Genomic DNA, 57144 nt, shown 5'->3' on the forward strand with positions numbered 1-57144 from the left:
GGGCACCGCGCCCAAGCGGGTGCCCTCGGTCCCCGAAGGCCGTTCGTACGCCATAGGAGCGCCCGCCGAGGGCTCCGCCGAGGGGCCCGAGCCGCTGGACGGTCCGGGCGGCGCGGTCGAGGTCGCCAACAGGCCGCTGCCCCAGCCGGTCGACGACGAGCTGCCGCCGGAGCCGCTGGACAACCCGCGCCGGCTGCTGGTCTGGCCCGCCCCGGACGTCCAGACGCAGCAGGCGCTGAGCGACCGCGGCTACCGCCCGGTGATCGTGAACTCCCGCGAGGAGGTCGACGCGCAGATCGCCGCGTTCCCCGCCGCGCTCTTCGTCGACCCGCTGACCGGCCCCATCACCCGGACCGCGCTCCAGTCGCTGCGCCAGGCGGCCGTCGCCGCCGAGGTGCCGGTGCTGCTCGCGGCCGGGCTCGGGCAGGCGTCCCGGGAGGCGGCGTACGGCGCCGATCCCGCCGTCCTGCTCAAGGCGCTCGCCCCGCGGGACAGCGAGCAGCACCCGTCCCGCGTGCTGCTGATCGAGGAGCACGACGAGATCGCGGAGGCGCTCGCGGCGACCCTGGAGCGGCGCGGCATGCAGGTGGCGCGCGCCGCGGCGGACTCGGAGGCGGTCACGCTGGCCACGCAGATGCGGCCGAACCTGGTGGTGATGGACCTGATGCAGGTGCGTCGCCGGCGGGCCGGGATCATCGACTGGCTGCGGGCGAACGGGCAGTTGAACCACACGCCGCTCGTCGTCTACACCTCGACCGGTCTCGACGAGGCGGACCTCCCGAAGCTCGCGGCGGGCGAGACGGTCCTCTTCCTCGCGGAGCGTTCCACCACCACCGAGGTCCAGGCCCGGATCGTGGACCTGCTCGCGAAGATCGGCACCAACTAGGTCCCCGGGACAGGACCCAGGTCCTGTCCCGGGAAGCCCGGAAGGGCGACTCCACGTCGAAGGGGAGGGGCGTCGCGCCCCTCCCCTTCGTGCTCGCGCCGCTGTCACGGCCCTCGGTGGGCTACAGCTGCGTCACGTCCAGCTCGCCGTCCGCGTACTGCCGGCGGATCACCTTCTTGTCGAACTTGCCCACGCTCGTCTTCGGCACCGCCTGCACGATCGACCAGCGCTCCGGCAGCTGCCACTTGGCGACCGACTGCCCGAGGAACTCCTTCAGCGCCGCGTAGTCCACCGTGGCGCCCTCCTTGAGGACGACGGTCGCCAGCGGGCGCTCGCCCCACTTCTCGTCCGGTACGGCGACGACCGCGGCCTCGGCGACCTCGGGGTGCGCCATGATCGCGTTCTCGAGGTCGACGCTCGAGATCCACTCGCCGCCGGACTTGATGACGTCCTTGGCGCGGTCGGTGAGCGTGAGGTAGCCGTCCGGGCTGATGACGCCGACGTCACCGGTCTTCAGCCAGCCGTCCTCGCTGAACTTGTCGGCCGGGCGGATCGCCTCGCCGTCCACGCCGCCGAAGTACGAGCCGGCGATCCAGGTGCCGCGGACCTCCAGCTCGCCCGCCGACTCGCCGTCCCACGGGAGGTGTTCGCCGCCGGGGCCGACCAGCCGCGCCTCGACGCCGGCCGGGAAGCGGCCCTGGGTGACGCGGTAGGGCCACGCCTCCTCGTCGGTCAGTCCGGCGGGCGGGTGGGCCATGGTGCCGAGGGGGGACGTCTCCGTCATGCCCCAGGCGTGGCAGAGCCGGACGCCGAGCTTGTCGTACGCCTCCATGAGCGAGGGGGGACAGGCCGCGCCGCCGATGGTGACCTGGCGCATGGAGGACAGGTCGCGGGGGTGGGCGGTGACCTCGGCGAGGAGGCCCTGCCAGATGGTGGGGACGGCGGCGGCGTGGCTCGGCTTCTCGCGCTCGATCATCTCGGCGAGCGGGGCGGGCTGGAGGAACCGGTCCGGCATGAGCATGTTGATGCCGGTCATGAAGGTGGCGTGCGGCAGACCCCAGGCGTTGACGTGGAACTGCGGGACGACGACGAGGGTCGTGTCCTTCTCGGTCAGGCCCATCGACTCGGCCATGTTCACCTGCATGGAGTGCAGGTAGATCGAGCGGTGCGAGTAGACGACGCCCTTGGGGTCGCCGGTGGTGCCGGAGGTGTAGCACATGGCCGCGGCCGTGCGCTCGTCCAGCTCCGGCCAGTCGAAGGTGGTGGGCCGGCCCGCGATCAGCTCCTCGTAGTCGTGCACGCGCGGCGCGACGCCCTCGAGGACGGACCGGTCGCCGGGGCCCGCGACCACGATGTGCTCGAGGGTCGGCAGGTGCGGCAGCAGCGGCGCGAGGAGCGGGAGGAGGGAGCCGTTGACGAGGACGACCCGGTCGGCGGCGTGGTTGACGATCCACACCAGCTGCTCGGGGGGAAGCCGCAGGTTGAGGGTGTGCAGGACCGCGCCCATGGACGGGATCGCGAAGTACGCCTCGACGTGCTCGGCGTTGTTCCACATGAGCGTGGCGACCCGCTGGTCGCCGGTGACCCCGAGTTCGTCGCGCAGGGCGTTGGCCAGCTGGGTGGCACGTGCGCCCGTCTCCGCGAAGGTGCGGCGCTGCGGCTCGGGCTCGCCCGTCCAGGTGGTGATCAGTGACTTCCCGTGGATCGTCATCCCGTGCTTCAGGATGCGGGTCACGGTCAGCTGTACGTCCTGCATGGTGCTCAGCACGGCGTCCTCCCGGTGGGCGCTACGTGGCAGTAAGGGTGTGCAGATTCTGCGCACATACCACGCGGTATGTCACTACCCGGGAGTACGGAAATTGCCAGTGATCGCTGGCGGGGGCGGGGCGCCGGGCCCGTCCGGGCGTTCCGTCCGGCACGGAATCCGCCCTGCGGCGACGGAATCACGGGCCGGGACGGCCCTCACCGCACCGGAGTCAGCTCGGGATCCTCGCGGAGCTTGCCGAGCGCCCGCGACACCGCGCTCTTGACCGTGCCGATCGACACACCGAGCACCTCCGCCGTCTGCGCCTCGCTCAGGTCCTCGTAATACCTGAGGACGACCATCGCCCGCTGGCGGTCGGGGAGCTTCATCACGGCCCGCCACATGGCGTCGTGCAGCACCTGCTGCTCGGCCGGGTCCGCCTGGGGCAGTCCGGCCGGCTCGGGCAGCTCGTCGCAGGCGAACTCGTCGACCTTGCGCTTGCGCCACTGGGACGTCCGGGTGTTCAGCAGCGCGCGGCGGACGTACCCGTCCAGGGCACGGTGGTCCTCGATCCGTTCCCAGGCCACGAAGGTCTTGGTCAGCGCGGTCTGGAGCAGGTCCTCGGCATCGAACGGGTTCGCGGTCAGCGAGCGCGCGGTGCGCAGCAGCACGGGCCCGCGGGCCCGGACGTAGGTGGCGAACGACGGGTAGCCGGCGGCCAGGGCGGCGCGGCCGGCGGGCGCGGCGGCGACACCGGTGGCGGCCTTGGACGCGCCCGTGCAGACGGGGCCAGAGGGTGGCGGAGTCATGGTTCCACGCTAGGAGCGGGCGCGTGCCGGGGGATCGGCCCCAGGTCCCGACCCGCACTCCGCCTCAGGTTGTAGGGGTGGGGACAGCTGGACCTCCTCAAGGTGGAGAGCCACTCAGGGTCGGGACGGGGTGCGAGCGGGTGCGTGGCCCCGTGCCGCGGGCAGGACCGGACCTCGCGGGCATCCCCGAGGGGTCGGCGGGGAGGAGGCCCCCACCGGGTCGGGCCGGTGGGGTGAGGGCGGGCGCCGGTCAGTGGGAGACGGGGACGGACGGGTCGCCGGAGGCGATGGAGGCGACCGGCCCGTCGACGGCGTTCCGGTCGATGGTCAGGGTGCGGCCCCCGTACGACTCGCGGACGTTGCCCGCGTACTGGTGGATCCGGCCGTGCTCCAGCCAGGCGGGCATGGGCAGGGCGCTCTCCGAGTAGAGCGCGGGCTCGCCCAGCCAGCGCGCGAACCAGATCACCGCGGGAAGGTCCTCGTAGCCGGCCTTCCGCGCCTCCTCCATGTGCTGCACACCGCTGTCGGCACTGCTGTAGAAGCCCGGCAGATAGCCCTGCCCGCGGACCTCCCGGTTCCAGGCCCGGACGAAGAGCAGCGTGGTCTCGGTGCAGACGGAGTCGGTGAGCGGATAGGCCTCCATGTCGAGGTAGAGCGCGCTGCCCGGCGTGATCCCGAGCGCGGCGGCCGCCCGGACGGCGTCGGCCCCCTCCTCGGTGCCCTGGGTCCAGGGGTCGGCGCCGATCGGGACGTGCTTCTTGTTCTGGGCGAAGACGCAGGGCGCCTGCGAGCCGACGAAGACCGGGAGCAGTCGCCAGCCCTGGGCGTGCACCGAGGCGACCCAGTGCGAGGTCAGGTTGGGCTGCGCCGGGCAGCCCCGGCCGCGACCGCCGAAGTAGACGCCGACGGCCCGATACGGCGACGCGAGCCAGGCCTCCATCACCGCGAGCGACGGGGCCTCACAGGTGTCGAAGCCCTTCCCGGTGAAGTACCGGTACGTGACGGAGCCGCCGCCCGGGGCCGCCGGGGCGCCCCGGGCCTCGGATCCGGCCGTCCGAGGGGGACCGGCTCCGCGCGCGGAGCCGGTCGGAGGGGTGGGGGCGGCCGTCGCGGGGGCGACGAGCAGCGCGACGGCGAGAGCGGCCTGCAGGAGCCGCGCCCGTACGGACCGGTCGCGGTACGGCGCGGCGGCCGGGGAGCTGTTCATGGGGCGAGTGAAGAACGGTCCGCCCCGCCCGGCCACCGCTCGGGCCGGCTCCTCAGCCGTCCGTGCCCAGGATCAACCCGGACGTAGGAACCCCGGTACCCGCCGTGACCAGCGCCCGCGACGCGCCCGGCACCTGGTTCACGGACGTGCCCCGCATCTGGCGCACCGCCTCCGCGATGCCGTTCATCCCGTGGAGGTACGCCTCCCCGAGCTGGCCGCCGTGGGTGTTCAGCGGCAGCCGGTCCGCCGCCACGAAACCGGCCGCCTCGCCGGGCGCGCAGAACCCGAGCTCCTCCAGCTGCATGAGGACGAACGGCGTGAAGTGGTCGTAGAGGATGCCGACGTCGATGTCGCCGGGGGCCAGTCCGGACGTCCGCCACAGCTGCCGGGCCACCACGCCCATCTCGGGCAGACCGGTCAGGTCGTCCCGGTAGAAGCTGGTCATCGCCTCCTGGTTGCGTCCGGCGCCCTGCGCGGCGGCCACGACCAGGGCGGGCGGATGGCGCAGGTCACGGGCCCGCTCGGGCGTGGTGACGACGAGGGCCTGTCCGCCGTCGGTCTCCTGGCAGCAGTCGAGGAGGCGCAGCGGCTCGGCGATCCAGCGCGAGGCGGCGTGGTCGGCGAGGGTGATCGGCTTCCCGTGGAAGTAGGCGGCGGGGTTGCGGGCGGCGTGGCGCCGGTCGGTGACGGCCACGTGGCCGAACGCCTCGGGGGTCAGGCCGTACGTGTGCAGATAGCGCTGGGCGATCATGGCCACCCAGGAGGCGGGGGTGAGGAGCCCGAAGGGGAGCTGCCAGCCGAGCGCGGCACCCTCGGCGGAGGGTTCGCGCTGCTGGACGCCGGAGCCGAAGCGGCGGCCCGAACGCTCGTTGAACGCCCGGTAGCAGACGACGACCTCGGCGACGCCGGTGGCGACGGCGAGGGCGGCCTGCTGGACGGTGGCGCAGGCGGCCCCGCCGCCGAAGTGGATGCGGGAGAAGAACGAGAGCTCCCCGATGCCGGCGGCCTGGGCGACCGTGATCTCGGGGCTCGTGTCCATCGTGAAGGTGACCATGCCGTCGACGTCGGCGACGTCGAGCCCGGCGTCGTCGAGCGCCGCGTGGACCGCCTCGACGGCGAGCTTCAGCTCGCTGCGGCCGGAGTCCTTGGAGAACTCGGTCGCGCCGATGCCGGCGATGGCGGCCCGGCCGCCGAGGCTGTCGGCCCTGCGGACGCTCATGCCCGCTCCTCCCGTGCGTTCCGGGGTGCCGCGGCGGGCGCGGTGGCCGTGGTTGCGGGTGGGGCGGGCTCCCTGGCCGAGCCGGAGGTGGCGGCGGGCGCGGTGGCCGTGGTGGCGGGTGCGGCGGGCTCCCTGGCCGAGCCGGAGGTGGCGGCGGGCGCGGTGGCCGTGGTGGCGGGTGGGGCGGGCGCGGTGCCGGTAGTGGCGGCCGGGGGCAGGGTGACCGTCACCGTGCCCGTGACGTGGTGGCCGATCCCGTTGGCCCCGACCACCCGGACCCGGACCGTGTCCCCGTCGACCTCGGCCACCGTCCCGGTCAGCGTCATCGTGTCCCCGGGGTAGTTGGGCGCGCCGAGCCGGATCGCCACCTTCCGGAGCACGGCCCCGGGACCGAGGTGGTCGGTGATGTAGCGGCCGACCAGCCCGTTGGTGGTGAGGATGTTCATGAAGATGTCCGGGGAGCCCTTCTCCCGGGCGAGTTCGGCGTCGTGGTGCACGTCCTGGTAATCCCGCGAGGCGACCGCCCCGGCGACGATCAGGGTGCGGGTGATCGGGATCTCCAGGGACGGCAGGACGTCTCCGGCGTTCATGACGGCTCTCCCTTCGCGAGCAGGTCGCCGAGTTCGGCGAGGAGTTCGGTACCGCGGCCGAGGTACGCGTCGAGCTGTCTGCCCCACAGGAAGTGCCGGTGGACGGGGTGGTCGAGGTCCGCTCCCATGCCGCCGTGCAGATGCTGTCCGGCGTGGACGACCCGCTTGCCCGCCTCCGACGCCCACCAGGCGGCGGTCAGCGCGTGCTCCTGGGCCGGCAGCGACCGGTCGTGCCGCCAGGCCGCCTCGTAGGCGGTGACGCGGATGGCCTCGGTGTCCATGTACGCGTCGGCGGCTCGGAGTTGCACCGCCTGGCGGGTGGCGAGGGGGCGTCCGAACTGCTCGCGCACGGTGGTGTGGGCGACGGCGCGGGCCAGCGAGCCGGCGCAGACCCCGGCCTGGAGCCCGGCGAAGGCGATCCTGGCCGCGGCCAGCACGCAGGCGCGGACCGCCGCGCCGGCGGCACCGGCTGCCCCGCCTGCGCCGCCTGCACCGTCGCCGAGCCGCTCGCCCGGGGCGCCGTCGAGCACGAGCCGCCCCGCGGCCCAGGGCGCGGTGAGCTCGACGGGCGTGACGGTCACGGCGGGCGGGGCGGGTTCGGAGGCTGCGCCGGTCTCCGGCGACGGGCTCGCGCCGGGCACGGCTCCGGACGGAGCGCGCCCGGCCGCCGGGGACAGCGGGACGAGCCAGAGCGCGGCGTCCTGGTCCGGGAGGAGGACGTGCGTGGCGTCCCTGAGCCACGGCACCCAGTCGACCGTTCCGGTGAGCAGGCCCCCGCCGCCCGGCCCGCCCGCCTCGGCCCTGATCCGTCCGGTGTCCGGGAACGCCCCGGTCACGACGGTCGTACCGTCCCGGAGCCCGGGCAGCAGCCGGGCACGCTGCTCGTCCGTGCCGTGCCGGGCGACGGCGAGGAGCCCGTACACAGCGCTCGCAGTGAAGGGCACCTGGGCCGTCGTCCGGCCCTGCTCCTCGGCGAGCAGGACGAGACCGAGGAGCCCGGTCTCCTCGACCGCCTCCAGCAGTCCGGCCGCGCACAGGGCCTTCCACAGCTCGGGGTCGCTGTCCCCGCCCGCGGCCGCGAGCCGTTCGTGCGTGGCGAGATCGCCGAAGATCCGCGCCGCCAGCCCCTGGGCCGCGGCCTGCTCCTGTGTGGGCGTGAAGTCCATGTCAGTCCTCCCCTCCGGGCAGCCCCCGGAAGACCGGAAGCTCCAGCTCCGCGTCCACGCGCAGGAACTCCAGCCGTACCGGCATCCCGATGCGGACCTTGTCGTACGGGACGCCGACCACGTTGCTGACCATCCGTACGCCTTCGGCCAGTTCGATCAGCCCGACCGCGTAGGGAGGATCGAAGGCCGGGAAGGACGGGTGGTGCATCACCACGTACGAGTAGACCGTTCCGGCCCCGCTCGCCTCGACGGTGTCCCAGCGCTGCGAGCCGCAGGCGTTGCAGCCGGGGAGCCAGGGGAAGCGCAGGGTCGCGCAGTCGCCGCAGCGCTGGACGAGCAGCCGGTGCGCCGCCACGCCCTCCCAGAATCCGGCGTTGTCCCGGTTGACGACGGGCCGGGGCCGCAGGGGCCGGGTGCCGGACGCTCCCGCCGGGGTCACGGCCCGCGCCTCCTCTCCGGAACCCGTGGCCGGCCGGGGCCTCGCCGCGGCCGGCGCGTACTTGAGGATGCGGAAGCGGTGGGTGCCCGCGAGCACGCCGTCGGCGTGGACGTCCATCCGCGTGGTGACGAAGTGGCCCGTGCCCAGCCTGGTGGTCTTGCGGTCCGAGACGGACTCGATGACCGCGTCGAAGGTGATGGTGTCCCCGGGCCGCAGGGGCCGCAGGTACTCCTGCTCGCAGTCGGTGGCGACCACGGAGGTGAATCCGGCGTCGTCGAGCAGCGCGGACAGTTCGTCGTAGGGCCCGGAGCGGTCCGTGTGCCCGGACAGGCCGCCCATCGTCCACGCCTGGAGCATCGTGGGCGGTGCGACGGCGTCCGGGCCCGTGTACGCCGGATCGGTGTCGCCCATGGCCTCGCACCAGTGCCTGATCATGGCCGCGTCGACCGGGTCCTTGCCCACCCCGCCCGCGACCGCGACCCGTCCCTCGTACGACTTCAGCCGCTCCGCGAACGCGCCGTCGGCCGTACCGGCCACGTCGGCGCCCTCGCGGCCACCGTCGCCACCCGACCCGACCGACCCGGCGCCCGACCCGGCGGGCGTGCCGGTCGCGTCTCCTCCTCCGGTCATCGCCGCCCCCCGTCCCGCTTCGTACCGGTCATGCCGAGCCGCATCGTCGCGACGATCTCCCGCTGCACCTCGCTCACCCCGCCCCCGAAGGTGTTGATCTGCGCGGCACGGTTCATCCGCTCCAGCTCGCCGCCGCCGAGCTCCCCCGGCGACCCCGCCCGTACCGTCCCCGCCTCGCCCGCGATCTCCTGGCAGATGCGGTACACCTCCACCGCCGACTCGGTGCCCGCGAACTTCACGCCGCTCGCGTCCCCGGGGGCCAGCCGGCCCGCCCCCACGTCCGCCACCAGACGCCAGTTGAGCAGGCGTGTCGCGGCCAGCCGGGCATGCGCCTCGGCCGCCCGGATCCGGATCCACGGCTCGTCGACCCGCCGCCGGCCCGTCACCGGATCGGGGGTACGGGCCGCGGCGAGCGCCGCCGCGTAGTGGTCCTCGGCCTGCATCCCGATGGCGGCGAGCGCGACCCGTTCGTGGTTGAGCTGGTTGGTGATCAGCCCCCAGCCGCCGTTCTCCGGTCCGACCAGGTTCCCGGCGGGCACGCGGATGCCGTCGTAGTACGTCGCGGTCGTCGTCAGGCCGCCGACCGTCTCGATCGGCGTCCACGAGAACCCGGGCGCGTCCGTCGGGACGAGGATGATCGAGATGCCCCGGTGCTTGGGCGCCTCGGGGGCGGTGCGGCAGGCGAGCCAGATCCAGTCCGCGTTCTGGGCGTTCGAGGTGAAGACCTTCTGCCCGTCGATCAGCCAGGAGTCCCCGTCCCGTACCGCCTTCGTGCGCAGCGAGGCGAGGTCGGTCCCGGCCTCCGGCTCGCTGTAGCCGATCGCGAAGACCGTCTCGCCGCGCAGGATCCGGGGGAGGAAGAAGGTCTTCTGCTCCTCGGTGCCGTACTTCATCAGCGTCGGGCCGACGGTGTTCAGGGTGACCATCGAGACCGGCGCGCCCGCGCGGTACGCCTCGTCGAAGAAGACGAACTGCTCGTCGGGTCCGCGACCCTGTCCGCCGTACTCCTCGGGCCAGCCGAGCCCGAGCATGCCGTCGTCGCCGATCCGCCGCAGCAGCCGCCGCTGGGCGGCGGTGTCGCCGGGTGCTGGCGGGCCGCCGGGCATCACGTCGCGGAAGTACGAGCGCAGTTCGGCGCGCAGCCGCAGCTGCCGCTCGGTCGGGGCGAGATGCACGACGAGGGCCTCCCGGACGGGGACACTAAGGTTTCTGACTGTCCGTCAGAAACTGGAGCGGTGTCAAGGTCACGGACGACTCCTCCCGCGCGCCGGCCCCCGGCGATCTCGGCGACGCGCACCGGCCCCGCCGGCCCGGCGAACCTCAGCGACGCGCACCGGCCCGCACGACGGACGGCCTGCGCGGCGGCACCGAAGTACCGCCGCGCAGGCCGCCGTTCACCCCTCCGTCATGCCCCTCGGGCCGCCCCCCGGCCCGTCATTCCCCCTCGGGCCGGACCCCCGCGACCAACCATTCCCCCTCGGGCCGGATCCCCCGCGACCAACCATTCCCCCTCGGGCCGGATCCCCCGCGACCCGTCAGAGCCACCATGGGGCGAAGTTCACCACCGCGTTCGACTGGCCGATGTTCGTGAAGCCGGAACCGTTCACGCTCGCGGTGTTGTTCTGATTGGAGGCGCCGGCGCCTGTCGCCACCTGTTGTGTGGTGGTCGAGTTCCCGTGGTTGTCACCCCCCACGCCGCTGCCGGCGATCGAGGCGACGCCGGTGTTCGATCCGTTGTCCGCGAACCCGCCGTTGTCGGCCTGCGCCACTCCGGTGAAGAGTGCGGCGGCCAGAGGCAGCGCGGCGGCAGCGGCGAGGACGTGGGCGGTGCGGATGCTTGCCATGTGTTCTTCCTCCAGGAAGGGAAACCGCGCCGGAAGCGCGTAAGTACGGCTCTCACCAAGGCAGTTGGCCGGCCGCCTCGGTCGTTCGTGCTCGACGTCGCGACTCCAGAGTTGCCCACCGAATCCCCGGCGAACCACCCCGCAGCGGACGATTCCCCCTCAAGCGTGAGGACAAGTCGATAAACCCCCACGAGCCCGCGAACGTCGCAGCTCAGGCCCGGTGACAGGCGCGCGGCCGACCCACGACCCGGGCGCCGCACGAGGGGAAGCGTTCCGGCGGACTCCAGGCCGAATCCCTCCCCCTTCCCTTCTTCGAACGCCTGTACGAAACTAGATCCATGGCCATCACCGACCGGCGCACCGCCACCCTGGCCCTCGCCCACGCCCTCTCCGCAGCGGAGCGTGGGCTCCCCGTCATCCCCCTGTCCGCCACGAAGCTCCCCGCGCTGCGCTCACCCCACCGGGACGAGAGCCCACCGGTCCCCTGCCACGGGGAATGCGGCCGGCCCGGCCACGGCGTCCACGACGCGACCACCGACCCGGCGGGCGTACGGGCGCTCTTCGCCGCCGCACCCTGGGCCACCGGGTACGGCATCGCGTGCGGCCGCCCGCCCCATCACCTGATCGGCGTCGACCTGGACGTACGGTCGCCGTCCGACGACGCCGTGGAACTCCGCCACATGGCCCTGGGGCACCTCTTCGGCCTCCCGCCGACCGTCACCGTCCTCACCCCCAGCGGCGGCCGGCACCTGTGGCTCACCGGCCCGCCCGACGTCGTCGTCCCCAACTCCGCGAGCCGCCTCGCCCCCGGGATCGACATCCGCGGCGCGGGCGGCTACCTGGTCGGCCCGGGCTCCGTCAGCGCCCGGGGCGCCTACCGGCTCGCGCCCGACACCGCGGACCTCACTCCCGCGCCCTGCCCGAGCGCCCTCCTCAGCCTGATCGCGCCCCCGCCCCGCCCGCACCACGCCACGACCCGCCCGCACCACCAGGGCCAGGGCCTGATCCACTTCGTCCTGTCGGCCCGGGAGGGCCAGCGCAACACCCGCCTGTTCTGGGCGGCCTGCCGCGCGTACGAGAACGGCCTCGGCGACACCCTGACCGAGGCCCTCGCCTCGGCCGCGATCCGCACGGGCCTCCCGGAACACGAGGCCCGCGCCACGATCCAGTCGGCGGCCCGCCTGACGGCGGGGGCGGGCTGACGGCCGGGCGGGGGCCGCAGCGGAGGTTCATGACGCCGATGCCTTTCGGTGCCCGCGCCTGCTCGCCGCCCGTGCCCGGATTTCCGGATTCACGCCCTGAGCCCATCCATGGCCAGGATCATGGGTGGGGTATCCGTGGCGGGCGCGGGGCATGAGCGCGCTGGAGGGGGACGGGCGATGTCGGGGGCAGTGGAGTCGGTGTTCGTCAGCTACGCCGGGGCTGACCGGGCCTGGGCGGAGTGGGTGGCGTGGCATCTGCGGGAGGCCGGTCACCGTGTGGAGCTGGACGTGTGGGACTGGCGCACCGGCGACAACTTCGTGCAGCGGATGGACCAGGCGCTGCGGCGCGCGACCGCCGTGGTGGCGCTGTTCTCCGACAGCTATTTCGATCCTGAGCGCTGGACCCATGAGGAGTGGACCTCCGTCGTCGCGGGCCGGCGCCGGTTCATCCCGCTGACGATCGAGCCCCTCAGCGGCGGCGACATCCCCGACATCCTGACCGCGGCGATCCGCAAGGACCTGCACGGTCTGGACGAGCCGGCCGCGATCGCCGCGCTGCGGGACGCCGTCGACGGTCCCACCGGCCCGCTCGACCCTCCGCAGTTCCCAGGCGCTGCGGCAGCGCCTTCCTCCGGCGATATTGCTCCCGACGGGCGTCCGCGGCTGCCGAGCAGCGCGGGCGTGCCGGGGGTGTGGAACGTGCCGGGCCGCAATCCGCATTTCACCGGCCGCGAGACGACGATGACGCAGGTGCGGGAGGGCTTGGTGGGGGGCCGGCAGGCGGTGGTGCACGCCCTGCACGGTCTGGGCGGGATCGGCAAGACCCAGTTCGCCCTGGAGTACGCCCACCGTTTCGCCAGCCAGTACGACATCGTGTGGTGGATCGACGCGGAGCAGGCCGACCAGATTCCCGTCCACTACACCGAGCTGGCCACGCGGCTGGGAATCGCCAAGCCCGAAGCCGGCACCGACCACGTCACCCGCTCCCTGCTCCAGCACTTACGGACCAGGGACCGCTGGCTCATCGTCCTCGACAACGCCGACGACCCGGGTGCCTTCGAGGCCGTGCTGCCCACCGGCCCCGGCCACGTTCTGATCACCTCACGCAACCCCGGCTGGAAGGACGTCGTCCCGAGCCACGGCCTGGACGTGTTCCCCCGAGAAGATTCCGTGGTCTATCTGGGCAACCGCATCCCCGGCATCGCCGCACAGCAGGCCGACGCACTCGCGGACGATCTCGGCGACCTGCCCCTTGCCCTGGCCCAGGCCGTCGGCGTCATCACCTCCGGCATGACCCCGGACCGCTACCGCCAGCTACTCATCAGCAAGACCGCCGCGCTGATGGCCAACGGTGGCCCGCCCGGCTACCCCGCCTCCCTGGCGGCCGCGGTGGTCATCGCGACCGCCGGCCTGGCCGAGGCGCACCCGCAGGCCGCCGAACTGCTGCGGCTGGCCGCGTTCCTGGGCCCCGATCCCATCCCCACCGCCTGGCTGGAGACCGGCCGCGACCGGCTCGCCACGCTCACCCTCGACCCCGACGACTTCATGTGGCCCCAGACCGCGCTCCAGCACCTGGCCCGCTCCGGTCTTGCCCGCGTCGACCATGAAACCTTCCAGATCCACCGCCTCACCCAGGCCATCGTCCGCGACCACACCGCCGAAGCCGACGCCACCGCGGCAGAGGACGACGTCACCACCCTTCTGGCCGCCGTTGCGCCGAGCGACGCGCTGGACCCGGTCTTCTGGCCGACGTGGGCCGCTCTGACCTCCCACCTCAACGCCCGCCTGCACGCCAGCACCCGACACTCCTCACTGCACCAGACACTCATTCGGGCCGTCCGCTACCTCTGCGTGAGCGGGCAGGCACGCGCCGGCCGGGACATGGCCGCCACTCTCCACCCCATCTGGGTCACCACCCTGGGCGAGGACCACCCCGACTCGCTCGGCGTCGCGCAGTACCTCGGCCATGCCACTGCTGATCTCGGGAGACATGCCGAGGCGCGCCTCATCATCGAGGACACGCTCGAACGCCGTCGCCGCACCCTGGGCCAGGACCACCCCGACACCCTCCAGTCCGCCAACGACCTCTCCGCCACCTTGGACCGTCTCGCGGAGTACGAGGATGCGCGCCGTATGGACGAGGACACGCTCGAACGCCGCCGCCGCGTCCTGGGCGAGGACCACCCCGACACCCTCACCTCCGCCAACAACCTCGCCAGCACCTTGAGCCGTCTCGGGGAGTACGAGGAGGCGCGCCGGATGGACGAGGAAACGCTCGAACGCCGCCGCCGCATCCTGGGCGAGGACCACCCCGAAACCCTCATCTCCGCCGGCAACTTCGCCAGCCACTTGAGCCGTCTCGGGGAGTACGAGGAGGCGCGCCGGATGCAAGAGGACACCCTCGAACGCCGCCGCCGCGTCCTGGGCGAGGACCACCCCGACACCCTCACCTCCGCCAACAACCTCTCCAACATCCTGGACCGTCTCGGGGAGTACGAAGAGGCACACCGCATGGACGAGGACACCCTCGAACGCCGCCGCCGCATCCTGGGCGAGGACCACCCCGACACCCTTTCGTCCGCCAACAACCTCGCCAGCGCCCTGCACCATCTTCGGCAGTTCGCGGCGGCAGAGCGGCTGCTCAAGGACACGCGTGCCCGGAGCCGCCGCGTCCTGGGCGAGGACCACCCCGACACCCAAGACATCACCGAGAACCTCGCCCAGGTACTCATCTCCCTGGGCAGACCGTTCGAGGCCCAGAAGTTGCGCGCCGCCGGCGGCAAGGCAGGGCAGCGCCGAGCACGGCGCAAACCCCGGTAGAGAGCCCTGTCCGCCGCGCTCACAGGCTTGAAGATGGGCCGCGACACGCGAACGGCCCCCGACCGATTCCCCGGTCGGGGGCCGTTCACTACGCGGTGGGTGTGGGATTTGAACCCACGGTGACTCGCGCCACGACGGTTTTCAAGACCGTTCCCTTAGGCCGCTCGGGCAACCCACCCCGCGCCGGATCCCGTCGGGGCGGCGCGGGGGACAGCCTAGCCGGTCAGTTGTCGCCCGTGCGTTCCCCGAGAGTGACCGTGGCCGTCGCCGTCTTGCCGTCGCGCTCGTAGGTGAGCTGGACCGCGTCGCCCGGCTTGTGGGTCCAGATCTCGCTGATCAGGCTCGGACCGCTGTCGATCGGGTGGTCGCCGAAGGCGGTGATCACGTCGCCCGCCTTCAGACCGGCCTTCGCCGCCGGGCCGTTCGGGGTGACGGACGGGGTGCCGCCGGCGCCCTCCTCCGCGATCGTCGCGCCCTCGCCCTTCTCGGTCATCGTCACCGTCGCGCCGATCACCGGGTAGACCGGCTTGCCCGTCTTGATCAGCTGCTCGGCCACGTTCTTGGCCTGGTTGACGGGGATCGCGAAACCGAGGCCGATCGAACCGGCCTGCGTCTGCCCCATGCCGCTCCCGGCCGACTGGATCGCCGAGTTGATGCCGATGACCGCGCCGCTCGCGTCGAGCAGCGGGCCGCCGGAGTTGCCCGGGTTGATCGAGGCGTCGGTCTGCAGCGCGCTCATGTAGGAGTTCTTGCCGCCGGAGCCGTCGCCGGACGCGACCGGGCGGTTCTTGGCGCTGATGATGCCGGTGGTGACCGTGTTCGACAGGCCGAAGGGCGCGCCGATCGCGATCGTCGAGTCGCCGACCGCCACCCGGTCGGAGTTGCCGAGCGCCAGCGGGGTCAGCCCGTCGGGGGCCTTCTTCAGCTTCAGGACGGCCACGTCGTAGCCCTCGGCCCGGCCCACGACCTCGGCGTCGTACGTCTTGCCGTTGGAGAAGGTCGCCGAGAGCGTGCCACCGTCCGCGGCGGAGGCCACCACGTGGTTGTTGGTGAGGATGTGGCCTTCCTTGTCGTACACGAAGCCGGTGCCCGTGCCGCCCTCGGCCTCGCTGCCGCCGGACTTCGCCTGGATGGTGACGACGCTCGGCAGCGCGTTGTGCGCCACGGCCGCGACCGTGCCGGGGTCGCGCTTGAACGCGGCCGGGGCCTCGCCCGAGGAGACGGTGGTCGAGCTGTTGCCGTCGTCGCCGCGCTCGGCGGCCCAGTAGCCGATGCCGCCACCGACGCCGCCGGCCACCAGGGCGGCGGCCAGGACCGCGGCCACGATGCCGCCGGTCCGCTTGCGCGGGGCCGGCGCCGGCGGCGGGACGGGCACGCCCCACGCCGGAACGGACGGCGGAGGCGGCGGCCAGCCACCCGCTGCATCCGCCCCACCGGGCGCCGCGGCGCCGACCGTGGCCTCCGCCGGGGGTGTCACGGGCAGCGGTGCCGTCGCCTGCTCGGACCGGGGGGAGTGTCCGGGCTCCGGCTGCGGCACCGCCGCCGGCTCGGGTGCGCCCGCCGAGGACACGGGCGGTACGGGAGGGGCGGGAGGGACGGACGGGGCACTCTGGTCCGCCGGAACCGCCGTGCCCTCGTTCTCGGTACTCACAGCTCTCTCCTCGTTCACTGCGCGGGGTGGATGCGGCTTCTGTGTGCGAACAGCTTTTCCCACCGGACGTCAGGCCACTGTAAGCCGGAGCTGTGCGTCCGCACGCAAATCTTTATTTCTGGACAGAACGGACTCGATCCTGTACGGCCGCTCTGCCAATGGCACCATGTCGCGGTGACCCACGCACGGCAGCACACCCATCGCGTACCCGTCCAGGTGGTCGCCCACCGCGGAGCCTCCGAGGATGCCCCGGAGCACACCCTCGCCGCCTATGTGAAGGCCATCGAGGACGGCGCCGACGCCCTCGAGTGCGATGTCCGGCTCACCGCGGACGGCCACCTGGTCTGCGTCCACGACCGGCGCGTCAATCGCACCTCCAACGGCCGCGGCGCCGTCTCCGCCCTGGAGCTCGCCGATCTCGCCGCCCTCGACTTCGGCACCTGGAAGGGCCGCGAGGAGGCCGGGGAGAGCCCGGACTGGAAGGACCCCGGCCTCACGTCCGTCCTGACCCTGGAACGCCTCCTGGAGCTGGTGTCCGACGCCGGGCGGCGCGTCGAGCTGGCCATCGAGACCAAGCACCCCACCCGCTGGGCGGGCCAGGTCGAGGACCGGCTGCTCGAACTGCTCCGGCGCTTCGGCCTCGCCGAGCCGTCCTCCCCGGAGGAGTCCACGGTGCGCGTCATGAGCTTCTCGGCCCGGTCCCTGCACCGGATCGCCGCCGCTGCGCCGACCCTGCCCACCGTGTCGCTGACGCAGTTCGTCACGCCGCGACTGCGCGACGGACGCCTGCCGGCCGGCGCGCGGATCGCGGGACCGTCGATCCGGATCGTCCGCCACCACCCCACCGTGATCATGCGGCTCCAGAAGGCCGGTCACCAGGTGCACGTCTGGACGGTGGACGATCCGGAGGACGTCGAACTCTGCGAGCGGCTCGGCGTGGACGCGATCATCACCAACCGCCCCAAGCAGGTCCTGTCCCAATTGGGGCGCCTTTAAAGGATTCGCCTCTCTTCACCCACCTTCACCACCCTTCTCGGGTCTTCCTGTCCCTTACGGGGAGTGCTCCGGCGCGTTCGTTCCGTACTCGATCGTTACGAGTGCGTCAGCGGACGCGGATTGGCCGGTTTCCGGTCCAGGCCATTGGGGCATTCACACCGTGGCGTGGGGCAAAGGAGGTCTCGGGGGTGGCGTTGGTGGTGGCACAGGAGGTGCCCACGTCGTCGAGCATGGCCGTACCCCATGGCCCGGCGGGCGTGGGTGAGGCGCGACACCGGATGCGGGAGCAGTTGCACCGCAGCGGGGTGTCCGCATCGGTCGTCGACGACGCGGTGCTGATCCTTTCCGAACTCCTCAGCAACGCCTGCCGGCACGGCAGGCCGCTGGGCCGGGCGGACATGGGCGACGGCGACGTGCGGGCGGCGTGGCGGGTGGACGGAGCGGGCGGCCTGACCGTCGAGGTGACGGACGGCGGTGGTCCCACGCGACCTGTTCCGTCGACGCCCTCGGTCACCGCACGCGGCGGTCGTGGGCTGAACATCATCAGCGCGCTGGCCCAGGACTGGGGCGTACGGGACAGCGCGTCCGGCGAGGTCACCGTCTGGGTGGTCGTCACCGAGGGCCATCGGCGCGAGGACTTCGCGGCCCGGGTCGGCGGCGGGTCGGGCTTCGAGTTCCTGGACGCGTACGACGACCTGGACTGAGGGCCGGAGGGCGGAGGACCCGGACGTCTTCCGTACGGGTCCCCCGCCACGGACCGGTGGCGAACGCCCCGGCCTGAGCCCTCCGGCGGCTCTGTACGGCTAGGCTCGCCCGACACAGAGCCGTGCACCGAGCACTGCGCAACAGCACCGCCGCTACCGGGAGAAAGCCACACCATGGCCAAGAAGCGCCCCCAGTCGAAGGCCGCCCAGGCACAGGTCACGAACGGGGAGATCCCGGTCGTCGGTGCGCGCGAGCCGTGCCCCTGTGGTTCGGGCCGCCGCTACAAGGCGTGTCACGGCCGGGCCGCCGCGCACGCCGTGACCGAGCTGGTCCAGCGCCCCTTCGAGGGTCTGCCCGGCGAGTGCGACTGGGTCGCGCTGCGCGAGCTGGTGCCCGCCGCCACCGTCCCGCTCACCCTGAAGGGCGGGCTGCCCGAGGGCGTGCCGTCGGTGACGCTCGCGACCGTGCTCCCGATGGCGTGGCCGGCGCTGCGCCGCGACGACGGCTCCGTCCTGCTCGCCCTGCAGAACGACACCTCCTCCGGCGATCTGGCCCGCGACCTCGCGGACACCCTCCAGCGCGCCCTGGAGGCGGAGCCCGGCACCCCGGTCGCCCCGCGCCGCGTTCCGGCCGAGGGTCCGCGACTGCAGGATCTGCTCGACCCCGAGGGCGTTTTCGCGCCGGTCGTGCACGAGGGCTTCGAATTCTGGATTCCGGAGTCGGCGGAGAACTCCAACCCCGAGGTCGCCGCCTCGCTGGAGCGCGCCAACGCCGCCGCGATCCCCACGGTGAAGCTGACCGGTGTGGACGCCGCCTACTGGTGCGAGACGCCGGACAAGAACCACCTGCGCTGGGTCATGCCGCACGCCGAGGAGAAGCTCCTCGACGCGCTCGCCCGGCTCCACGCGGCCGGCACCTCGTCCCTGGGCGACGACACCCGGCTGGTCGGCTCCTTCCGGGCCCACGGCCTGGTCGTCCCCGTCTGGGACCTGCCGACCTCGATGAACGCCGACGACTGCGAGAAGCCGGCCGCCGAGTTCGCCGAGCGGCTGGCCGCGGCCCTTGCCGCCGACGCTCCGCTGACGCCGGAGGAGCGTCGGGCGCGCGGCGGTCTCACCAACCGTCAGGTCACCCTCAGCTGACCTCGGGAGTGGCGGCGGTCACTGACAGACCAACCAGTCGGTGACTTCCGCCACAACTCCTCGTACGCCCGGGTAAATCACTGTCCGAATAACCGAGATCGAATTTGCGAACAGCAGATCTCTTGTTACGGTTCTAGAAGCCCGGTCGCTGGTGCATCCCCCGTCGCCAGCGATCGGGCCTTTTCACGCCCGCGCCCCCGGTCCGCCCGGGGCGGTCCGGGCCCCGGCTCAACCGCCGTTCCCGCCCGCCGTGTTGCTTCCGGCGCGCAGCAGCAGAGGCGTATCGCCGCCCTCACCCGCTCCCGCGAATTCCGCGATCGCCGAATAGGCCGTCGCCGTTCCCCTGGTGCGTTCGCGCGGTGTCTCGCACACTCCCGGCTCGTCCTGCGCGCTGACGGAGCAGTGCACCTGCACGGTCCGCCCGGCGGGGCCCATCAGGGTGACGACGGCGTCCAGCCGGTGGCCGGTGATGTTGCGGTAGTACGTACGCGCCCAGGTGTCGGGTCCCTCGTCCAGGACGCAGGTCTGGGCCTCGACGCCGTCGGGGGAGGTGAGCTCGGGACCGCAGTGCGCCGCCCTCGCCGGGGTCCCGGCCGGTCGTGCGGCCGCCTCCCGGGACGCGGGCGGGGTGGCGGGCGCGGCGGCGGACGTCCCGTCCGTCAGGCCGAGCCCCGGCACCAGACCGCGTCCACCCCTCGACTTCGCGTCATCCTGCGGGCCCGGGCCGGCGCCGTGCCCCGGCGTCGGTCCGCCGGCGGGTCCCGCCGAGGCGACGAGCGGCAGCAGTGTCGCGCCCACCACGACGGCCGTGAGCCCGATCGTGCGGAGATTCATGGCACCCACCTGCCCGGCCGGCTGCGACTCGTGAACGGTGGGCCGAAGATATCCGCGGCCCGGCGGCGCACGGCGCGGCGCGCGCCCGTTTCCGGGACAAGTCGGGCCGTCTCGCACCCGTACGAGTGACAGGAGCGGCCCAGATGCCCGGGCCCGCCACCCCGCCGGACGGCGCACGGGCCCGCCCCGGCTCCGTCCGGGGCACCGTCGCTCGGCAGCCGTCGCTCAGTAGGCGAGTCTGCTGCCGCCGCCGGGGGTGCTCGTGCTCGCCTCGACCAGCGCGTCCACCACGGCCTCGACGTCCGGCAGCCACGGCCGCGCCGAGCCCTTGAGCGGCGCCCGCTCCCAGCGCGCCCGCGCCGTGTCCGCGGTCGTGGAGGGCAGCAGCAGATAGCCGCCCTCCCCGTGGAAGCGCAGCGAGCCGGGCACGCTGTCCTTGCTGTAGAGGAGCTCGCCGAGCCGTTCGAGGCCGTACGGGGCGACGAGCAGGGACCACCGGGTCGGTGTCGCCACCACGGGGCCGAGTCTGATGTCCATCGCGTCGAGGGCGGCCAGGGCGCGTGCGCCCGCGGCGGCGGGCAGGCTCACCGCGCACGGCGCCCGGCCGCCGGTGGCCAGGACGACCGGGGCGTCCGGCCGCCGGGCCCACCACCAGCGGATCATCCGTTCGTCGGTGGTCGCCGCCAGGAGTCCCGGGTCGAAGGGATGCGCTCCCGGCACCACGCATTCGGGGTCGGGGCAGGCACAGCCGGCCCCTGAGGACGTACGGGTCGTCGCTTTCAGCCCCACTCCGGGCAGTACGGGCCAGTCCCACTCGACGGCGCAGGTGAGCGCGGCATCGAGCTGGACGGTCCTCTCCTTGCGCCGGAACCGGAGCCTGCGTCGCCTTCCGAGGATCTCGCGCATGAGCGCTCGTTCCTTTCCGTTGAACGCCGAATCCACATCACACCAGGTGCAGATCTCTTGACTGTGCGTATCAGCGCGTACAAGGTCGGCGGTTCACCGCCCCGTGCGGTGGGGCGGGAGGGGCCGGACTGAGGCTCGTCGTCCACTCGAAGGGCGCGGCCTGCGGCGGTGAGGACGCCCAGGCACCCTGCCAGGTTCCGGGGCTGCTTCAACTGCCCCTGGCCATCACCGTCTACGTACCCATCACGTTCAAATCAACGCGCTTTCAAACGACGCCAGTCGACCGCAAAAGGTGCACCGCGGGGGCAATTTTCGGCCAACTTGGCCCGCAGATCAACCCTCCTGCAGAACCCTGCGGACACCACAAGTCCCGCGCGGACAATGCTGGACATCACTCCTCTTGTGCGTGTACATGTGGATGCGTTGATGGCGGTGCAGATTGACATGGGGGTTTGCGATGCTATTGCGCGAAACGCACCCGTCGGAAAGCCGACTGCAATGAGCGCCCCACACCTGCCGAAAGTGGCCGGAATCGACTCCACGGTTCCTTCTCCCGCGCACACTGCGGCACCCCTTCCGGGCGTACCGGCTGCCGCGCCCCCACCCGGCACCCTGATCCAGGACCGGCTGGCCGGCTGGGTCTCCGACCTCACCACACTGCACGAACTCACCGAACGCCTGATCAGGACCGGTTCCCTCGACGACGCCCTGCAGGAACTGCTGCGCGCCGGGGCCACCCTGGTCGGGGCCCGCCGGGGCATGGTCGTCCTCGAACCCGCCGACGGACTCGGCCCCACCAGCACCGTCGGCCTCGGGCTCGCCCACGCCGAACTGGGCACCATCGAGACCGTCCCCCGCAGCGCCACCTCCTACGGCCGCATCCTCGACGGCCTGCCCGATCCGGTGGCGATCCCCGGCCCGGTGGCCGTCCCCGACCTGCTCGGCGAGGAGGACCTCGACCCGCGGCACCGCGAGGTCGCCGCCCGCCTCGGCTACGCCGCCAGTTACGCCCTGCCCCTGGCCACCGAGGCCGCCGGCAGGCTCGGCGCCGTCGTCTGGCTGTACGACGAGCCCGCCGAGCCGGTCGAACGCCAGCGCCATCTGATCGGCCTCTACAGCCGGTACGCCACCGAGCACCTCGCCCGCCTCGTCGAGCTGGAGCGCGCCCGGGTCCGGGTCGCGACCGTCGCCGAGGAGCTGCTCCCCAGCCGCCTCCCCCGGATCCCCGGCGTCCAGCTGGCCGCCCGCCACCGCACCGGCCCGCGGGGCGGCGGTGACTGGTACGACGCGCTGCCGCTGCCCGAAGGTGCCCTCGGGCTCGCCGTCGGCTCCGTCTCCGGCAGCGGCCCCAGTGCCCTCGCCGCGATGGGACGGCTGCGCGCCTCCCTGCGCGCCTACGCGGTGATGGAGGGCGAGGACCCCGTCGCCGTCCTGTCCGACCTGGAGCTCCTGCTCCGGCTGACCGAGCCCGCGCGTTCGGCGACGGCCCTCTTCGCGTACGCCGAGCCGCAGGAGCGCCGGCTCGTGCTGGCCGGCGCCGGACACACCCCGCCGCTGATCGTCGGCGACCACCGCACCGAGTTCGTCGAGACCTCGCTGTCGGCGCCGCTCGGCATGCTCTCCTGCTGGGAGGCGCCGAGCGTCGAGCTCTCGCCCGCACCCGGAGAAACGGTGCTGCTCTACACGGAGGGCCTGCTGCGCCGCACCGGCGACCCGATGGACCGCGCCTTCGCGCGGCTCCACGCGGCCGCCGCGAGCGTCCCGAAAGCCGCCCGCAGGAGCCCCGGAGCCGTCGCCGACCACGTCCTGCGCGCCCTGCTGCCCGAGGGCCTGGACGCCGGCGGCGCGACGGACGCCGAGGACGTCGTGCTGCTGGCGGCCCGCTTCGAGTGACCCCCGGGGGCCCTCCGTCCCCACCGGTCGCCCCACTTTGCGTGTAGGGACCACACACTGCCCGTACAGACGATCAAGGATCCCGTCACACCCCGCGCAGGTGACTGACCGGTAAGAGGTCTTCCGCCCCTGGGCCCCCTTCCGTACGACCGTACGATGGGAGGGGTTCAGTGTCGTACCAAGAGGAGAGACCCGTGGCGGAAGAGCTCAACCCGGAGACCCCGGAAGAGACCGAAGAGCCGATCAAGCAGCGCAAGAACGGGCTGTACGGGAGCGTGTCCGACGAGCTCGCCGAGAGCATGAAGAGCGGCTGGGCGGACACCGAGCTCCACGGTCTGGAGCCGATCGCGCAGGCCGGCCACACCGCCGAGCGCCGCGCCGCGCTCTCCGCCCGCTTCCCCGGCGAGCGCCTGGTGATCCCCGCGGGCAACCTCAAGACCCGCTCGAACGACACCGAGTACAGCTTCCGCGCGTCCACCGAGTACGCGTACCTCACCGGCGACCAGACCCACGACGGCGTCCTCGTCCTGGAGCCGACCGGCCCCAGCGGCCACGAGGCCACCCTCTACCTGCTGCCGCGGTCCGACCGCGAGAACGGCGAGTTCTGGCTCGACGGCCAGGGCGAGCTGTGGGTCGGCCGCCGCCACTCCCTGACCGAGGCCGAACAGCTGCTGGGCATCCCGGCCAAGGACGTCCGCGAGCTGCCCGCCGCCCTCACCCAGGCCACCGGCCCCGTCCGCGCCGTCCGCGGCCACGACGCCGGCATCGAGGCCGCCCTCACCGACAAGGTCACCGCCGAACGCGACGAGGAACTGCGCGTCTTCCTCTCCGAGGCCCGCCTCGTCAAGGACGCCTTCGAGATCGCCGAACTGCAGAAGGCGTGCGACTCCACCGCCCGCGGCTTCGAGGACGTCGTCCGCGTCCTGGACAAGGCCGAGGCCACCAGCGAGCGCTACATCGAGGGCACGTTCTTCCTGCGCGCCCGCGTCGAGGGCAACGACATCGGCTACGGCTCCATCTGCGCCGCCGGCCCCCACGCCACCACCCTGCACTGGGTACGCAACGACGGCGCCGTCCGCTCCGGCGAACTGCTGCTGCTCGACGCCGGCGTGGAGACCACCGAGCTCTACACCGCCGACGTGACCCGGACCCTCCCGATCAACGGCCGGTACACCGAACTCCAGCGCAAGATCTACGACGCCGTCTACGAGGCGCAGGAGGCCGGCATCGCCGCCGTGAAGCCCGGCGCCGCCTACCGCGACTTCCACGACGCCGCCCAGCGCGTACTCGCCGAGAAGCTCGTCGAGTGGGGCCTGCTCGAAGGCTCCGTCGAACGCGTCCTGGAGCTCGGCCTCCAGCGCCGCTGGACCCTCCACGGCACCGGCCACATGCTCGGCATGGACGTCCACGACTGCGCCGCCGCGCGCACCGAGGCCTACGTCGACACCACCCTCGAGCCGGGCATGTGCCTGACCGTCGAGCCCGGCCTGTACTTCCAGGCCGACGACCTGACCGTGCCCCAGGAGTACCGCGGCATCGGCGTCCGGATCGAGGACGACATCCTCGTCACCGAGGACGGCAACCGGAACCTCTCCGACTCCCTGCCCCGCCAGGCCGACGAGGTCGAGGCATGGATGGCCCGCCTGAAGGGCTGACCCACCCGCAACACCCCAGGGCCCCCGCCGACACCGCCGGCGGGGGCCCTGCCCGCACGACGGACCTCGGGGACCGGGCCCGGGCAGGAGCCCCGCCCACGACGCCCTCCGCCCGGAGCATCCGGAACGTCAGGTCAGGGCGAGGGGCGCGTCCGACCGCCACTTGACGATCTTGTCGAAACTGACGACGGCTCCGCCGCGGCTCGACCGGTTGCCGAAGTGCACGTGATCGGCGAGCTCCTCGATCAGCCTCAGCCCGCGGCCGTTCTCGGCGTCCGACGGCGCCGCCGCCCGCCGGATCGCGGCCGGACGGTCCGCCGGGAACCCGGGACCGGAGTCGGCCACCTCGATCCGGCAGGTCTCCCCGTCCAGGAACGCGGTGACGCGGTACGCCTCCGAAGCCTCCCCGGTACCGAGGTCGCCGCCGTGCTCGACGGCGTTGGCACACGCCTCCGTGAGGGCCACCGACAGCTCGAAGGAGACGTCGGGATCCACCCCCGCGGTCTCCATCGTGCCGAGAAGCAGCCGCCTGGCGAGCGGAACGCTCGCAGCCTCGCGCCGCAAGTGGAGTGACCACCAGATGCTCATGCTCCAGCCTCCTGGCTGCGGCTCGACATACCGATACGTATTGCCGCCGGAGACGCTCCGTAAGCGCCGCGAAAGGTCAAGAGCCCTCGTTCGGCGGATGCACGCACGCCACGAGCGGTGTATGTCCCGCCCGAAGGCACCCATTGGTGATCTTCCGGACCTGCCGTACGGGCGCGTCGGCCCTGGTGCGATGATGGGCGCGCCATGTCTGCCCCCGCGCTCGCTCCACGGCTGCTGAGGGCCGCGGTGTTCACCGCGGTCTGCGTCGTGCTGTCCGCACTGGGACACGCCCTCGCCGCCTGCGCGGGCATCGCGCCGTGGACATTCCTGGCCGGTTTCCTGGGCGTCTTCGCCCTCACCTTCCTCTTCGCGGGACGGCAGCGCTCGCTGCCCGCCATCGCCGGGGCCCTGACGGGCGGACAGCTCCTGCTGCACGCCCTCTTCGGACTCGGCCGGACCACCCTCACGTCGGCCGGAGGACGCGGCGGCCTGGGACCCGAGGCGAACGACGCGCTGATCCGGATGGCCGCCAAGCTCGTCTGCGGCGCCGGCGCCACGTCGCTCAGCCCCGCCGACGCGACCCGCATCATCACCGACGCCGGCCTCGACCCGGTCCACGCCGCCGGCCAGAGCCAGGGGCACGGCGCCCACGGCACCCACCTGGCGGCCACCACCGCGCACGGCCCGGAACTGCTGCCGAGCCTGCCCATGTTCCTCGGCCACCTGCTGGCGGCACTCGCCACCGGCTGGCTGCTGCGCCGCGGCGACCTCGCTCTGAGCCGGCTCGTCCGGCTCTCGGCCGACGGCGCCACCGGTCTCGCCGAAGGCGCCCTCATCCGGTCCCTGCGCGCCGCGCTCGCCTTCGTACGGGCCCTGCTCGCCGGCCTCCCGGCGACACCGGCCGCCGGGCCCCACCGGCCCGGCCACCCGCTCCTCGACACCCCGCCGCCCACCGCGGCGCGGGCACTCCAGCACACGGTGATCCGGCGCGGCCCCCCGGCCGCCTGCGTCCTCGCAGCCTGACGCGGACCGCTCCCAGGGAGCGCGTCCGCGGACGTCCGCACCCACCGACCCGCTACGGAACCCCGCGACGCCCGTCCCCCGGCCACCACCACGGCCGCGGGCACGACGCCACGGGCCTCCACGGCCCCACCGGGGCCCGCACCCGACGCCGCACCGTGGCCGCCCGCACCGGGCCGCAACGCCGCGTCCGTGCCCCGTCGGTCGGCGTGCCGGACCCACCCATCCCTCTCCAGAGCCGGAGTGTCCTCTGCCATGAACGTTTCCCGTATCGCCGTCGCCGGTGGCCTCGCCCTCTCCTCCGTCGCGCTGCTCTCCGGACCCGCCTTCGCGCACGTCAGCGTGCAGCCGCAGGGCGAGGCCGCGAAGGGCGGCTACGCCACCGTCAACGTGAAGGTCCCCAACGAGCGGGACAACGCCTCCACCGTGAAGGTCGAGGTCAACTTCCCGGCCGACCACCCGCTGGCCTCCGTCATGCCGCAGCCCGTCCCCGGCTGGAAGGCCGTGGTCACCAAGTCGGCGCTCGCCAAGCCGCTGGAGCTGCACGGCAAGAAGATCACCCAGGCCGTCACCAAGGTCACCTGGACCTCCGACGGCGCGAAGATCGGCGCCGGCCAGTTCCAGCAGTTCCCGCTCTCCCTCGGGCAGCTCCCCGAGGACACCGACCAGCTCGTCCTCAAGGCCGTCCAGACCTACGACAACAACGAGGTCGTCCGCTGGATCGAGGAGCCCAAGGAGGGCGCGGCCGAGCCGCAGAACCCCGCCCCCGTCCTGAAGCTGTCCGCCGCGACCGGTGACCACCACGGCGGCGCCGCCGCTGCGGACGACAAGGCCGACGACAAGGCCGGGCACGACGACAAGGCCGCACACGCCGAGGCCGCCGACTCCACCGACACCCCCGCCCGCGTGCTGGGCGTCGTCGGCATCCTCGTCGGCGTCGCCGGCGTCGCGTTCGGCGTGCTGGCCGGACGCCGCCGCAGCGCCTGACGGCCGGAACCACACCCGAAAGAGAACACATGTCCGTCCAGAAGAACGACGAGCAGACCCGGCCGAGCAGGCGCGCCCCCCTCGTCGCCGCCGCGGTCGCGATCGTCGCGGCCCTCACCGTGACGATCGCGGTCGGCATGAACGCGAACGACGACCGGACGACCGGCTCGCGTGACAACGCGCCCGTCACCGAGATCTCCGGCGGCAGCGACTCCACCAAGGCCGCCACCGTCCTCGACCGCCCGTTCACCAAGCCCGACCTCGTCCTCACCGACACCAAGGGCCGGAAGTACGACCTGCGCGAGCAGACCAAGGGCAAGCCGACCCTGATCTACTTCGGCTACACCCACTGCCCCGACGTCTGCCCCATGACGATGAGCAACATCGCCATCGCCAGGAAGCAGCTCCCCAAGGCCGACCAGGACAAACTGCAGGTCGTCTTCGTCACCACGGACCCCGAGCGCGACACCGCGGCCGAACTGGCCAAGTGGCTGCCGGCCGCCGGCGACCCCTCCTTCACCGGGCTCACCGGCGACTTCGGTGCCATCCAGGCCGGCGCCCGCCAGATCGGCATCGGCATCGACCCGCCGAAGAAGGGCAAGGGCGGCTCCGTCGTCTCCATGCACGGCGCCCAGGTGATCGCCTTCTCGCCCACCACCGACCAGGGCTACGTCCTGTACGGCGAGGACACCACCGTCGACGACTACGCCAAGGACCTGCCCAAGCTCATCAAGGGGGAGAACCCGTGATCCGCCGCACCACCCGCACCACCGTCCTGTCCTCCGCCGTGGCACTCACCGCGGCTCTGGCACTGACGGCGTGCTCGAACGGCGGATCCGACGACTCCGGCGGCCCGGGCAAGCCCGAACTCGAGGTCAGCGGGGCGTTCATCCCCCAGCCCGTGATGGACATGGCCGGCGGCTTCCTGACGATCACCAACGACAGCGAGACCGCCGACAAGCTCGTCTCCGTCACCAGCCCGATCTCGGACGACGTGACGATCCACGAGACCAGGAACCAGAAGATGCAGGAGGTGAAGTCCTTCGACATCCCCGCCAAGGGCGTGCTGAACCTCGAACGCGGCGGCAACCACATCATGTTCATGAAGCTCAAGCAGCAGCCGAAGCAGGGCGAGAAGGTGAGCATCGAGCTCCACTTCGAGAAGTCCGCCCCGATCAAGGTCGACGTGCCCGTCGAGGCACCGAACCACAACCCGAAGCAGCACTGAGCTCCTTGAGGGACTGACACACAGATGACAGCCACCGCCCCGCGCCTGGGAACCGCCCTGGTCCGCCTGCTGCTCGTGACAGCGGCGCTCCTGGGCACCCTGCTCGCCGGCGCCGCCCCCGCGTCCGCGCACGCGGCGCTCACCGGCAGCGACCCGCAGGACGGGGCGGTGGTCGCCACCGCCCCCAAGGACGTCACCCTCACCTTCTCCGAGCAGGTCGCCATGAGCGCCGACTCGATCCGGGTGCTCGACCCCTCGAGCAAGCGGATAGACACCGGCGAGATCCGCGACCTGTGCAGCGGATCCGTCGTCAAGTACGGCGTCGGCCTCCGCTCCGGACTCCCCGAAGGCACCTACACCGTCGCCTGGCACGCCGTCTCCGCCGACAGCCACCCCATCGCCGGCGCCTTCACCTTCTCCATCGGCGCCCCCTCCACCACCACCGTCGCCCTGCCGGACCAGACCGCGGGCGGCGGACCCGTCGGGGTCCTCTACGGCATCGCGCGCTACCTCTCCTACGCCGGCTTCACCCTCCTCGTCGGCGGCGGCGCCTTCGTCCTCGCCTGCTGGCCGCGCGGCGCGGCCGTCCGGCCCGTGCAGCGACTCGTCGTCCGCGGCTGGCTGACCCTCACCGCGGCCACCCTCGCCATGCTGCTCCTGCGCAGCCCCTACACCGGCTCCGGCGAGCTCGCCGACGTCTTCGACCTGGCCGGCCTCAAGGCCGTCCTGGAGACCAAGACCGGCGCCGCGCTGATCTCCCGGCTGATGCTGCTCGGCGCGGCGGCGCTCTTCGTGGCCGTGCTGTTCGGCGCCTACACCAAGCGGACGGACGAGAAGGAGAAGAAGGACCTCACCTTCGGACTCGCCATCGGCGGCTCCGTCGTCGCGGCCGGCATCGCGGGCACGTGGGCACTCGCCGAGCACGCCTCGACCGGCCTCCAGCCCGCCGTCGCGATGCCCGTGGACATCCTCCACCTGCTGGCCGTCGCCGCCTGGCTCGGCGGCCTCACGACCCTGCTCGTCGCCCTGTACCGGGCGCCCCGCATCGAGCGCGCCGCGGTCGAGCGCTTCTCCAGGCTCGCCTTCGGGTCCGTGCTCGTCCTGACGGCCACCGGGATCTACCAGTCCTGGCGCCAGGTCGGCTCGTGGTCGGCGCTGACCGGCACCGCCTACGGGCAGCTGCTGCTGGTCAAGATCGGCCTGGTCGCCGTGCTCGTGGGCATCGCCTGGATCTCGCGGCGCTGGACCCAGCGCCTCGGCGACCCGGCCCCACACGACACGGGGGACGCCACCGCCGAGGCGGACGGGTCGGACCGGTCGGAGGACGGGTCGGACGGGTCGGACGGGTCCGACCGGGAGACCTCGGCCGCCACCACGGAGCCGGGCGAGGGGAACGAGGCCCGGGCCGGGCAGGGCGAGGCCGAGCAGGAGGCGCCCGCCCCGGCGACGGCGAAGCCCGCCCGCGACACCGGCACCAGCACCAGCACCAGCACCAGCACCAGCGACGCTGACGGCACCCACGGCGCTCACGGCGACGCCGAAGCCGGAACCGCCGAAGCCGCACAGGGCGCCGGACCGAGGGACGACGCGGACGAGCCCCCGACGGCCGTGGATCCCGAGCGGGCCGCCCAGCTCGCCCGCCAGCGCACCGCCGTCGCCACGGCCACCCGCAAGCGCGACCGGGACGCCGACCCCGAACGCGCCGGACTCCGCCGCTCCGTGCTCACCGAGGCGGCCATCGCCGTCGTCCTCCTCGCCGTGACGACCGTGCTGACCTCCACCGAACCCGGCCGCACCGAGGAGGAGGCCGGGCGGACGCAGCCCACCTCCGGCGCCGCCGCCGTACCCGACCGCCCCGTCGACATCCGGCTGCCGTTCGACACCGGCGGCGTGGACGGCAACGGGACCGTGCGCCTGACCCTCGACCCCGGCCGCACCGGTGCCAACGACCTCCACATCTTCGTGGAACGGCCCAACGGCCGGCTCCTGGACGTTCCCGAGATCAAGGTCGCCTTCACCCTGAAGGAGAAGAACGTCGGCCCGCTGCCCGTCCTGCCCGACCGGATCCAGACCGGACACTGGAGTGCCACCGGCGTCCAGATCCCCATGGCCGGCGCATGGCAGATCCAGGTGACGGTCCGCACCTCCGACATCGACCAGACCACCATCGACAAGAACGTGAAGATCGGCTGACGCTCGTGACTGACCAGACTGACCACCGCGCCGAGAACCAGGTCGAGCTGTCCCGGCGCCGGCTCCTCGGCACCGTGGGCGCGGCGGGCGCGGCCGGTCTCGCACTCGGCGCGGCCGGCGGCGCCGGCGTCTACGGAGCCGTCGCCGACTCCGGCACCGTCTCCTCCGACGCCAAGGCGCTGACGACGGTCGGTGCGACCCAGGCGATGTTTCACGGGAAACATCAAGCGGGGATCACCACTCCGCTCCAGTCCCGAGGCCACCTCGCCGCCTTCGACCTCGCCCCCGGAGCCGGCCGCAGGGAAGCCGCCGCGCTGCTGCGCCGCTGGTCCGCCACAGCGAAGGCGCTGATGGCGGGCAAGCCCTCGACCGACGACACCGGCATCGCCCTGGACGCCGGCCCCTCCTCCCTCACCGTCACCTTCGGCTTCGGCCGCACCTTCTTCGACCGCACCGGCCTGGCCGCCCGGCGCCCCGTACAACTCGACCCGCTGCCCGCCTTCTCCGCCGACGCCCTGGACCCCAAGCGCTCGGAAGGCGACCTCTGGGTGCAGATCGGAGCCGACGACGCCCTCGTCGCCTTCCACGCGCTGCGCGCCCTGCAGAAGGACGCCGGAGCGGCCGCCGCCGTGCGCTGGCAGATGAACGGCTTCAACCGCTCGGCCGGTGCGACGGCCGAGCCGATGACCGCCCGCAACCTGATGGGGCAGGTGGACGGCACCGGCAACCCCAAGCCCACCGACGCCGACTTCGACCGGCGGATCTTCGTCCCCGCCGGTGCCCCCGGCGGGCAGGACTGGATGGCCGGCGGCTCCTACGCGGTCGTCCGCCGCATCCGGATGCTGCTCGACGACTGGGACAAGCTGCCCCTCGACGAGCAGGAGAAGGTCATCGGCCGCCGGAAGTCGGACGGCGCGCCGCTGACGGGCGGCACCGAGACCAGCGAACTCGATCTCGACAGGACCGGCCCCGACGGAAGGCCGGTCATCCCCGACAACGCCCACTCCCGGATCTCCGCCCCCGAACAGAACGGCGGGGCGGCGATGCTGCGGCGTCCGTTCTCCTTCCACGACGGCATCGGGCCGGACGGGACTCCCGACGCGGGGCTGCTCTTCGTCTGCTGGCAGGCCGACCCCCTCCGGGGCTTCGTCCCGGTGCAACGGAAGCTCGACCGGGGCGACGCCCTGTCCGCCTTCATCCGGCACGAGGCCAGCGGCCTCTTCGCCGTCCCGGGCGGACCGGCCGAGGGCGAGTACGTGGGCCAGCGCCTCCTGGAGGCGTGACCCGGCGGCCGGACCCGTACGGAACCACGGCCGCCCGCCTCGGGCGGCCGGGTGGGCGTCTCGCCCACCCGACGGGGCGGCTCCCGGCGGCCGAGGCCCATTAGGGTGACCGGTATGTCAGCCACCCGGTATACGTATCTCGGTCCCGAAGGCACATTCACGGAGGCCGCGTTGCGTACGCTGCCCGAGGCCGCGACCCGGGAGCTCGTCCCGATGGTCTCCGTCCCGGCCGCGCTGGACGCCGTGCGCAACGGCGAGGCCGCCGCCGCGCTCGTGCCGATCGAGAACTCCGTCGAGGGCGGCGTCACCGCGACCCTGGACGAGCTGGCCTCCGGCGAGCCCCTGATGATCTACCGCGAAGTGGTCCTCCCGATCGCTTTCGCCCTGCTCGTACGCCCCGGCACCGCGCTGTCCGAGATCAAGACGGTGACCGGTCACCCCGTGGCACAGCCCCAGGTGCGGAACTGGCTGCGCGCCCATCTGCCCGACGCCGTCTGGGAGTCGGCCGCGTCCAACGCGGACGGCGCCCGTCTGGTGCAGGAAGGCCGCTTCGACGCCGCCTTCGCCGGCGAGTTCGCCGCCGCGACCTACGGCCTGGAGGCCCTGGTCACGGAGATCCACGACGCGGAGAACGCCGAGACCCGTTTCGTCCTCGTCGGCCGGCCCGCCCGACCGGCGGCGCCCACCGGGGCGGACAAGACCTCGGTCGTGCTCTGGCTGGGCGAGGACCAGCCCGGCGCGCTCCTCGAGCTGCTGCAGGAGTTCGCCGTCCGCGGCGTCAACCTGATGCTCATCCAGTCCCGCCCGACCGGCGCGGGCATCGGCAACTACTGCTTCGCCGTCGACGCCGAGGGCCATATCTCCGACCGCCGGGTCGGCGAGGCCCTCATGGGCCTGAAGCGGATCTGCCCGAAGGTGCGCTTCCTCGGCTCGTACCCCCGGGCAGGGGTCGCGGTGGAGGACGTACGGCCGCTGCGGAACGGGACGTCGGACACGGAATTCATGGCTGCCTCCGATTGGCTGGCGCGAGCCCAGGACGGGCGGGCCTGACCTCAGAGTGCCCCGACCGCCCCCCGGCACGGGGGCGGTCGTCCACAGGTAGGGACCACCAGTCCTACCTGCATACTTTTCGGTTACCCACAGAAGTTATCCACAGGCTTGCTTCTCGACCTGGGGACAAGTCGACACGACCCGGCGACATGGTCGACAAATCGCCCTAGCCACTCCACATCCGTCCACAGGCCGCCACCTCGGCCCGTGTCACCCCAATTCCGTTGATCAACTCTTTAGGGCGAGGAATTCCCACCCGAATGAGTGTGCAGAGCAGGGTTGACCAAGGAATTCTTGCCCGCACTTGCCCGATTCGGAACGATCACCTCCACAATCCACAGAAGTTCCGCACAGCCTGTGGATAACAGTCCCGGACCCCTTGCCCCTGTGGAGAAGTCGCTTGATCCACCGGCGGGTTCGGTCAAGCCGCACGCGGCGTTCCGCCCCTTTTCGGGGGGCCATGGACCGTTTATTGACGAATAGGGAGAGCGTTTCCCAATCCCGGCAATTCGGTCAAAGCGACACGCAAGGCTATATCGAGTGGGGTGCCACGAGCCCGCACCGGTAGCCTGGTGGGGTGATTGACCTTCGCCTGCTCCGTGAGGACCCCGACCGTGTTCGCGCCTCCCAGCGTGCCCGTGGAGAGGACGTCGCGCTCGTCGACGCCCTGCTCTCAGCCGACGAGCGGCGCAGGTCGTCCGGCGTCCGCTTCGACGAGCTCCGTTCCGAGCAGAAGGCGCTCGGCAAGCTGATCCCCAAGGCCACCCCTGAGGAGCGCGCCGAGCTCCTGCAGAAGGCCGAGCAGCTCAAGACCGACGTCAAGGCCGCCGAGGCCGAGCAGAACGAGGCCGACGAGACGGCCCGTAACCTCCTGCTCCAGCTCGGGAACATCGTCCACACGGACGTCCCGGTCGGCGGCGAGGAGGACTTCGTCGTCCTGGAGACGCACGGCACCGTCCGCGACTTCGCGGCCGAGGGATTCGAGCCCAAGGACCACCTGGAGCTGGGCGAGGCGCTCGGCGCCATCGACGTCGAGCGGGGCGCCAAGGTCTCCGGCTCGCGCTTCTACTACCTCACCGGCGTGGGCGCCCTCCTCGAGCTGGCCCTCGTCAACGCGGCGATCGCGCAGGCCACCGAGGCCGGGTTCATCCCGATGCTGACGCCGGCGCTGGTCCGCCCGCGCGCCATGGAGGGCACCGGCTTCCTCGGCCAGGCCGCGGCGAACGTGTACCACCTGGAGAAGGACGACTACTACCTCGTCGGGACGTCCGAGGTGCCCCTCGCGGCGTACCACATGGACGAGATCATCGACGCGGACAAGCTGCCGCTGCGCTACGCGGGCTTCTCGCCGTGCTTCCGCCGCGAGGCGGGCACGTACGGCAAGGACACCCGGGGCATCTTCCGGGTGCACCAGTTCGACAAGGTCGAGATGTTCTCGTACGTCGCGCCGGACGACGCCGAGAACGAGCACAGGCGGCTCCTGGAGTGGGAGAAGCAGTGGCTGACCAGCCTTGAACTGCCCTTCCAGGTCATCGACGTGGCCACCGGCGACCTGGGCTCCTCCGCCTCGCGCAAGTTCGACTGCGAGGCGTGGATCCCGACCCAGGGCAAGTACCGCGAGCTGACCTCGGCGTCCAACTGCGACGGCTTCCAGGCCCGCCGGCTCTCCGTGCGCATGCGCGACGACCGCGACGGCAAGAAGGTCGTGCAGCCGCTCGCGACCCTCAACGGCACGCTCTGCGCGGTGCCGCGCACCATCGTGGCGATCCTGGAGAACCACCAGCTGGCCGACGGGTCGGTGCGGGTGCCGGAGGTGCTCCGTCCGTACCTCGGCGGTCGTGAGGTCCTGGAGCCGATCTCCAAGTGAGCGCCTTCCCCTACCGGCTCGTCGCGACGGACCTCGACGGCACGCTGCTGCGTTCCGACGAGTCCGTCTCGGACCGTACGCGTGCCGCCCTCGCCGCCGTGACGGCGGCGGGGGCCGCGCACATCGTCGTGACCGGCCGGGCGGTGCCCTGGACGCGGCACATCCTCGACGACCTCGGCTACGAGGGGCTCGCGGTGTGCGGCCAGGGCGCGCAGGTCTACCACGCCGGTGAGCGCCGGCTGCTGACGTCGGTGACGCTCGACCGGCAGCTGGCCGGCCTGGCGCTGTCGAAGGTCGAGGCCGAGGTGGGCCCGCTCGCGCTGGCCGCGAGCCGCGACGGGCTGGACGGCGAGGTCCTGGTGGGGCCCGGATACCGGGTCCAGGAGGGTCCGCTGCCGGTCCACGCGTTCGAGGACCCGACGGACCTGTGGTCCGCGCCCCTGAACAAGGTCTACATCCAGCACCCGACCCTGTCGGACGACGAGCTGACCCGGGTCGCCCGCGAGACGGTCGGCAGTCTGGTGGACATCGTCGTGGCCGGTCCCGGGATCGTGGAGATCCTGCCGCTCGGGCTGAGCAAGGCGACGGGCCTGTCCCTGGCGGCCCGCCGGCTGGGCGCGAAGGCGGCGGAGACGATCGCCTTCGGCGACATGCCCAACGACATCCCCATGTTCGGCTGGGCCGGGCACGGTGTGGCGATGGCCAACGCCCACGAGGAGCTGAAGGCGGTCGCGGACGAGGTCACGTCCTCGAACGAGGAGGACGGCATCGCCGTCGTCCTGGAGCGTCTGCTGGGCCTCTGAGCCCGTCCGGGGACCCCGCCCCGTCGCCGTGACGGGATGGCGCCCGTCCGTGACGGGGTGTCCCGTCCGTGACGGTGCGGGCGCTGTGCGGAGGATGCGCGGATCGAACGCGCGCGGGGGAGACCCCGACCACGGCTTAGCAAGCCGGTGCCTTGCCACTCGGCCAATCCTCCGGGAGGGGCGGTCCGCGCGGTGGAACCGCGCGCTCGAAGCGACCGCCCCTGCGGCGCTCAGAGAGCGCCGCGTCGCAGGGAGCTCGACGGACTCGAACTCCGACTCGAAATCGTGCCGGTCAACGTCGCGCTCCTCCCCGGTCTCACGTGGCAGGAAGGCGTTTCCCGCGTCTCTAGTCTGGCGGAACGCCGTGCGGCACGGCCACCGAATTACCGCGCGTGAGGGGCCGGCAGGCGAGCCCGATGACGAGCGAGACGGCGTGCCCGAGGTCGGTGTACGTGTGGTTCGTGCAGAGCGGTACGGCGAAGAGCGCCACGACGCCGGCCAGATAGAGGCCGCGCCAGGGCCAGGCCAGCCGGTAGGTCAGGATCCCCATGGACGCGGCGATCCCGTAGCTCACCCCGATGTCCACGACATGGGCCATGCTGCGGGGCACGTCGTGGTCCCGGATCGCCTCCAGGACCACCTGCTGGCTGATCAGCGTGGCGGCGATGTGCGCGCCGGCGACCGTCAGCAGCCAGCGGAGTGTGCCGATCCAGCGCTCGACCGGGGCGTGGAAGACCTCGAAGAGCAGCGCGTACAGGACGAGGTCGGCGGGGTCCTCGATCCAGAACGCGCTGCCGAGCAGGGCGCGGACCGGGTGGTGGGCGAGCTGGTGCAGGTTGCTGCTGTTGCGCTGGAGCAGGGCGCTCTCGAAACCGTCCGAGGACAGCGCGACGATGACGCTGGTCAGGGCGATGATCAGCAGCCAGATGTGCGTACCGGGTGACGAACGCACCCACGACCTGATCGGTCGGGACGGTTCGCCACCCGGGAAGGCTTCGCTCGGCACCTTTCAGTGCCTATCACTCCGCACGCGGCGGGACCTCAGAAATTGATCATGTGTCCGGCAAGACCGTGGACGGCTTCCTTCACGGCCTCGCCCAGCGTCGGGTGGGCGTGGACGTTGCGGGCGACCTCGTGGACGGTGAGGTCCCACTGCTGGGCCAGCGTCAGCTCGGGCAGCAGCTCGGTGACGTCGGGGCCGATCAGGTGGGCGCCGATGATCTCGCCGTACTGCGCGTCGGCGATGATCTTCACGAAACCGGTGGAGTCGCCGAGGCCGTGCGCCTTGCCGTTCGCGGTGAAGGGGAACTTGGCGACCTTGACGTCGAAGCCCTTCTCCCGCGCCTGCGCCTCGGTCCAGCCGAAGCTGGCGATCTGCGGCTGGCAGTAGGTGGCGCGCGGGATCATCGGGTAGTCGAGTTCCATGGTCTCGGCGTCCGCGATGGTCTCGGAGGCGATGACACCCATGGACTCGGCGGTGTGGGCGAGCATCAGCTTGGCGGTGACGTCGCCGATGGCGTAGATGTGCGGCACGTTGGTGCGGCAGCGGCCGTCGACATCGATCGCGCCGCGCTCGGTGAGGGCGACGCCGGTCGCCTCCAGGCCGAAGCCGGTGACGTTGGGCGCGAAGCCGATGGCCTGCAGGACCTTGTCGGCCTCCAGGACCTTCTGCGCGCCGTCCTTGCCGGTGACCGTGACGCGGACCTGCGGGCCGGTCTCGTCGATGGACTCGACGCGGGTGGAGGTCAGCACGTCGATGCCGAGCTTCCGGTACTGCTTCGCCAGCTCCTTGGAGACGTCCGCGTCCTCCAGCGGGGCGATCCGGTCGAGGAACTCGACGATCGTGACCTTCACGCCGTAGTTGTTCAGGACGTAGGCGAACTCGATGCCGATCGCGCCGGCGCCGGCGATGACGATCGACTGCGGGATGTCCTCGGCGAGGATCTGCTCCTCGTAGGTCACGACGCGCTCGCTGCGGGCCGTGCCGGGCAGCAGGCGGGGCGTGGCGCCGGTGGCGATGATGCAGTTGTCGAAGGTGATCGTCTGCGAGGTGCCGTCGGACAGGGCGACCTGGAGGGTGTTCGCGTCGAGGAAGGTGCCGCGTCCGTCGAACTCGGTGATCCCGTTCTTCTTCATGAGGAAGTGGACGCCCTTGACGCGGCCGTCCGCGACCGTGCGGCTGCGGCGGAACGCCTCGCCGTAGTCGAAGGAGACGGTGCCGTCGACCTTGATGCCGAAGGTCTTGGCCTCGTGGTTGAAGATGTGGGCGAGCTCGGCGTTGCGCAGCAGTGCCTTGGTGGGGATGCAGCCGACGTTCAGGCAGACACCGCCCCAGTACTTCTCTTCGACGACCGCGACCCGCTTGCCCAGCTGGGCGGCGCGGATGGCGGCGACGTAGCCGCCGGGGCCAGCTCCGAGTACGACGACGTCGAAGCGGTCTGACATGACTGACTCCCGAGGGTGGTGAGGGTGTTCGTGTCCGCGTACGAGGCCACAGTAATCCCGTGGCACGGACGAGAGCAGTTGTAGGATGACTGGGCAACCGGGCGAATAGGAAGGGTGGTCGGGATGGCGCTGAAGGCCGCGGGGCGGACCTCGCTGGTGGACTCCGTGGTCGAGCAGCTGCGGGGCCAGCTGGCGGAGGGGGAATGGTCCGTCGGCGACCGCATCCCGACCGAGCACGAGCTCGCCGAGCAGCTGGGGGTCGGCCGCAACACGGTCCGCGAGGCCGTACGGGTCCTGGTCCACGCGGGGCTGCTGGAGTCGCGCCAGGGCAACGGCACCTTCGTCAGGTCGACCGCCGACCCGGCCGCCGTGCTGCGCGGGATGCGTCACGCGGGCGCGCGGGACGTCCTCGAACTGCGGGTGGCGCTGGAGGCCGAGGCCGCCCGGCTGGCGGCCGTCCGGCGCGACACCCATGACCTGCTGCGGCTGCGGGCGGCGCTGACGACCCTGCGCGAGGAGGGCGACCGCGACGCGGACGCGGACATGGCCTTCCACCTGGCCGTCGTCGAGGCCACGCACAACGCCGCCTTCACCGAGGTGTACCGCTTCTTCTCCACCCAGGTGCACGAGGTGCTGGTGGAGGCGCTCGGCGACCGGGAGATGCCGCCGGTCGACATCGACGCGCACGAGGCGCTGGCCGCCGCGATCGAGGCGGGGGACCCGGCCGCCGCGGAGGCGGGCGCGCGCGAGCTGCTGCGGGTTCCGATCGAGACGGTCGCCGCGCTGACCGCCGACTGAGCCCGGGCCCCCGGGACCTCGTGGCGTGGCGGCATCCGGGCCCCCGGGCACCACGGAATCCGCCGCTCGTACCGCCACCCGCCCGCGGGCTCCCCCTGCGCCCGGAACCACCGGAGCGATCCCAGCAACCCCAGCAAGGAAAGGCCGTCCGTCGTGTCCCGCCCGGAAGCTCCCCTGTCCCTCCCCCTCGTCGACGCGGAGGCCGACGTCCGGCCCTCGCCCCGCAGGGCCGCCGGGCGGCGGGCGCTGCTCGCTCATCCGGCCTGGCTGATGGTCGGGATCGTGCTGGCGTCGCTCAACATGCGGGCGGCGCTGGCCAGCGTCTCGCCGCTGGTGAGCGATATCGCGGCCGCGTTCGGGCTGTCCTCGGCGGCCAGTTCGCTGGTCACGTCCGTGCCCGTGCTCTTCCTCGGGGTCGGCGCCCTCGTGGCGCCGTGGCTGGGGCGGCGCTTCGGCGCCGAACCGGTGCTGCTCGCGGCGCTGCTGCTGCTCGGGGCGGGCATCCTGCTGCGCGTCCTGCCGTCGGTGTACGCGCTGTACGGCGGCGGCGTGTTGGTCGGCACGGCGATCGCCCTGCTCAACGTGCTGATGCCGGGCCTGATCAAGCGGGACTTCCCGGACCGGGCCGCGTCGATGACCTCGGTCTACACCGGCGCGATGATCGCGGGCGCGACGGTGGTGGCGGCGGCGTCCGTCCCGCTGGAGCAGGCCTTCGGCGACAGCTGGCAGGCGTCGCTCGCCTTCTGGTCGCTGCTCGCGGCCGTGGCGGCGGTCGCCTGGCTGCCGCAGGTGCTGATCGCCCGGGGCCGTACGGGGCACGCGGTACGGGCGGCGGCCCCGGCGACGCCCGCCCGCAGCGTCTGGCGCTCGGCGCTGGCCTGGCAGGTGACGCTCTTCATGGGCCTGCAGTCGCTGTGGTCGTACGTCCTCATCGCCTGGATGCCGACGATCTTCACGGACCACGGCATGAGCCGGTCCACGGCGGGCGTGGTCTTCGCCTTCAACAACCTGATCCAGGTGGCGGGCGCGTTCGTCGTGCCGCTGCTCGCGGGACGGATGCGCAGCCAGCGTCCGCTGGTCGCGCTGGTCACGACCCTGGTGGCGGCGGGCTACACCGGGCTGATGGTCGCCCCGGTCGAGGGCGCCTGGCTGTGGTCCGCGGTGCTGGGCGTCGGGCAGGGCGGTGCGGTCGGTCTCGCCCTGACCCTGATCGTGCTGCGCAGCGGCGACGCGGTCACCGCCTCCCGGCTCTCCGGGATGGCCCAGACCGTCGGTTATCTGCTGGCCGCGGCGGGGCCGTTGACGGCCGGCGCGGTCCACCAGGCGACGGGGTCGTGGACCGTGCCGATCGCCCTGGTGCTGGGCGTCTGCGCGACGGCGCTGGGCGTGGGGCTGCTCGCGGCGCGCGACCGGAAGGTCTGAGCCCGGGCGCCTCCGGGCCGACGCGGCAAGGGCCGGAGCCTCCCCGATCGGGGGGCTCCGGCCTTGTGCTCCGCGTCCTACTCCTCGCCCGCGAGCTTCAGCGTCCGCAGCTTCTGCCCCGCGTACCAGGTCGCCAGGACGGTCACGCCGCCCAGCAGGGCCACCGCCGCCGGCAGGCCGACGTCCGAGGTGACCAGGCCCTCCCCGCTCACCTTCTGGGCGACCGCGAGCGCCCACTGCTGCACGCTGAGCGTCTTCGCCCCGGCGATCAGGGAGCCGAACAGCGCCTCCCAGACCAGCGCGTAGACGAGGCCGATCACCACCGCGTGCCGGCTGACCGTGCCGAGCAGCAGGAACAGCGCGCTGTAGGCGATGGAGGCGACCAGCGCCGCGACGGTGTACGCCACCGCCACCTGCTGGCCGTTCCCGTTGAGGATCATGCCCGCGACGAAGGTGGGGACGGCCGAGAAGACCATCGTCACGGCGATGGCCACGATCAGCTTGGTGAAGATGATCGCGGGCCGCTTCACCGGCTTGGACAGCAGGTAGACGATCGAGCCGTCGTCGATCTCCGGGCCGATCGCGCCGGTGCCGGCGATCACGCCGATCAGCGGCACCATCGTGGCGAGCGCGAAGCCGCCGAGGACGTCGGCGGCGATCTGGTCGTCCGCGCCGTTGAAGGCCCGTACCGCCGCCGAGATGACCAGCAGCAGGGCGGGCAGCGCGAACAGGATCAGTGCCCGCCGGCGGCCGAGAAGGGCCCGGTAGGTGAGCCGTGCGACTGTGGGGTTGTACATCGGTCAGGCTCCTTTCAGGCCGCGACGAGGTACGAGAAGACCGATTCGAGGGACTCGTCCGAGGGCGAGACCGTCAGCAGGCGGATGCCCTGCGCACGGGCCACCCGGGGCAGCAGCTCCGTGAAGCGCCCGAAGTCCACCGCCTGGACGCGCAGCGCGCCCTCCGCCAGGTCGACCTCGATGCCGGCCGTGGACGGGTCGGCGATGAGCGCGGCGGCCAGCGCCCGGTCGTCGCTGGACCGTACGAGATAGCGGTGCGGCCGGTCCGTCATCAGCCGGCGGATCTTGCGGAAGTCGCCCGAGGCGGCGTGGCGTCCGGCCACGATCACCTCGATGTGCGAGGCGAGCTGCTCGACCTCCTCCAGGATGTGCGAGGAGAAGAGCACCGTGCGGCCGGCGGAGCCCATCCGGCGCAGCAGGTCCATCAACTGCATGCGCTGGCGCGGGTCCATGCCGTTGAACGGCTCGTCGAGCAGCAGCACCGACGGCTCGTGCACGAGGGCCGAGGCCATCTTCACGCGCTGCCGCATGCCCTTGCTGTAGGTGGCGATCTTCCGGTCCTGCGCGTACTCCATCTCGACCGTGGCGAGCGCGTGCTGGGCCTCGGTCGCGCCCAGACCGTGCAGCTCGGCGTTGGCGAGGACGAACTCGCGCCCGGTGAGGAAGTCGTACATCGCCTCCCGTTCGGGGACGACGCCGATCTGCCGGTAGACCGACTCGTTTCGCCAGATCGCCTCACCGTCGAGGGTGACGGTGCCGGTGGAGGGGGCGAGGAACCCGCCCATCATGTTGATGAGGGTGGACTTGCCGGCACCGTTGGGGCCGAGGAGTCCGGTGACACCTGGACCGACCGTCATCGTGACGTCGTTGACGGCCACGACGTTGCCGAACCACCGCGAGGCGTGGTCGATGGAAAGAGTGCTCATGGGCGCGGCCCCTTCCTGGAAGGCGTGGGGGTGGTCGACGGGAGGGCGGTCACAGCCCGACCTTTCGGTAGCGGCGCATCAGGACGGCGTACGAGCCGAGGATGAGCGCGATGACGACGAGCAGGTAGACCGCGCCGACACCGGCGCCCGGTCCCGCCTCGGCTCCGCCCGGGAAGGAGGTCGTGGCGCCGAGGAAGGCGGTCTGCACCCCGTCGATCAGCGTGACCGGGGAGAAGAGCCCCAGCCACTTGATGGCGTCGGGGTTGTCGGTGCCGTAGGCGATGCCCTGGAGCGTGGAGACGGCGCCGTACGAGATCACCAGCGTGGCGATGACGGCGGCGACGCCGAAGCCCCGGCGGGGGGTGAGCGCGGCCATGACCAGCCCGATGCCGCCGAACAGCAGCGACAGCAGCGCCACCGACACCAGGCCCTGGCCGAAGCCCTTGCTCTGGTCGGCGAAGTCCATCTTGGCCAGCAGCGAACCGATGTAGAGGATCACCAGCGGGGAGGCCGTGAGAAGGAAGAGCGCGGAGGCCATCGCACCGTACTTGGCGAGCACGTAGTCGAGGCGTTCGATCGGGCGCGAGAAGTAGAGCGGGACGGTCTTGAAGCGCAGGTCGCGCGAGACGGACTGGGGCGCCTGGGCGGCGAGGTAGAGCCCGATGACGGCCTGCGTGAAGATCGCGTACCGCGTGTAGTCCAGCGGCAGGTCCTTCATCTTCGTGGCGACGGCCACGGCCACGATGATCAGCGCGGGAACGCACATCACCGCGAACAGGATCATCGGCAGGACCTTCGACTTGGCGCTGCGGCCGAGTCCGTAGGCGCCGCGCAGCGACTGCGAGAACAGGGCCCGGCGCGCGTACGCACGGCCGAGGCGCGGTCCGTCGTAGTTGCGGTAGCCGATGTTGTGGATCCGAGTGGTCTCGGGGGTCTGGGCCTGGGTGCTCATCGCGCCGGCACCTCCTGCTGCTTCTGCTGGGAGCCCTCGGGCCGGAACACCTCGGCGATGTGGTGCCGGCGCTGCTCCATGCGGACGAGACCGAGGCCGAGGTCGGCGACGGTGTCGCGGACCAGGTCGTACGTCTCCTCGCCGGCGGCCTCCACCAGGAGGATGTGGCCGGCGCCCGGCAGCCCGTCCTCGACGCCCTCGTGGAGGGTGACGCCCGCGGCCGTCAGCGCCGTGCGCAGGGACTCGGCGCCGTCGGGGTGGGTGTCGGAGTCGGTGACCTCGACCGCGAGGGTCGTGGTGGTCTGCGTGAAGTCGCTGGTGGAGCTGGAGCGCAGCAGCCGCCCGCCGTCGATCACGACGACGTGGTCGCAGGTCCGCTCCAGCTCGCCGAGGAGGTGCGAGGTGACGAGGACGGAGATGCCGAAGTCGGTCCAGATCCGGCGGATCAGGCCGAGCATCTCGTCCCGTCCGACCGGGTCCAGGCCGTTCGTGGGCTCGTCGAGCAGCACCAGTTGCGGGTCGTGGACCAGGGCCTGGGCCAGCTTCACCCGCTGCTTCATGCCCGTCGAGTAGCCGCCGATGGGGCGGTAGCGCTCCTCGTACAGGCCGACGTGGCGCAGGGTGTCGGCGGTCCGCTCGCGGGCGGCGGTGGCGGGCAGGCCCGACATCCGCGCCATGTGGACGACGAACTCGGTGGCCGAGACGTCCGGGGGGAGGCAGTCGTGCTCGGGCATGTAGCCGACGCGCTCGCGGATGAGGCCGCCCGAGGTGGCGACGTCCATGCCGAGTACGGCTGCGGTGCCCTCCGTGGCGGGGGACAACCCGAGCAGGATTTTGATCATCGTGGACTTGCCGGCTCCGTTGGCACCCACCAGTCCGGTCACACCGGGCCCGATGTCCAGGGAGAGCCGGTCGAGAGCGGTCACCCGGGGGAACCGCTTGCTGAGGCTTTCGGTGGCGATCACAGTCACGCTTCGACGTTAGTGGCGCAGCGCACATCCGTCGTCAGCCCAACGGCTCGGTCCGTGTCCGACTCCAGACGTACGAACCCGTAGGGGAGGAGAGACCAAAGTCGCTCCCCGGCCACCGCGCACGCGAGTTCTCCACAGGCTGCTGCACGCCTCTTGACGCAGCCGCCGCTCATTGTCACATTCATCAGTGTCAAGTTACGGGCACGTAGCGCACACGGCTGCATACGGGACGGGCGGGTGGCATGGCCTCAGCAGGGACGAGCGAACTGACCGCGGAGCTGCGCGGGTTCAGGGACGTGCAGCGGCTGGCGTACGAGTGCGCGGAGGCCGTCGCGGCCCAGCTGAAGCCCGGGGTGACCGAGCGCGAGGCCGCGAGGATGCAGCGGGACTGGCTGTACGAGCGGGGTGTGCGGGACTGGTTCCACCGGCCCTTCGCCTGGTTCGGCGACCGCACCGCCTTCGTCGGCTTCAAGGTCCCGCTCCAGTTCTTCCCGACGAACCGGCGGCTCGAGGCCGGCATGCCCTTCATCCTCGACATGGCGCCCGTCCACCGCGGCTTCACCGCGGACATCGGGTACTCCGGCTGCCTGGGGCTCGACCCCCTGCACGACAAGCTGCTGAACGATCTGCGGGCGCACCGCGAGCTGATCCTCGCCGAGGTGCGCGAGCGCCGCTCCCTGCGGGAGATATACGAGGACGTGGACCGGCTCATGGTCCGCCAGGGCTACGCCAACCGGCATCGCGCGTACCCCTTCGGCGTCATCGCCCACAAGATCGACCGGGTCCGGCAGCGCCGGTGGTCCCCGACGCTGTTCGGCTTCGGCACACAGTCGCTGAAGGGCCTGGCGAGCGACGCGCTGCACGGTCACCGGGACGGCTGGTCGCCGCTCTGGTCGCCGTACACCTTCTCCGACCATCCGCCCCGGCCGGGCCTGTGGGCGGTCGAGCCGCACCTCGGATTCCGGGGCACGGGGGCGAAGTTCGAGGAGATCCTGGTCGTCACCGACTCCCGGGACCCCGAGCAGAGCGCCTTCTGGCTGGACGACGACCTGCCGCACGTGCGGCGCTGGAACGACGAAAGGGTGGCCGTGTGATGGCGGGGCTGAAGGGGGCGCGGGAGCGCTGGGTCCGTACGGGCGGGATCGAGCTGTGCGTCGCCGAACTGGGCGACGCGAGCCGGCCGACCGTGCTGCTCGTGCACGGATACCCGGACTCCAAGGAGGTGTGGTCCGAGGTCGCCGGGCGGCTCGCCGAGCGGTTCCACGTGGTGCTCTACGACGTCCGCGGCCACGGCCGGTCCACGGCGCCGGCGCCGCTGCGGGGCGGTTTCACCCTGGAGAAGCTGACGGACGACTTCCTGGCGGTCGCCGACGCGGTGAGCCCCGACCGGCCCGTCCACCTGGTCGGGCACGACTGGGGGTCCGTGCAGTCCTGGGAGTTCGTGACCGTCCCGCGCACCGAGGGCCGGATCGCCTCCTTCACCTCGCTGTCCGGCCCGTCCCTGGACCACTTCGGACACTGGATCAAGCAGCGGATCGCCCGGCCCACCCCACGCAGGATCGGCCAGCTCCTCGGCCAGGGCGCCAAGTCCTGGTACGTGTACCTGCTGCACACGCCGGTGCTGCCCGAACTCGCCTGGCGCGGGCCGCTCGGCAGGCGGTGGCCCAAGATCCTCCAGCGGATCGAGAAGGTCTCTGCCGGGGACTATCCGACGCCCTCGCTGCCCAGTGACGCGGCGCACGGCGCCTGGCTCTACCGGGACAACGTCCGTGCCCGGCTGAACCGCCCGCGTGCCGACGCCTACGCGCACGCCCCGGTGCAGCTGATCACCCCGACCGGAGACTCCTTCCTGTCCGAGCGGCTCTACGACGACCTCGCCGGCTGGGCGCCCGACCTGACCCGGCGCTCCCTGCCGGCCAAGCACTGGGTGCCGCGCACCCGCCCCGACCAACTGTCCTCATGGATCACCGAGTTCGTGCACCGCAACGAGGATCCGGCCACCAGGGCGCCGGCGACGGCGCCCAGGAGCACGGTGGATCCGGTGTACGCCGAGCGGTTCGGCGGCCAGCTCGTCCTGGTGACCGGCGCGGCGAGCGGCATCGGGCGGGCCACCGCCTTCGCGTTCGCCGAGGCCGGGGCACGGGTCGTCGCCGTCGACCGGGACGCCGAGGGGGCCGTCCGCACGGCGGAGATGGCGCGGCTGATCGGCGCCCCCGAGGCCTGGGCCGAGACCGTCGACGTCAGCGACGAGCAGGCGATGGAGAAGCTCGCCGCGAAGGTGCTCGGCGAGTACGGAGTGGTCGACGTCCTCGTCAACAACGCGGGTATCGGCCTGACGGGCTCGTTCTTCCGGACGACCAGCGAGGAGTGGAAGCGGGTCCTCGACGTCAATCTGTGGGGCGTGATCCACGGCTGCCGGATCTTCGGCGGTCAGATGGCCGAGCGCGGCCAGGGCGGCCACATCGTCAACATGGCGTCCGCCGCGGCCTTCCAGCCCTCCCGGGCCCTGCCCGCGTACAGCACGTCCAAGGCGGCCGTGCTGATGCTGAGCGAGTGCCTGCGCGCCGAACTGGCGGGCAGCGGCATCGGCGTCTCGGCGATATGTCCCGGCATCGTCAACACCAACATCACCGCGACGGCGCGGTTCGCCGGCGCCGGCGAGGAGGAGCAGAAGCGGCGGCAGAAGCAGGCGTCCCGCCTCTACGGCCTGCGCAACTACCCGCCGGAGAAGGTCGCGGACGCGATCCTGCGCGCGGTGGTGCGGAACCAGGCGGTGGTGCCGGTCACTCCCGAGGCGCGTGGTTCCCGTCTGCTGTCCCGCTTCAGTCCGCGGATCCTCCGGGCGATAGCCCGGCTGGAGCCGCCCGCGTGACCGCCGCGGCGCGGGCCGTACGGGTGGCCGCGGCGCCGCGGCCAGCGGGACGAAGCGGGCACGGTACGGACGTACCCGGCTTCGCCCGTCGGCCGTACCATCCCTCGCAGGAGGTCCCCGCGCCAGGCCGTGGAACATCTCGCCTCGTCCGCCGCGCCCGGGACCGCGGAGGGCCCGGCGGGCCGCGCCACGACGGGGTAGGCGGAGCACGCGGGTGGGAGCGGTCGTGTCGGAACAGTCAGCACAGTCGGCGGGGGCGGGGCAGCCGGCCCCCGCGGAGTACCGGATCGAGGACCTGGCGCACCACAGCGGTGCCACGGTCCGGACGATCCGCGCCTACCAGGACCGCGGCCTGCTGCCCCGGCCGGAGCGGCGGGGCAGGTCCAACGTCTACCGGGACACGCACCTGGCCCGGCTGCGCCAGATCGCGGACCTGCTGGACCGCGGCTACACCCTGGCCTCCATCAAGGAGCTCCTGGAGGCCTGGGACGCGGGCCGCGGGCTCGGCGGGGTACTGGGCCTGGTCGCGGAGGTGGACGGTCCGTGGACGGACGAGGAGGCCGACCGGATCTCCCGCGAGGATCTCGACGCCACGTTCGGAGGGCGGCCCGACGAGGACGCCGTCCGCGAGGCGATCGAGCTCGGCGTCCTGGAGCGGATTCCGGGACGTGAGGACGAGTTCCTGGTGCCGAGCCCCCAAGAGCTGGCGGTGGCTGCCGAGTTGCACGAGGCGGGCGTGCCGCTCTCGGCAATCGCCGGGCATCTGCGGGAACTTCGCGTCCAGGTGGAGCACATAGCGTCTCGTTTCCTGGAGTTCACGACCGAGCACGTCTTCGCCCGTTATCTGGAGCACCGCCCGCCCACCGACGCGGACGCGGCCGCAGCGGCGACGATGGTGCGGCGGCTGCGCCCGCTCGCGCAGCAGACGGTCGACGCCGAACTGGCGCGTGCGATGCGGATGTTCGCCACCCGTCACCTCCAGCAGCACCTCTCGCCCCATCCGCCACCGGTGCTGGAGGACGAGCCCCGCCAGGTGGCCCTGCCGTCCGCCACGATTCGGGCCGTGCAGAACCTGGTTGGCCCGGAGAGCGTGGCCGCGTTCATCGCGGCGGCGGCCGAACGGGAAGTACAGTCAAGGACATTGGACTCACTCGCCTCAAAAGGCAACAAAGACAATACACTTGGACAAGTCATGAGAAATCACTGATGAGTTGTCCACAGAATCGTCAATTAGCTTGTGGATAAGTCGAGTTCGCTGTGGATCAAACATCCATCCCGGAATTGAATGGTCCGGCGATCCGGCCTGCGGCATCCTGACGCCATGAACCCACCGATGGACGAGAGACGCACCGTGAAGGTGTCCAAGTACCTCTCGAAGCATCTCCGGCACCAGCCCGAACGGATCGGCCTGGTCCTCGACGCGAACGGCTGGACCGAGGTCGACGCCCTGCTGCGGGCGGCCGCCGCACACGGCTTCCCGATCACCCGCGCCGAGCTGGACCACGTCGTCGCCACGAACGACAAGCGTCGCTTCGCCGTCGAGGGGACGCGGATCCGGGCCAGCCAGGGCCACACCGTCGAGGTCGACCTGGACTTGCCGCCGGCCGAACCGCCCGCGTACCTCTATCACGGTACGGTCGGGTCCGGTCTGGCCGCCATCCGAGCCGAGGGGCTGCGCCCGATGGCCCGCCACCACGTGCACCTCTCCCCCGACCGGGAGACCGCGACCCGGGTGGGCGCCCGACGGGGACGACCGGTGGTGCTGAGCGTGGACGCCGGCGCGATGCACCGGGCCGGCCATGTCTTCCACGTGAGCGCGAACGGGGTCTGGCTCACGGACGCCGTACCGCCGGAGTTCATCCGCTTCCCCTCCTGAGCCCGCCCGGCGCGGCCGTGAGGCATGATCGTCGCCATGGACCGTCCGCATCTGCCCACCACCGAATCGGCCGTCGCCGCGATCCGTGAGGTCGCCCGGGAGTTCGCCCTGGAGATGGTCGTCACCGACGACATCGGCGCGGACCAGACCTCCCGCCGCACCTCCGCCGGCGCCTTCGCCGTCCTCGACCCGGACGGCTCCCTCCCGCACGAGGCCTTCGTCGAGCTGGGCGGCACCCCGGCCGTCACCGTCCAGGTCTTCCCCGAGGACGACGCGAAGATCACCGTCGACGGCGTGGACTTCGAGGACGTGCCGCGCGACTCCGTCCCCGCGTTCCTGCGCGCGGTCCACGGCGGGCTCGCCTATGTGAAGGGCCGCTTCCTCCCGCCCGGCTGGTGGCTGATCGTGCCGCTGCCCGGCGACGAGACCTACAAGGAACTCGTCCTGCGCGGCACGCTCAGCCCCTGGATGAGCGGGAAGGTGCGCTGACCCGGCCGAGCGCTCAGCGCAGCTGGGCGAGGCCTTCCGTGGCGATCTTCTCGAAGACCGCCTCGTCCGCCGCGAACACCGAGTCGGCGATCGGCATGTGGATCACGATCTCGGTGAAACCAAGGCCGAAGTGCGTGCCGGCGAAGTCCACGAACGCGTCGAAGGAGTCCAGCGGGCGGTCCGGCGTGAAGCCGGTGAGCAGGATCTTCTCCATCGGCTCGACGTCCCGGCCGATCTCCGCGCACGCGGCGCCGAGCTTCGTGATCTGCCCGCGGATCGCCTCGACCGACTGGGCGGGCGTGCCCGTCTCGAACAGCTTCGGGTCGCCCGTGGTCACCCACGCCTGTCCGTGCTTCGCCGCCAGCTTCAGGCCGCGCGGTCCGGTCGCCGCCACCGCGAACGGCAGCCTCGGGCGCTGCACGCATCCCGGGATGTTGCGCGCCTCGTCCGCCGAGTAGAACGTGCCCTGCGCGGTGACGGTGTCCTCGGTGAGCAGCCGGTCCAGCAGCGGGACGAACTCGGCGAAGCGGTCCGCGCGCTCGCGCGGCGTCCACGGCTCCTGCCCGAGGGCCGTCGCGTCGAAGCCGTTGCCGCCCGCACCGATGCCCAGGGTGACCCGGCCGCCGGAGATGTCGTCGAGCGAGATCAGCTCCTTGGCCAGCGTGACCGGGTGCCGGAAGTTCGGGGAGCCCAAGCCTTGCTCATACCATCGGTGCCATGCCCCGCCCCAAGCACCGAGAGCCGACCATCACCCCAGGTGAACCGGCCGCCCTGTACTGCCGAATATCCCAGGCCGACGATGACGACCAGACCGGCGTCGACCGGCAGGAACGCATCTGCCGGGAGATCGCCGAACGGCGCGGCCTGGCCATCGACCCCGCTCACGTCTTCGTCGACAACAGCCGCTCCGCCTGGCGGCGCAACCGCAAGCGCCCCGGCTGGGACCAGCTTCTCGAACGCGCCCGGCGTCGCGAGTTCCGGCACATCATCGCGTACCACCCCGACCGGCTCATGCGGCAGCCGCGCGACCTGGAGGAGCTGCTCCAGGTCTCCGACGAGCAGGAGATCGTGCTGCACGGCGAGGCGAACCGCCGGAACCTCTCCGACCCCGACGACCGGTTCATCCTCCGTATCGAGGTCGCCCACGCCTGCCGCTCCTCCGACGACACCTCCCGCCGCCTGAAGTCCGCGCTGGCGGAGCGGGCCGAGACCGGAATGCCGCACTCGGGCAAGCGGCGGTTCGGGTACGAGCCCGACGGCATGACCGTCAGGGAGGACGAGGCCGAGATCGTCCGCGAGGTCTTCGACCGCTACCTCAAGGGCCAGAGCCCGGTCGCCATCGCGCTCGTCCTCCACAAGCGCGGCATCAAGACCGTGTACGGCAAGGAGTGGACCCAGGGCACCGTCCGGGCCCTGCTCGACTCCCGCCATGCCGCCGGCATCCGCATGCATCGGGGCGAGGAGGTCGGCGCCGGGAAGTGGCCCGCCATCATCGACGCCGGCACCTGGGCCGAGGTCCGCGCCCGCCGCGAGTACCGATCCGCGATCCACCAGACCAACCTGGAACTGCGCCGCTTCTACCTGCTGCGCGGCCTGGTCATGTGCAAGCGCTGCGGCACCCTGATGTCCGGTACCAAGGTCGGGGCCGTGCCCTCGTACCTGTGCACACGCAAGAGCCGCAACGACGAGAAGAAGTGCGTCCGCCGCATCGCCGCCGTGAAGCTGGAGGAGTTCGTCGCCGAGGCCGCGATCGACCTGCTCGGCCGCCTCACCGTCTCCGGCCAACTCGCCTCCGCCACACCGACGAACGCCCTGACCGAGGCGGTGGAGGCTGACCAGCGGCAGCTCGCCGAGCTCAACCAGATGTGGACCGCCAAGGAGATCTCCACGGCGGAGTACCGGACGATGCGCAAGGAGATCACCGACCGGATCGCCAAGGCCCAGCGGCGGATGGTCGTGCGGCCGGTGAAGCTGCTCGATGGACTCACGGGGCCGGGGGCCAGAGCTGCCTGGGAGGCCGACGAAATGACGGACGAGCGGCGCAACGCCGTGCTCCGCTTCCTCTTCTCCGGCGTGGTCATCGACGCGTCGAGCAAGCCGAGCGGAGTCTTCGACTGGGACCGCATCGACATCGAGCAGAACCAGCTCTGAGAGCTGCTCGATGGGGCAGGGCCGCTCACGGCGGGCGGAAACATAGCAGCAAATCGCCGGTTAGGTAAACCGGGAATTCTCTGGATCCTTGGGGGCACTGCTGCGGCGGTCGACCTGCCAGTCCTCCGCCGGCGGCATGCACGTCCCCGGGTGTTGGAGCACTCGGGGGCGGCGCGATGTACCGACCGCCCGACGACCCGCGCGGTGCGGGGACTGCCATCCCCGCACCGCCCACAAGGAGCTGCCCGTGCGCCTGCTGCCCGAGGCGAGCACAGCACCGACCACCCCCACGACGACCCGAGCCGCACGACAGGAGGAAGCCCGGGCCCAGGCCCTACGACGCGTCTGCGCCGGATTCACCACGACGATCAGCCCGCACAGCGCGGCACGGCTGGCCGACCTGATGACCGCATCGCGGTACGAGAAGGCCGCCTGAGACCCGTACAGAGAAGCGGCCCCGGTGTTGGAGCACCAAGGCCGCAGCGACTCCCAAGACGACCGCCCAAAACGATCTACACGGTGCCGGGACCTGCCAGTCCGTATCGGCCCGAGACAAGGAAGCTCTGTGCCCCAGGGTACGACCCCGCAGTGGCAAGCACCATTCACTCCCTCCCACCCCAGCCCGCAGGACGCGATCGGCGTCACGGCCACCCCGCCTCACGACGCGGAGGCCGAGGCAGCCGTCCTCGGGGCCTGCATGTTCCAGGGCGCGGTCATCGACGAGGTCCGGCAGGTGCTGGAGCCGGGGGACTTCTTCCGGCCCGCGCACACCACGATCTGGCACGCCCTGCTGGAGCTGCGCAGGCAGAAAGCGCCGACCGCCGCGATCGCCCTGTCCCACCAGCTGAAGTCCACAGGCGACCTCACGCGCGTCGGCGGCCCCCAGTACCTGCATTCCCTGGCGACCTCGGCGGCCGTAGGGTCGGGTGCCTCGTACTACGCGGACATCATCCGCAGCCATGCCGACCTGCGGGTCCTGCAGGCCACGGCGGTCCGCGTGCTCCAGGGCGCCATCGCGCCGGGAGCCGATCCGACCGAGGTGCGAAGCCTGCTGGCGGCATCGCTGAGCGAGGCCGCCGACCGAGCCCGCCGCAGCTCGGGCGGGCGACTCCAGCGGTACGCCGTGGACGGCTGGTCGTTCGTCACCGACACCCCGGCCACCACCGAGCCCGTATGGGGGACGCCGGGAAAAGCGGCATGGGCCTCGGGTGAGAGCCTGATGCTTGTCGGGCCACCAGGCGTCGGAAAGTCGACGATCGCGCAGCAGATCGTCCTCGCCCGCCTCGGCCTGCTCGCCCAGGTCCTGGACATGCCCGTGCGCGAGGGCGAGAAGGTCCTCTACATCGCCGCGGACCGGCCCAGCCAGCTCGCCCGCGCCTTCACCCGTGTCGTGCACCAGGCCGACCGGGACATCCTGGGCCGGCGCCTGGTGTTCTGGTCGGGACCGCTGCCCGCCTCGCTCAACACCGAGCCGCAGCTTCTCGCCGAGCTGGCCGCCGAGCACGGGGCGGACACCGTGGTGATCGACAGCCTCAAGGACGTGGTCGGCAAGCTCACCGACGACGAGGCCGGCCTCGCGTACAACAACGCCCGCCAGCAGCTCCTGCGCGACGGCGTCGAGCTTCTCGAACTGCACCACCAGCGCAAGCAGGGCCCCGACGCCTCGCGCACCCAGCGCCCTGTCCTCGACCAGGTCTACGGCTCGGCCTGGTTCACCGCAGGCGCGGGAAGCGTCCTGTTCCTCAACGGCGCGGCCGGGGACCCGGTGGTCCACCTCCACCACCTCAAGACGATCGACGACGAGATCGGCCCGCTGCCGGTCGTCCACGACCACCCCCGTGGCACCTCGCGCGTCGACACGAGCCTCGACCCGCTGACCCTCCTGCGGCAGGCGGGCGCGAACGGGCTCACCGCCCGCCAGCTCGCCACGCAGATCACCGGCGAGGAGAAGCCCGTCGCGGCGGACATCGCCAGGGCGAGGCGTCGCCTGGAGAACCTCACCAAGAGCGGACACGCCGCCCAGGAGACCGGTGCCGGCGGCGGCACCGGGGGCGGCCAGGCGACCCGCTGGACGGCCGTCACCCGCCACATGACCGCCGTTTCCTGACCGGCGGACCCGTACGCGGTGCCGTACGCGCCCCGACCCGCCGAGGGCGCGTACGCACCGCCTCCGCCGCGTACGAATCTCGGGAAACCGCAGATCAGACGCCTACGCGCCATCGAACGGCGCATTCACACCCTTGGCGCGTACGCGCTGCCCCCTCCTTGGAGAGGGGGCAGCGTAAGCGCCCCGCCCTCACAGCTCGTGGAGAACCACCCTTGCTCGTTACCGCACCCCAGGCCGGCACCGCCCGAGAGCTCGTCGTCACGGCGACGGGAGTGCGGGCATGAGGGCCCTATCCAGCCAAGGCCACACCCGCGATCGGAAGCGGCGTCTCTCGGCCGCCGTCGTCGCAGCGGCCGTGGCGGCGCTCGTGTGCACCGCCTACAGCGCGGACACGAGCTGGCGGTTCGCCGCCCACTACCTCGACATGCGCAACACCGCCGAGCGCACCGCGATGTTCGCCGCCGCCGAGCTCGCCCTGTTCTCGATGGCGCTGATGGCCCGCCAGAACCTGCACGGGCCACGGCAGACGGCGGGTCTGCCCGGAGTTCTGGTCTGGGTGATCACCGCCATGCAGACCATCCCCGCCTACGCCGAGGCCGGCCCCGTCGGCGGCACCGTGCGTGCCTTCACCGGCCCCGTGATGGCCGCCGTGCTGTGGCACCTGGCCATGGGCATCGAGCTGCGCCAGCGGACCCCCGACGCCGCCTCCCGCGGACTCGCCGCCGTCCTCACACGGCAGGCCCGCGAGCGGCTGCTCGCCCGCCTGGGGATCGTCCAGCAGGGCCAGGGCGCCGCCGAGATCATCCGCGACCGGGCCACGCAGCGGGCCGTCGCTCTGGCGGCCCGCCTCGCCGAGATGACGCCCGGGCAGCGGACCGGACGGGTGGGCCGGCGTACCGTGCGCCGCCTGTCCAGGGCCCTGGCCCGCTCTGGCATCGACGTCGACCCGCGCCGCAACGAGCAGCTGCTGCGCCAGCTAGCCACCCGCCGCCAAGCAGCCGCCCTGGCCACCATCGACCTGCCCGGGCGCTGGACCCCGCCCGCCGGGCAGCCCGCCAGGCCGCCCGCAGCACACCCCGACCACTCCCGGGCGGACGGCGACGGGCGGGCGGACGGCAAGGGGCGGGCAGAAGACATCGCCCGTCCGCATCCGTCAGATCCGGGCGACGAGGAACCCCACCCAGGCGCCCGCCCGAATCCCACCGCCCGTTCCGGCCCGGAATCGACAGCCCGTTCCGGCCCGGAATCGACGGCCCGCCCGAATCGGTCGGCCCTGCCGCAAGAGGCGACTCCGCCGCCCACGGGCAACGGCCCGCACATCCCACCTGCCAAACGCCCCACGTCGAAGCGAAAACGGGCTGGCGGCAAACCGCGCGCCACCGCCGACGTCCTTCGCGACTACGCCCACCGGCTCCTTGACGAGCACGGCCGCCTGTCCCGCGACCTCCTGGAGCAGGCAGTACGCGGCGACGGATACACGGTCGCCAGCGACGACGCCGGCGTCATCGTCCGCGCGGTCAAGGCCGAGCTGAGCGCCTCCCAAGACGGCTGACGACCACCTCGCCCATCCTCCCGACCCTCCCGGAGATCCCGATCGTGACGCACGACCCCAACCACGCCGGCAACCCCGGCGTACTGCCGTCGCTGACGAAGTCGCCTACGCTGACGGAGCGTTTGCGGCTGGCGTTCGGACGGACGGCTCATGGCGGAGCCAGTAGTACCCCGAGTCCGACTCAAGGCCGGTCTTCGGGGATCTCCGCCCCGGGGGTGGCGGAGACGGCCCAGCGCCAGGGGGCGCCGGACCGGGCGGTCGGGACCGAGGGCGGCCCTGACCCGGACGCGCTCCACGCCGTCCAGCAGCAGATCCTCCGCCCCACACACGTCACCGAGCCGACGGCCGGCGAGCGAGCGGTGCAGAGCGTCCAGCCGGCGATCCGCCGTTTCACCGGCACCAAGCGGACCGTCCGCGTCGGCCCGCTGCGGTTCACCGGCGACGAGCACAACGCGCTCCAGGAGGCCGCTGCCGAGAACGGCTACAAGGGGGAATCCGGCTTCGCCGCGGACATCGTCCTCGCCTTCATCGCCGGCAGCTTCACGGCGAACCTGCCGTTGTCCGAGGACCGCCGCCGCACCCACATGTTCCGCGCCCAGGTGCTGCGCGAGCTCAACCGCATCGGCGTCAACGTCAACCAGATCGCCCGCGCCCTCAACAGCGACCTCACCCCACCCGACATCCGCCACCGTCTCGACGAGCTCCATCGCCTGCTGGAGCTGATCGCCGAGGCCCTGCGCGAACCGGCAGACTCCAGGAAGGACCTGGCCGCGTGATCGCCGCCATCAAACCGGCCGGGTCCAACACCCGTGGACTGCTGGCCTACCTCTACGGCCCCGGTCGCCACGACGAGCACACCGACCCGCACATCGTCGCCGGCTTCGCCATGCTCGGCATGCCCGACCCCGGACGCGACCCGGACGCCACCCTCACCCAGCTCGCCCGCCATCTCGACGAGCCCGTCCATCTTCGGAACAGCGAGTTCGGAAGGAAGGTCACCGACCACGTTTGGCACTGCCCCGTCCGCACCGCCCCCGAAGACCGTCACCTCTCCGACATCGAGTGGGCCGACATCGCCCAGCGCATCGTCGAAGCCGCCGGCATCGCCCCGCCCGGAGACGACCTGGCCTGCCGGTGGATCGCCGTACGCCACGCGGACGACCACATCCACATCCTCGCCACCACCGTCCGCGAGGACGGCCGCCGCCCCAAACTCCACGACAGCGGCATCCGCGTCGGCGACGCCTGCCGCCAGATCGAGACCGACTACGGCCTGCGCTGCCTGAAGAAGGGAGACCGCACCGGCACCCGCGCTCCCACGCAGGCCGAGATGCACAAGGCACAGCGCCTCGGCTGGGAGCAGACCAGCCGCGACTGGCTCCAGGACCGCATCCGCGCCGCCATCCCCCACGCCAGCGACACGGAGGAACTCCTCGCCTACCTCGAAGCCATGGGCATCGCGGTCAAACCCCGCCGCGGACCGTCCGGAGACCTCCTCGGCTACGCCGTCGGCCGCCCCGGCGACCTCAACAAGGACGGCGAACAGATCTTCCACCCCGGTGGGAAGATCGCCCCCGACCTCACCCTCCCCAAGCTCAAGGCCCGCCTGGAGACCACCGCGCCGGAGGAGCACCCCACCGCCCGCCGAGACCGGCCTGCCACCCCCTGGCACCAGGCCACCGACGCCCTCGACACCCTCCACCAGGGGATGGCCGACGACACGCACGCCCAAGCCCACATCACCGCGCTCGGCGACCTCATCGAAGCCACGGCCCAGAAGGCCCCCAACCACCTCCACGCCGAACTCCGAGCAGCCTCACGGGCATTCGCCCGCGCTCAGCGCTCCCAGATCCGCGCGGAGAACCAGGCCGCCACGACCCTGCGCCGAGCGGCCCGCGACCTCGCCCACACCGCCACCGGCCCCGACGGCAGCGCCCTGGCGACCCTGCTCGCTGCCCTCGTCTGGGCCACGATCGTCGCCGCCCGCTGGCACGAGGCGAAGAACCACGCCCACCAGAGCGAAGCAGCCCGCCAGACCCTCCACCACCTCCAGGCCGCCGCCGACCGAGCCCTCACACCCGTCGTCGACAGCCTCGCCACCCAACAGCCGAACGATCAGGCTCGCCGGACCCTGGCCCACGACGTCCGGGCTGCCGTCCCCGACCACGCCGACCGCATCCTCACCGACCCCGCCTGGCCAGCCCTCGCCACCGTCCTCGCCGAGGCCGAAGCCGGCGGCCACAAACCCCACCAACTCCTCAAGGAGGCCGCCGCCCAACGCGAACTCACCACCGCCCGCCAACCCGCCCGCGTCCTGATCACCCGCATCCAGCACACCAGCCGCAACCCCGCACCCAACCCCCGCGCCGAAGCCGCCCGCCGCCGCTCCACCATGGCGCCCGCGCCCAGCGCACATCAGGCCCGAAACC

At 72.3% G+C, this 57144-nt stretch carries 48 protein-coding genes, 2 tRNA genes and 2 pseudogenes (2 of these 52 only partly in view); 30 read left to right on the forward strand and 22 right to left on the reverse strand.

The features are described 5' to 3' along the window. A protein-coding gene (locus ACE1OA_RS16855) for a PAS domain-containing protein (RefSeq protein ID WP_432752986.1) crosses the window boundary here: on the forward strand, positions 1-886 show its 3' portion. The gene continues 2873 nt to the left of window position 1, outside the view; the window shows 886 of its 3759 coding nt (coding positions 2874-3759); its start codon lies beyond the left edge, outside the window; its stop codon occupies positions 884-886. Between the two features lie 121 nt (positions 887-1007). On the opposite strand, the gene ACE1OA_RS16860 is transcribed toward ACE1OA_RS16855, so the two are convergent. The 9 genes and pseudogenes from ACE1OA_RS16860 to ACE1OA_RS16900 all read right to left on the reverse strand — a co-directional run bounded on the left by ACE1OA_RS16860 (position 1008) and on the right by ACE1OA_RS16900 (position 10534). Next, the gene (locus ACE1OA_RS16860; protein WP_432752987.1) at positions 1008-2654 is read right to left on the reverse strand and encodes a long-chain fatty acid--CoA ligase; all 1647 of its coding nucleotides are present in this window, start codon (positions 2652-2654) and stop codon (positions 1008-1010) included. Positions 2655-2848: 194 nt separating this feature from the next. Next, on the reverse strand, positions 2849-3439 hold the full coding sequence (locus tag ACE1OA_RS16865) for a SigE family RNA polymerase sigma factor (protein ID WP_356601244.1): 591 nt from the start codon (positions 3437-3439) through the stop codon (positions 2849-2851). A 250-nt stretch (positions 3440-3689) separates the two neighbouring features. After that, the gene (locus ACE1OA_RS16870) at positions 3690-4646 is read right to left on the reverse strand and encodes a DUF1906 domain-containing protein (RefSeq protein ID WP_432752988.1); all 957 of its coding nucleotides are present in this window, start codon (positions 4644-4646) and stop codon (positions 3690-3692) included. Positions 4647-4698: 52 nt separating this feature from the next. Next, positions 4699-5865, reverse strand: a complete 1167-nt coding sequence (locus ACE1OA_RS16875) for a lipid-transfer protein (RefSeq protein ID WP_386542937.1) — start codon at positions 5863-5865, stop codon at positions 4699-4701. Between the two features lie 203 nt (positions 5866-6068). After that, positions 6069-6455 (reverse strand): annotated as a pseudogene (locus tag ACE1OA_RS16880) (MaoC family dehydratase); the annotation flags it as partial. After that, positions 6452-7621, reverse strand: a complete 1170-nt coding sequence (locus ACE1OA_RS16885) for an acyl-CoA dehydrogenase family protein (RefSeq protein ID WP_386542939.1) — start codon at positions 7619-7621, stop codon at positions 6452-6454. The pseudogene ACE1OA_RS16880 and the gene ACE1OA_RS16885, both read right to left, overlap by 4 nt. Position 7622: 1 nt before the next feature. Further along, positions 7623-8690: a bifunctional MaoC family dehydratase N-terminal/OB-fold nucleic acid binding domain-containing protein gene (locus ACE1OA_RS16890; protein ID WP_432752989.1), complete on the reverse strand. Its 1068-nt coding sequence runs from the start codon at positions 8688-8690 to the stop codon at positions 7623-7625. Continuing rightward, complete coding sequence (locus tag ACE1OA_RS16895) at positions 8687-9865, reverse strand: acyl-CoA dehydrogenase family protein (protein ID WP_432752990.1); 1179 nt, start codon at positions 9863-9865, stop codon at positions 8687-8689. The genes ACE1OA_RS16890 and ACE1OA_RS16895 overlap by 4 nt, the downstream gene beginning before the upstream one ends. Before the next feature lie 360 nt (positions 9866-10225). Further along, positions 10226-10534, reverse strand: a complete 309-nt coding sequence (locus tag ACE1OA_RS16900; protein WP_356601250.1) for a hypothetical protein — start codon at positions 10532-10534, stop codon at positions 10226-10228. A gap of 338 nt (positions 10535-10872) precedes the next feature. Here ACE1OA_RS16900 and ACE1OA_RS16905 point away from each other — a divergent pair, with 338 nt between their 5' ends. Further along, entirely contained in the window at positions 10873-11736 is an 864-nt protein-coding gene (locus ACE1OA_RS16905) for a bifunctional DNA primase/polymerase (protein ID WP_356775207.1), read from the forward strand. Between the two features lie 177 nt (positions 11737-11913). Then, positions 11914-14556: an FxSxx-COOH system tetratricopeptide repeat protein gene (gene fxsT / locus ACE1OA_RS16910; protein WP_432752991.1), complete on the forward strand. Its 2643-nt coding sequence runs from the start codon at positions 11914-11916 to the stop codon at positions 14554-14556. A 93-nt stretch (positions 14557-14649) separates the two neighbouring features. Here fxsT and ACE1OA_RS16915 read toward each other — a convergent pair. Together ACE1OA_RS16915 and ACE1OA_RS16920 are read right to left on the reverse strand one after the other, a co-directional pair. Further along, a tRNA-Ser gene (locus ACE1OA_RS16915) sits at positions 14650-14734 on the reverse strand. 45 nt (positions 14735-14779) lie between these two features. Then, positions 14780-16207: a S1C family serine protease gene (locus ACE1OA_RS16920; protein WP_386540757.1), complete on the reverse strand. Its 1428-nt coding sequence runs from the start codon at positions 16205-16207 to the stop codon at positions 14780-14782. Positions 16208-16381: 174 nt separating this feature from the next. On the opposite strand from ACE1OA_RS16920, the gene ACE1OA_RS16925 reads away from it, so the two are divergent. The 3 genes from ACE1OA_RS16925 (at position 16382) to ACE1OA_RS16935 (ending at position 19050) form a co-directional block, all read left to right on the forward strand. Next, complete coding sequence (locus ACE1OA_RS16925) at positions 16382-17203, forward strand: glycerophosphodiester phosphodiesterase (protein WP_356601254.1); 822 nt, start codon at positions 16382-16384, stop codon at positions 17201-17203. Positions 17204-17304: 101 nt separating this feature from the next. After that, complete coding sequence (locus ACE1OA_RS16930) at positions 17305-17907, forward strand: ATP-binding protein (RefSeq protein WP_356601255.1); 603 nt, start codon at positions 17305-17307, stop codon at positions 17905-17907. A gap of 174 nt (positions 17908-18081) precedes the next feature. Then, positions 18082-19050 carry a DUF5926 family protein gene (locus tag ACE1OA_RS16935; RefSeq protein WP_356601256.1) on the forward strand — a complete coding sequence of 323 codons (969 nt, stop codon included), beginning with the start codon at positions 18082-18084 and terminating at the stop codon, positions 19048-19050. Positions 19051-19278: 228 nt separating this feature from the next. On the opposite strand, the gene ACE1OA_RS16940 is transcribed toward ACE1OA_RS16935, so the two are convergent. Further along, positions 19279-19884 (reverse strand): hypothetical protein, encoded by a 606-nt coding sequence (locus ACE1OA_RS16940; RefSeq protein WP_356601257.1) that lies wholly within the window; start codon positions 19882-19884, stop codon positions 19279-19281. A 225-nt stretch (positions 19885-20109) separates the two neighbouring features. Then, entirely contained in the window at positions 20110-20790 is a 681-nt protein-coding gene (locus ACE1OA_RS16945) for a bifunctional DNA primase/polymerase (RefSeq protein WP_356775197.1), read from the reverse strand. A gap of 381 nt (positions 20791-21171) precedes the next feature. Between ACE1OA_RS16945 and ACE1OA_RS16950 the strand changes: the two genes are divergently transcribed. Together ACE1OA_RS16950 and ACE1OA_RS16955 are read left to right on the forward strand one after the other, a co-directional pair. Further along, positions 21172-22683 (forward strand): PP2C family protein-serine/threonine phosphatase, encoded by a 1512-nt coding sequence (locus tag ACE1OA_RS16950; protein ID WP_432752992.1) that lies wholly within the window; start codon positions 21172-21174, stop codon positions 22681-22683. 194 nt (positions 22684-22877) lie between these two features. Then, positions 22878-24338, forward strand: a complete 1461-nt coding sequence (locus tag ACE1OA_RS16955; protein ID WP_361310434.1) for an aminopeptidase P family protein — start codon at positions 22878-22880, stop codon at positions 24336-24338. 129 nt (positions 24339-24467) lie between these two features. Here the strand turns inward: ACE1OA_RS16955 and ACE1OA_RS16960 are convergent, their stop codons facing one another. Continuing rightward, on the reverse strand, positions 24468-24926 hold the full coding sequence (locus tag ACE1OA_RS16960; protein ID WP_356601261.1) for an ATP-binding protein: 459 nt from the start codon (positions 24924-24926) through the stop codon (positions 24468-24470). A gap of 204 nt (positions 24927-25130) precedes the next feature. Here ACE1OA_RS16960 and ACE1OA_RS16965 point away from each other — a divergent pair, with 204 nt between their 5' ends. The 9 genes from ACE1OA_RS16965 (at position 25131) to ACE1OA_RS17005 (ending at position 35357) form a co-directional block, all read left to right on the forward strand. Beyond that, positions 25131-25949: a hypothetical protein gene (locus tag ACE1OA_RS16965; RefSeq protein WP_432752993.1), complete on the forward strand. Its 819-nt coding sequence runs from the start codon at positions 25131-25133 to the stop codon at positions 25947-25949. A 252-nt stretch (positions 25950-26201) separates the two neighbouring features. After that, positions 26202-26933 carry a YcnI family copper-binding membrane protein gene (locus ACE1OA_RS16970; protein WP_432752994.1) on the forward strand — a complete coding sequence of 244 codons (732 nt, stop codon included), beginning with the start codon at positions 26202-26204 and terminating at the stop codon, positions 26931-26933. A gap of 29 nt (positions 26934-26962) precedes the next feature. Continuing rightward, complete coding sequence (locus ACE1OA_RS16975; protein WP_356775187.1) at positions 26963-27682, forward strand: SCO family protein; 720 nt, start codon at positions 26963-26965, stop codon at positions 27680-27682. Beyond that, positions 27679-28161, forward strand: coding sequence for a copper chaperone PCu(A)C (locus ACE1OA_RS16980; RefSeq protein ID WP_432752995.1), 483 nt, complete (start codon positions 27679-27681; stop codon positions 28159-28161). The genes ACE1OA_RS16975 and ACE1OA_RS16980 overlap by 4 nt, the downstream gene beginning before the upstream one ends. A 24-nt stretch (positions 28162-28185) precedes the next feature. Next, positions 28186-30354, forward strand: a complete 2169-nt coding sequence (locus tag ACE1OA_RS16985) for a copper resistance CopC/CopD family protein (RefSeq protein WP_432752996.1) — start codon at positions 28186-28188, stop codon at positions 30352-30354. A 5-nt stretch (positions 30355-30359) separates the two neighbouring features. Next, complete coding sequence (gene efeB / locus ACE1OA_RS16990) at positions 30360-31637, forward strand: iron uptake transporter deferrochelatase/peroxidase subunit (RefSeq protein ID WP_384867930.1); 1278 nt, start codon at positions 30360-30362, stop codon at positions 31635-31637. Between the two features lie 114 nt (positions 31638-31751). Beyond that, complete coding sequence (gene pheA / locus ACE1OA_RS16995; RefSeq protein WP_147978728.1) at positions 31752-32687, forward strand: prephenate dehydratase; 936 nt, start codon at positions 31752-31754, stop codon at positions 32685-32687. A 577-nt stretch (positions 32688-33264) separates the two neighbouring features. Continuing rightward, on the forward strand, positions 33265-34554 hold the full coding sequence (serS, locus tag ACE1OA_RS17000; RefSeq protein WP_432752997.1) for a serine--tRNA ligase: 1290 nt from the start codon (positions 33265-33267) through the stop codon (positions 34552-34554). Beyond that, positions 34551-35357, forward strand: coding sequence for an HAD family hydrolase (locus ACE1OA_RS17005; protein ID WP_356601269.1), 807 nt, complete (start codon positions 34551-34553; stop codon positions 35355-35357). Before serS ends, ACE1OA_RS17005 begins: the two co-directional genes overlap by 4 nt. Before the next feature lie 88 nt (positions 35358-35445). Here the strand turns inward: ACE1OA_RS17005 and ACE1OA_RS17010 are convergent. The 3 genes from ACE1OA_RS17010 to lpdA all read right to left on the reverse strand — a co-directional run bounded on the left by ACE1OA_RS17010 (position 35446) and on the right by lpdA (position 37802). After that, a tRNA-Ser gene (locus tag ACE1OA_RS17010) sits at positions 35446-35530 on the reverse strand. Between the two features lie 173 nt (positions 35531-35703). Then, complete coding sequence (locus ACE1OA_RS17015) at positions 35704-36309, reverse strand: rhomboid-like protein (RefSeq protein WP_356601270.1); 606 nt, start codon at positions 36307-36309, stop codon at positions 35704-35706. Between the two features lie 89 nt (positions 36310-36398). After that, complete coding sequence (gene lpdA / locus ACE1OA_RS17020; RefSeq protein WP_356775177.1) at positions 36399-37802, reverse strand: dihydrolipoyl dehydrogenase; 1404 nt, start codon at positions 37800-37802, stop codon at positions 36399-36401. 123 nt (positions 37803-37925) lie between these two features. On the opposite strand from lpdA, the gene ACE1OA_RS17025 reads away from it, so the two are divergent. Both ACE1OA_RS17025 and ACE1OA_RS17030 read left to right on the forward strand, forming a co-directional pair. Further along, complete coding sequence (locus tag ACE1OA_RS17025) at positions 37926-38600, forward strand: FadR/GntR family transcriptional regulator (RefSeq protein ID WP_356601272.1); 675 nt, start codon at positions 37926-37928, stop codon at positions 38598-38600. 153 nt (positions 38601-38753) lie between these two features. Beyond that, on the forward strand, positions 38754-40022 hold the full coding sequence (locus tag ACE1OA_RS17030; RefSeq protein WP_432752998.1) for a CynX/NimT family MFS transporter: 1269 nt from the start codon (positions 38754-38756) through the stop codon (positions 40020-40022). 77 nt (positions 40023-40099) lie between these two features. On the opposite strand, the gene ACE1OA_RS17035 is transcribed toward ACE1OA_RS17030, so the two are convergent. Genes ACE1OA_RS17035 through ACE1OA_RS17050 form a run of 4 tightly spaced genes read right to left on the reverse strand, consistent with a single transcriptional unit; the run spans position 40100 to position 43662 of the window. Next, positions 40100-40819 carry an ABC transporter permease gene (locus ACE1OA_RS17035; RefSeq protein ID WP_384867920.1) on the reverse strand — a complete coding sequence of 240 codons (720 nt, stop codon included), beginning with the start codon at positions 40817-40819 and terminating at the stop codon, positions 40100-40102. A gap of 14 nt (positions 40820-40833) precedes the next feature. Beyond that, a complete protein-coding gene (locus ACE1OA_RS17040; protein WP_356601275.1) occupies positions 40834-41745 on the reverse strand; it encodes an ABC transporter ATP-binding protein in 912 nt (303 codons plus the stop codon). A gap of 49 nt (positions 41746-41794) precedes the next feature. Further along, positions 41795-42697, reverse strand: a complete 903-nt coding sequence (locus tag ACE1OA_RS17045; RefSeq protein WP_356601276.1) for an ABC transporter permease — start codon at positions 42695-42697, stop codon at positions 41795-41797. Beyond that, on the reverse strand, positions 42694-43662 hold the full coding sequence (locus ACE1OA_RS17050) for an ABC transporter ATP-binding protein (protein ID WP_356601411.1): 969 nt from the start codon (positions 43660-43662) through the stop codon (positions 42694-42696). Before ACE1OA_RS17050 ends, ACE1OA_RS17045 begins: the two co-directional genes overlap by 4 nt. Before the next feature lie 248 nt (positions 43663-43910). On the opposite strand from ACE1OA_RS17050, the gene ACE1OA_RS17055 reads away from it, so the two are divergent. The 5 genes from ACE1OA_RS17055 to ACE1OA_RS17075 all read left to right on the forward strand — a co-directional run bounded on the left by ACE1OA_RS17055 (position 43911) and on the right by ACE1OA_RS17075 (position 48905). After that, on the forward strand, positions 43911-44762 hold the full coding sequence (locus ACE1OA_RS17055) for a M24 family metallopeptidase (protein WP_356601277.1): 852 nt from the start codon (positions 43911-43913) through the stop codon (positions 44760-44762). Continuing rightward, the gene (locus ACE1OA_RS17060) at positions 44762-46540 is read left to right on the forward strand and encodes an SDR family oxidoreductase (protein ID WP_432752999.1); all 1779 of its coding nucleotides are present in this window, start codon (positions 44762-44764) and stop codon (positions 46538-46540) included. Before ACE1OA_RS17055 ends, ACE1OA_RS17060 begins: the two co-directional genes overlap by 1 nt. A gap of 226 nt (positions 46541-46766) precedes the next feature. After that, positions 46767-47747: a MerR family transcriptional regulator gene (locus ACE1OA_RS17065; RefSeq protein WP_432753000.1), complete on the forward strand. Its 981-nt coding sequence runs from the start codon at positions 46767-46769 to the stop codon at positions 47745-47747. A 126-nt stretch (positions 47748-47873) separates the two neighbouring features. Beyond that, positions 47874-48416: an RNA 2'-phosphotransferase gene (locus tag ACE1OA_RS17070; RefSeq protein WP_356601412.1), complete on the forward strand. Its 543-nt coding sequence runs from the start codon at positions 47874-47876 to the stop codon at positions 48414-48416. Positions 48417-48452: 36 nt separating this feature from the next. Next, complete coding sequence (locus tag ACE1OA_RS17075; RefSeq protein ID WP_356601280.1) at positions 48453-48905, forward strand: hypothetical protein; 453 nt, start codon at positions 48453-48455, stop codon at positions 48903-48905. Between the two features lie 13 nt (positions 48906-48918). Here ACE1OA_RS17075 and ACE1OA_RS17080 read toward each other — a convergent pair. Further along, positions 48919-49593 (reverse strand): annotated as a pseudogene (locus ACE1OA_RS17080) (LLM class flavin-dependent oxidoreductase); the annotation flags it as partial. Between the two features lie 29 nt (positions 49594-49622). Between ACE1OA_RS17080 and ACE1OA_RS17085 the strand changes: the two are divergent. The 6 genes from ACE1OA_RS17085 to ACE1OA_RS17110 all read left to right on the forward strand — a co-directional run. Then, the gene (locus ACE1OA_RS17085; protein ID WP_432753001.1) at positions 49623-51056 is read left to right on the forward strand and encodes a recombinase family protein; all 1434 of its coding nucleotides are present in this window, start codon (positions 49623-49625) and stop codon (positions 51054-51056) included. 247 nt (positions 51057-51303) lie between these two features. After that, entirely contained in the window at positions 51304-51492 is a 189-nt protein-coding gene (locus tag ACE1OA_RS17090) for a hypothetical protein (protein ID WP_125505406.1), read from the forward strand. Positions 51493-51621: 129 nt separating this feature from the next. Further along, positions 51622-53163, forward strand: coding sequence for a DnaB-like helicase N-terminal domain-containing protein (locus ACE1OA_RS17095; protein WP_432753002.1), 1542 nt, complete (start codon positions 51622-51624; stop codon positions 53161-53163). A gap of 280 nt (positions 53164-53443) precedes the next feature. Beyond that, positions 53444-54715: a hypothetical protein gene (locus tag ACE1OA_RS17100; RefSeq protein WP_432753003.1), complete on the forward strand. Its 1272-nt coding sequence runs from the start codon at positions 53444-53446 to the stop codon at positions 54713-54715. Positions 54716-54930: 215 nt separating this feature from the next. After that, positions 54931-55491 (forward strand): MobC family plasmid mobilization relaxosome protein, encoded by a 561-nt coding sequence (locus ACE1OA_RS17105; protein WP_432753004.1) that lies wholly within the window; start codon positions 54931-54933, stop codon positions 55489-55491. Next, positions 55488-57144: the 5' portion of a relaxase/mobilization nuclease domain-containing protein gene (locus ACE1OA_RS17110; RefSeq protein ID WP_432753005.1), read on the forward strand. It continues 56 nt past the right edge of the window; only the first 1657 of its 1713 coding nucleotides appear in the window; it begins with the start codon at positions 55488-55490; its stop codon lies beyond the right edge, outside the window. Before ACE1OA_RS17105 ends, ACE1OA_RS17110 begins: the two co-directional genes overlap by 4 nt.

Origin of the sequence: Streptomyces sp. JL2001 (assembly GCF_050917515.1) — a bacterium.
Classification (GTDB): Bacteria; Actinomycetota; Actinomycetes; order Streptomycetales; family Streptomycetaceae; genus Streptomyces.

What these genes read in the sequence shown, in the direction of transcription:
- ACE1OA_RS16865 (WP_356601244.1), bottom strand. Translation starts at nt 3,439, where the DNA reads ATGACTCCGCCACCCTCTGGCCCCGTCTGCACGGGCGCGTCCAAGGCC.
- ACE1OA_RS16870 (WP_432752988.1), bottom strand. Translation starts at nt 4,646, where the DNA reads ATGAACAGCTCCCCGGCCGCCGCGCCGTACCGCGACCGGTCCGTACGG.
- ACE1OA_RS16875 (WP_386542937.1), bottom strand. Translation starts at nt 5,865, where the DNA reads ATGAGCGTCCGCAGGGCCGACAGCCTCGGCGGCCGGGCCGCCATCGCC.
- ACE1OA_RS16885 (WP_386542939.1), bottom strand. Translation starts at nt 7,621, where the DNA reads ATGGACTTCACGCCCACACAGGAGCAGGCCGCGGCCCAGGGGCTGGCG.
- ACE1OA_RS16890 (WP_432752989.1), bottom strand. Translation starts at nt 8,690, where the DNA reads ATGACCGGAGGAGGAGACGCGACCGGCACGCCCGCCGGGTCGGGCGCC.
- ACE1OA_RS16900 (WP_356601250.1), bottom strand. Translation starts at nt 10,534, where the DNA reads ATGGCAAGCATCCGCACCGCCCACGTCCTCGCCGCTGCCGCCGCGCTG.
- ACE1OA_RS16905 (WP_356775207.1), top strand. Translation starts at nt 10,873, where the DNA reads ATGGCCATCACCGACCGGCGCACCGCCACCCTGGCCCTCGCCCACGCC.
- fxsT (WP_432752991.1), top strand. Translation starts at nt 11,914, where the DNA reads ATGTCGGGGGCAGTGGAGTCGGTGTTCGTCAGCTACGCCGGGGCTGAC.
- ACE1OA_RS16935 (WP_356601256.1), top strand. Translation starts at nt 18,082, where the DNA reads ATGGCCAAGAAGCGCCCCCAGTCGAAGGCCGCCCAGGCACAGGTCACG.
- ACE1OA_RS16940 (WP_356601257.1), bottom strand. Translation starts at nt 19,884, where the DNA reads ATGAATCTCCGCACGATCGGGCTCACGGCCGTCGTGGTGGGCGCGACA.
- ACE1OA_RS16945 (WP_356775197.1), bottom strand. Translation starts at nt 20,790, where the DNA reads ATGCGCGAGATCCTCGGAAGGCGACGCAGGCTCCGGTTCCGGCGCAAG.
- ACE1OA_RS16950 (WP_432752992.1), top strand. Translation starts at nt 21,172, where the DNA reads ATGCTGGACATCACTCCTCTTGTGCGTGTACATGTGGATGCGTTGATG.
- ACE1OA_RS16960 (WP_356601261.1), bottom strand. Translation starts at nt 24,926, where the DNA reads ATGAGCATCTGGTGGTCACTCCACTTGCGGCGCGAGGCTGCGAGCGTT.
- ACE1OA_RS16965 (WP_432752993.1), top strand. Translation starts at nt 25,131, where the DNA reads ATGTCTGCCCCCGCGCTCGCTCCACGGCTGCTGAGGGCCGCGGTGTTC.
- ACE1OA_RS16970 (WP_432752994.1), top strand. Translation starts at nt 26,202, where the DNA reads ATGAACGTTTCCCGTATCGCCGTCGCCGGTGGCCTCGCCCTCTCCTCC.
- ACE1OA_RS16975 (WP_356775187.1), top strand. Translation starts at nt 26,963, where the DNA reads ATGTCCGTCCAGAAGAACGACGAGCAGACCCGGCCGAGCAGGCGCGCC.
- ACE1OA_RS16985 (WP_432752996.1), top strand. Translation starts at nt 28,186, where the DNA reads ATGACAGCCACCGCCCCGCGCCTGGGAACCGCCCTGGTCCGCCTGCTG.
- pheA (WP_147978728.1), top strand. Translation starts at nt 31,752, where the DNA reads ATGTCAGCCACCCGGTATACGTATCTCGGTCCCGAAGGCACATTCACG.
- lpdA (WP_356775177.1), bottom strand. Translation starts at nt 37,802, where the DNA reads ATGTCAGACCGCTTCGACGTCGTCGTACTCGGAGCTGGCCCCGGCGGC.
- ACE1OA_RS17025 (WP_356601272.1), top strand. Translation starts at nt 37,926, where the DNA reads ATGGCGCTGAAGGCCGCGGGGCGGACCTCGCTGGTGGACTCCGTGGTC.
- ACE1OA_RS17035 (WP_384867920.1), bottom strand. Translation starts at nt 40,819, where the DNA reads ATGTACAACCCCACAGTCGCACGGCTCACCTACCGGGCCCTTCTCGGC.
- ACE1OA_RS17040 (WP_356601275.1), bottom strand. Translation starts at nt 41,745, where the DNA reads ATGAGCACTCTTTCCATCGACCACGCCTCGCGGTGGTTCGGCAACGTC.
- ACE1OA_RS17045 (WP_356601276.1), bottom strand. Translation starts at nt 42,697, where the DNA reads ATGAGCACCCAGGCCCAGACCCCCGAGACCACTCGGATCCACAACATC.
- ACE1OA_RS17055 (WP_356601277.1), top strand. Translation starts at nt 43,911, where the DNA reads ATGGCCTCAGCAGGGACGAGCGAACTGACCGCGGAGCTGCGCGGGTTC.
- ACE1OA_RS17060 (WP_432752999.1), top strand. Translation starts at nt 44,762, where the DNA reads ATGGCGGGGCTGAAGGGGGCGCGGGAGCGCTGGGTCCGTACGGGCGGG.
- ACE1OA_RS17070 (WP_356601412.1), top strand. Translation starts at nt 47,874, where the DNA reads ATGGACGAGAGACGCACCGTGAAGGTGTCCAAGTACCTCTCGAAGCAT.
- ACE1OA_RS17075 (WP_356601280.1), top strand. Translation starts at nt 48,453, where the DNA reads ATGGACCGTCCGCATCTGCCCACCACCGAATCGGCCGTCGCCGCGATC.
- ACE1OA_RS17085 (WP_432753001.1), top strand. Translation starts at nt 49,623, where the DNA reads ATGCCCCGCCCCAAGCACCGAGAGCCGACCATCACCCCAGGTGAACCG.
- ACE1OA_RS17100 (WP_432753003.1), top strand. Translation starts at nt 53,444, where the DNA reads ATGAGGGCCCTATCCAGCCAAGGCCACACCCGCGATCGGAAGCGGCGT.